The following is a 57,042-nucleotide window of genomic DNA, read 5'->3' as shown; positions in this document are numbered from 1 at the left end:
TAATATAGAACCCTTTTAAGCATCTGGCTCTAATCTGGACTTAAACTGGCATGCTTATTGTATTGCTTATCCTATAAAAACCAATAGCGACAGCGGCGGACCGCGGCCCCGAAGCCACCCGGCCGGGCCGCCGCCCAACAAAAAACCAAGAGGCCAGTCGATGAAAGACGGAACACTGAAAGTCGCCGTGGTGGGCGCGGGATTTATGGGCACCATGCATGCCAGGGTGTTCAGCCAGCTCTACGGCGTGGAAGTGATCGCCATCGCCGATCCGGATCCGGCGCGCTGCGAGGCGGTAAAGGCGTTTATTCCCGGCATCCAATGTTTTAGCGATTATCAGGACATGCTGACGCTTGAGGGATTGGATATCGTCAGCATCTGCACCAAGGATGATTTCCATCTGGCGCCGGCCCTGGCCGCCGCCCGGGCCGGCAAGCATATCTTCCTGGAAAAACCCATCGCCGCCGCCCTGGCCGACGGCGAGGAGATTGTCGGCGCGGCCCATGCCGCCGGCGTCAAGCTCGGCATCGGCTTTTTGCTGCGTTTCGACCCGCGCTATTCACGGGCGCGGGACATCATTGAAGCCGGCGAGGCGGGAGAGATCAGCCATATCGCGGCGCGGCGCAATAGCCCGGCCATTGAGGGACCGGCGCGCTACGGCGGCAGCCTGCCGCTGCCGCTGCATGTCACCGTGCACGACGTGGATATGGTCCTCTGGCTGTTGCACCGCACCAAACCGGTGAGCGTTTACGCCCAGACCACCAATAAGCGCCTCGGGCATTTGGGGACCGAGGACGCGGTTTTCGCCATCATCCGCTTTGCCGACGGCGCGGTGGTCAATCTGGAAAGCGCCTGGGCGCTGCCGGCGGGTTCACGGACCCTGCTGGACGCCAAGATGGAAATATTGACCACCGCCGGCCTGTTTGAAATCGAGTGCGGCGAGTCCGGCCTTTATCATGCATCCGAAACCGCCAACCGCTATATCGATACCCAGCACTGGCCGCTGAGCCAGGGCGAAATCAAAGGCGACCTGCGCGAGGAACTGATGGCCTTTATCAGCGATATCCGCAGCAACCGTACCACGGTCGCCACGGGAGAAGAGGCCAACGAGGCGTTACGGATTACGCTTGCGATCATGGCATCCGCCCGTACCGGTCAGGTCGTTGCCGTCTGATCGCCTCATTTATCCACTGAATAAGGATTTACGCATGAAAACGACGCTCTCCCGGTTTACCGCGCTCGTCTGCACCTGGCTGTTCTGCGCCGGCGGCGCCCACGCGCAGGATACCCTGCGCGTATTGCTGGAAGGCCATAGCACCAGCGACTCCATCAAGGCCATGCTGCCGGAATTTGAAAAGGCGACTGGCATCAAGGTACAGGCGGAAATCGTCCCCTACGCAGATCTGACGTCCAAGGCGCTGCTGGCCTTTTCCTCCAAAAGCGGCCGCTATGACGTCGTCATGGACGACTGGGTGCATGGGGTGGGCTACGCCTCGGCGGGTTACATCGCCCCGCTCGACCCGCTGATGAAAGCCGACGCGGGTTTTGATCGCGCGGACTTCGTCAAAAGCTATGCCGATACGCTGCGCTATAAAGACCGTTATTACGGCGTGCCGGTGTACGGCGAAAGCACGTTTCTGATGTACCGCAAGGACCTGTTCGCCCAATACGGCATCGCGGTGCCGACCACCTTTGACCAGCTGCTGGCGGCGGCCAAAACCCTCAAGGAAAAAAGCGGCGGCCACATGGCCGGCATCACGCTGCGCGGCGGCCAGGGCATCCATAACACCTTCTCCTGGGCGGCATTCCTGTGGGGCTATGGCGGGCAATGGATCAAGGACGGCAAATCCGCCGTCGACAGTCCCGAAGCCATCGAGGCCACCAAGGCCTACGTTAATATCCTGAAGAATTACGGCCCCATCGGCGCGGCCAATTTCGGCTGGCAGGAAAACCGCCTGGTGTTCCAGCAGGGCAAAGCGGGCATGATTATCGATTCCACGGTCAACGGCGGCTATAACGAGGACGCCCGGGAATCGACGGTGGTCGGCAAGGTCGGCTACGCCCCGGTTCCGGCGCAGCCGGGCAGTCATCCCGGCGGCAGCTCGGCGCTGCAGGTGCATGGCCTGTACCTGGCCAGCGCCAGCAAGCACCAGCAGGCGGCATGGCAATTCATCAGCTGGGCCACCAACAAGCAAACGCAGATGAAATCGGTGGAGCTTAATCCCAACGCGGGCGTCAGCTCCCTGAGCGCCATTAACAGCGAGGCCTTCGTGCGTAAGTACGGCGCGTTTAAGGACGGCATGCTGGCGGCGCTGAAAAACGGCAATCCCAACTACCTGCCTACTGTGCCGCAGGCCACCATTCTGATCAATAACACCGGCATCGCGCTGTCCCAGGCCCTGGCCGGCACCCTGTCCGCCGAGGACGCCATGGCGGCGGCAAACCGCCAGAACGATAAAGCCCTCGCGCGGTGAAACCGGGACCGGAGTCAACATGAAAGCAACGTTTACACGTTGGGCGTTTACGGTGCCGCTGCTGGCGGCACTGATGGCGGTGTCGGTCTACACGCTGGGCTATTCGCTGTACCTGGCGCTGCACGATATCGACATGATGGCGCCGCCGCCGTTTGGGTTTGTCGGGCTGGCCAATTTTATCGACGTGCTGCAGCAGCCGCGCCTGTGGTTTTCGCTGTGGCATACGCTGGTGTACGTGGCGGCGGCAACGCTTATCGAGCTGGCGCTGGGATGCGCCGTCGCCCTGTTTATCAGCCGCGATTTTCCCGGCCGCAAACTGACGCGGGCGCTGCTGCTGCTGCCGATGATCGTCACGCCCATCGTCGGCGGCCTTATCTGGCGCATTTTTTACGATCCCAACGCCGGCTTGTTTAATTACCTGGCCGGCCTGCTGGGCATCGCCCCCGTCGACTGGCTCGGCAATCCGTCCTATGCCATGGCGTCGCTTATCGTCGCCGACGTCTGGCAATGGACGCCGTTTATCATCCTGCTGGTATCGGCCGGCCTGGACTCGTTGCCGCAAGAGCCGCTGGAGGCGGCGGAACTGGACGGCGCGCGCGGCTGGCGCCTGCTGGCCTATATCAAACTGCCGATGCTCAAGCCGATTATCCTCATCGCCCTGTTCCTGCGCATGATTGACGCCTTTAAGTCGTTCGATCTGATTTATGTCATGACGCGCGGCGGGCCGGCGCTGGCCACCGAAACCACCAACATGTTCGCCTACCTGACCGGCTTTCAGGATTTTCGCATCAGCGAAGCGGTGGTGATCGCCATCATCAACACGCTGCTGGTTATCCTGGTGCTCTCCATGGCAAGCAACCGGATTATGAAAGATGCCTGATTCTCTGAAACGCACCGGCCGCTGGGCGGGGTTTTATGCCCTGTTACTGCTTATCCTGGCATTTTTCCTGCTGCCGATTTTCTGGCTGGTGTCGATGTCGTTCAAAACCTATATCGACGCGTTCGCCATGCCGCCCAGGCTGTTTTTTACGCCCATCCTGGACAACTACGCCACCGTACTCGGTAACAGCGATTTTATCCGCGCCTTCTTTAACAGCGTGGTGATCTCCCTGGCCGCCACCCTGCTGTGCCTGCTGCTGGGGGCCTTGTTCTCCTACGGGCTGGTGTTTTTTGTCATCAAGAAGGCGCGCGCCAAGCAATTTATCATGAGCCTGCGTTTTGCCCCGGTGATCATGCTGGTGCTGCCGGCCTACTACCTGGTGACGTCCCTCGGCCTGACCGACAGCTACCTGGTGCTGATTGCGGTCTATACCCTCGCCAACGTGCCCTTCACCATCCTGATGATCACCACGTTTTTCGAGGATATTCCGCCGGAATTACGCGAGGCGGCGCTGGTGGACGGGGCCAGCGAATGGCAGGTCTTCGCCCGGATCATTCTTCCCCTGGCCCGTACCGGGCTGGCCGCGTCCGGGGTGCTGACGCTGTTTTTTATCTGGAATGAGTTCCAGATCGTGCTCACCCTGTCCGGCGAATCCACCCAGACCCTGCCGGTGGCCATCACCTCGTTCCTCACCTTCCAGGGCACCGAATGGGGGCCGCTCACCGCCGCCGGCACGCTGGTTATGCTGCCGATGCTGGTGCTGGGACTGCTGGTGCAAAAACATCTGGTCCGGGGTTTAACCATGGGCGGCGTGAAATAACGCCCGACCACCCTACAACAGGAGAGCCGGACGATGGCTGCCATACGCTTACGCAATGTCTTTAAAAGTTATCACAACACCCAGGTCATCAACGGGGTCAACCTGGATATCGAGCATGGGGAGTTCTGTGTGTTTGTCGGCCCCTCGGGCTGCGGCAAATCCACCTTGCTGCGCATGATAGCCGGGCTGGAAACCATCAGTTCGGGAGATATTATTATCGGCGACCGGGTAGTCAACCGCCTGCCGGCTTCGGAGCGCGGCGTGGCCATGGTGTTCCAGAGCTATGCCCTGTACCCCCATATGTCCATTTTCGACAATATGGCCTTCAGCCTGAAGCTGGCCAAGGTCGACAAGCGGGAGATAGCGCGGCGGGTGCACGACGCCGCCGGCATCCTTCAGCTTGACCCGCTGCTCGACCGCCTGCCGAAGGCCCTGTCCGGCGGCCAGCGCCAGCGCGTGGCCATTGGCCGCGCCATCGTGCGCGACCCGGAGGTCTTTTTATTCGACGAGCCGTTATCCAACCTGGACGCGTCGCTGCGCGTCGCCACCCGGGTCCAGATTGCCAAACTGCATCATGAGCTGGGCAACAGCATGATTTATGTCACCCATGATCAGGTGGAGGCCATGACGCTGGCTGATAAAATCGTGTTGCTCAACAGCGGCGCCGCCATGCTCAGCCAGGGTTCCATTGCCCAGGTCGGCCATCCGCTGGCGCTGTATCACCACCCGGTCAATCGCTTTGTCGCCGGTTTTATCGGGTCGCCCCAAATGAATTTCCTGGCGGCGAGGTTAACCGGCGCCGGTGCCGACCGGGCGACGGTCACCCTGGACGGAACCGACGCCGTCGAGCTTTGCGTCGACGCCAGGCTCGCCGACGGCGACGACGTCTGTGTGGGCATCCGTCCCGAGCACCTGCGGCTGTGCGCGCCGCAGGACCGGCAGCTGTCGGGGCGTATCCAGCACATTGAACATCTGGGCGAAGCGGCTTATTTATACATTGCACTGCCGGACCGCGAGCCGGTGATACTCCGGCACGGGGAAGACCGGCGCCTGGCATTGGGCGATACGGTGGATCTCGCCATCCCCGCCGACAAGGCGCACCTGTTTGACGGCGCGGGCAACGCTTTCCGGCGCACCGTGGATATTTAGCCTGCGGCGGCGTGGGCGGCGGCGCGGCGGCGGCGACCCCCGCGCCCATCCGTTACCGTTGCCCGTAACACGTCCACGTTAGAGCAATGATTACAGAGATTATTCACTGAATTTGTCATAATATTGCCAATTTTCTTCTGCAGGCGGGCTATGATAATATCAGTAGCCATTTAGAAACCGAAAGAATAATCTTATGACCTATCTGTACCTGTTAATAGCAATAATTTCTGAAGTCATAGCCACAAGTTCGTTAAAAGCCTCCGCGGGTTTTACCAAAATGTACCCTTCCATTATCGTTATTGTCGGGTATTGTATTTCTTTTATATTGCTTTCCCAAGTACTCAAAACCATGCCCGTGGGCGTCGCTTATGCGGCATGGGCAAGCTTAGGCATTGTATTTGTTGCCGTTTCAGGTTATTTCTTTTTTGACCAAAAGCTCGATATCTATGCCATACTCGGTATGTTCATGATCATTGGTGGTGTTTTGGTCATGAATGTTATTTCTAAAACCACTAATCATTAATTAGCTTATAATATCATTCTTTTTATTATGGGGAATATAATCAAGCATGCCTGGCAGCCATCATGATTGTGGAAAATGAAATATCGCATAGTTATAATATTAAGCTTCGTCCATTAGAACGGGAAGATCTGCATTTCGTTCATCAGCTGGATAATAATGAAACTGTCATGCGTTATTGGTTCGAGGAACCTTACGAGGCTTTTGTCGAACTTAACGACCTTTATGACAAGCATATCCATGACCAAAGCGAACGGCGGTTTATCATCGATAAGGAAGGTGTGGGCATCGGCCTGGTGGAACTGGTTGAAATCAATCATATCCATCGCCGCGCCGAGTTCCAGATCCTGGTCGACCCGGCCCATCAGGGGCACGGCTATGCCAGCATTGCCGCGCAGCTGGCCATGAACTATGGATTTATGGTGCTTAACCTGCATAAGCTGTATCTGATTGTCGATCAGGAAAACGAGAAGGCCATCCATATCTACGGCAAGCTGGGTTTCAAGGTCGAAGGCGTATTGCTGAAAGAATATTTTGTCAACGGCGAATACCGCAACACCATCCGGATGTGTATTTTCCAGAACGAATATCTGGCGAGTAAGAAAAGATAACAGGATGCTACCCGGCTGGCGCCGCCCGCGCCATGGGGAGCCGCCTGTCGCGGCAAGCGAACCCAAAATGCGGCGCCTGGCGCGAAGGGCGCTTAAAAGACATTATCCGCAATGGGCTTATGCATATAGAGGCTCAGGGGATCATCCGGGTAAGCGCCAAAACGGCCGACGCGGCTGAAGCCCTGTTTTTCATACAGCGCCACGGCATCCATCTGGTAAATGCCCGTTTCCAGATACAGGTCGCGAAATCCCTGGCCGCGCGCCCAACCCTCCAGCCGCGTCAGTAATGCCGAGGCAATACCGCAGCCGCGAAAAGCCGGATCGACATACAGGCGTTTGATCTCCGGCAGCTTATCCTCGCCCACAAACAGGCAGACGCAGCCGGCGGCCCGCATGCCCGCCCGCGCCAGCCAAACCCGCACCCCGGCTGCGCGCAGCGCGCCGATCGGCAGGCCATGATTGCTTTGCGCCGGGTACAGCGGTATTAAATACGCGTCGAGCGCGGCGACCAGGCGGGCAAACTCCGGGTCGCTGGCCTCAACCGGCATGATGCGCACGTCCATACCCTTCCTTGCGGTGACTTTTATATATTTATATTATAAAATTCCCTGGTATTGAACACCTCAGAACTGCAGTTAACGTAAAAATCATCCACCAAAGACATCGCGTTATCCAGATAAACTGAAATATCGCAACCGTAGTTAATTTTGCTTTTTTGCAGGGTATTGGTCGGCAGGGTCTTATTGATACAGGTGATCGCCGCCTTACAGCCGCATTTATCGGCGATAATCACCCGTTCCGGCGTAATAAGGTTTACATTCCAGCCCGCCTTGATCACCGTGGTCCGGATATCAACATCCTGGCCGGACACCGCCGCCACATCGCGCATGATGTCGACCTGCTCAAGAATAAAGGCCTTGACTGAATCGGCATCTAAAATAACCTTCTGATAAGGTTCAAGAATTTTACTCAGCACCCCTTTAACCATCAACGTGATTTCAGTATCTTTATTGAACTGGAAATAGGACCCGTAACCGTCGGTAAAGACCAGTTCCTGCCGCTTATCAAAAAAAATCGGCGCCAGGTCAATTAATTTATCATGGATCTGCGCATCAAGCTTCAACGCCGCGCCCTGATCCGAGCGGTGATGGTTAGACCAAAGCTTAACGGCATCAGCGATTCTGTTATTGGCTACATAAGACATGGCATAATAATTAGTCTTTAGGAATTTATTAACTTCAATCAACTTTTTGAATAACACATCCGATTGGATAAAACTCAGATTGAATTCGCGCGCTAATGTCGCCTGCGTCAGAAAAGGATTGCGCAGCATCAAATAGACCGCGTCCAGCAGCAGATCGTCGCCAAAGTCAAACTGGCGGATAAATCTTAAGGCGCTGTGGGGGAACGTATTCATCTCATCTCAAGTCCCATGGCATGTTGCCGTTGTTCGGTAGCCACAACAGGGCAACGGTTATCCTTCCGATTAACTCGTTCCAAAGGGTTTGCGTTTAAGGAGTATCGGCAGCGGGGCGTGAATATTTAGCAAAAAAACGTGAAAAGAGTGCGCAGGGTTGACAGCAGAGGTCGTGATGGGGAAACGTGGCCAGGGGGGCGGGCGGGTTTCCCCCGCCCGACCGGGGCCCCGCGACGTGGCAGGCCCGCTAACGCCTTACTTGCTTAAGGCCGGCTTAAGCCACCACCATCGTGGTCTTGGTATTCACCAGTTCAAACAGCACCACCGTCCGCGACGGACAGGTATAGGCATGGCCGAAACCAAAGCTATGCTCATTGATATCATCCGGCTGAAAGGTATCAAATATATGCCGCCAGCCGTACCCGTGCGCCACCTCCGGCAGGGTAAAGACCAGATTCTCGTGGGAGGCGCTGAACAACAACAGCACGGTACTCTGCGATCCCACCCGCAGCAGCCCGGTAGGCTGCGCGCGACCGTCCAGCAGCATGCCGATGCTCTTCAGATTGGCGTCGCCCCAGGCCTCCTCCGACATTTCCTCGCCGTTGGGCTGCACCCAGGTCACATCCTTAATATTGAGCTTCTCATTGAGCTTGCCGCTGAGAAAACGCCCGCGATGCAAAATCGGAAAACGGTTGCGCAGGGCAATCAGCCGGTAAGTAAATAAAATCAGCGATTCGCCCTTATCGTTGATCTCCCAGTTTACCCAGCTGATATCGCTATCCTGGCAATAGCCATTGTTATTACCCTGTTGGGTACGGGCAAACTCATCTCCCGCCAGCAGCATCGGCGTACCCTGCGAGAACATCAGCGTCGCCAGCATATTGCGCATCTGGCGCAGCCGCAGCTCGTTAATCGCCGGGTCGTCGGTGGGGCCTTCGACGCCATAGTTGGCTGAAATATTATCACTGTGGCCGTCGCGGTTATCCTCGCCGTTGGCGTCGTTATGCTTATGCTCGTAGGACACCAAATCGTTAAGCGTAAAACCATCGTGGGCGGTGATAAAGTTTACCGACGCATGGGGTTTACGGCCGCGATGATTGAAGATATCGGCGGATCCGGCCAAACGGGTGGTAAAGTCCGCCAGTTGCCCTTCGTCGCCGCGCCAGAATTTACGTACCGAATCGCGATATCTGTCGTTCCATTCCGACCAGCCCGGCGGAAAACCACCCACCTGGTAGCCGCCCGGGCCGCAGTCCCAGGGTTCGGCAATCAGCTTGCACTGGCTCAGGATGGGGTCCTGGCGGCAGGTGTCCAGAAAGCCGCAACCCTCGTCAAAGCCGTACGCCTCGCGCCCAAGGATAGTCGCCAAATCGAAACGGAAGCCATCCACCTGCATCTCGGTGGCCCAGTAGCGCAAGGAATCCGTCACCATCTGCAGTACCCGCGGGTGGCTTAGGTTAATGGTGTTGCCGGTGCCGGTATCGTTAATGTAATAACGCTTCTCCTCGGGGAACAGGCGATAGTAGCTGGCATTATCGATACCTTTGAGCGACAGCGTAGGCCCAAGCTCGTTGCCTTCGGCGGTGTGGTTGTACACCACATCCAGGATCACCTCGATGCCCGCGGCGTGCAGCGTGGCGATCATCTGTTTAAATTCATTGACCGTCGAGGTGGCCATATATTGCGGATGGGGCGCAAAAAAGCACAGGGTATTGTAGCCCCAGAAATTATGCAGTCCGTTTTCCTGCAAATGACGATCGTCGGCGAAGGCGTGGATCGGCATCAGTTCAATGGCGGTCACGCCGAGTGATTTAATGTAATCGACAATCTGCGGCGTGCTCAGGCCGGAGAAAGTGCCGCGCTGATGCTCCGGCACCGCCGGGTGGCGCATGGTATAGCCGCGCACATGGGTTTCATAAATAAGCGTTTTTTCCCAGGGGATAAAACTTTTGCCGTTGGACGGCCAGGAAAACGCCGGGTCGATCACCCGGCATTTCGGCATAAAAGGCGCGCTGTCGCGCTCATCCAGGCTCAGATCCTTATCTTCCGCCTCGAAATCGTAGGAAAATAGCGCGTCATCCCACTTCAGCTCGCCCCAGATCTGTTTGGCATAGGGATCGAGCAGCAGTTTGGCGGGGTTGAAACGATGTCCTTCCTCGGGGGCATAAGGACCGTGCACCCTATAGCCATACAGCAGGCCGGGACGCGCGTCGGGCAGGTAGCCATGCCAGACCTCGTCGGTATATTCCGGCAGCTCTATCCGGTCATACTCCTCCCCCTCCTCGGTGAACAGGCACAGCTCCACCTTGGTGGCGTGGGCGGAGAAAATGGCGAAATTGACGCCCAGTCCGTCCCAGGTTGCTCCCAGCGGTACCGGCATGCCTTCCCTGACGCGCGTTTTGCGATCCGCGTCCAGGCGGCTGATAATGTCATGATCGCTATTGGGATGGGCAATGCGCACCCCTTTATTATCAATGGTCACCACCACCTGATTATCCACTTTGCTCGCCATGGTGGTGGTAGTGGTCGGAATAACAATTTCGTTAACCTTCTTCGACGATCCCTTAGCCATCAAACTCGTCTCCTGCGCATAATTTTTAGTATATCCAGTCACAATGCCGACCGCCGCCCGCAAGGTCTGCCAGCATGCGATGGACAGTCAGATAATCAATATAGTTCCTGCCGGTGAAGGCATGAGGTAAACGGCACGACGGCCGGGGAAATTGGAGTGGTAAGACACGCCTTATTGGAGTGTAGTACCGGTTCGCGGTTATGCCAGAAGCGCACGGCAATGTTTCAGCCCGGCCATCCGCGCCGGTAACCACCGGATGACGGCGCCATGATGTGATATCCTTTTATCCACAGCGTAACGGCATTTGTTTACGACTCAGGCAATAGGACCCTATGATGAATATCAATAAAGATACCCTGTTATGCATGTCTCTGGCCGCCCGCCCCGGCAATTTCGGCACGCGTTTTCATAATTATCTCTATGAAAAGCTCGGTCTGAACTATATCTATAAAGCCTTTACCACCCGCGATCTTGCCGCCGCCATCGGCGGCGTCAGGGCGCTGGGCATCCGCGGCTGCGCGGTGTCGATGCCGTTTAAAGAGGACTGCATCCCCTACCTGGACGAGCTTGACTCCTCGGCGCGCGCCATCGAGTCGGTGAATACTATCGTTAACACCGACGGCTATCTGAAAGCCTATAACACCGACTTCATCGCCATTGAGCGCCTGCTGGCAAAGCATCAGGTCAGCCCGGACAGCGCCTTTGCCCTGCGCGGCAGCGGCGGCATGGCGAAAGCCGTGGCCGGCGCGCTGCATAATGCCGGGTTCCGCCAGGGGGTGATTATCGCCCGCAATGAAAAAACCGGCCGTCATCTGGCGGAACTCTACGGCTACCGCTGGCAGGCCGATGAAACCGGGCTGGACGCCGCGCTGCTGATCAACGTCACGCCGGTGGGCATGGCGGGCGGCGCCGGGGCCGAAGAGCTGTCCTTCAGCGAGCCGTATATCGCCCGGGCCGGGCGGGTGTTCGACGTGGTGGCGCTGCCGGCGGAAACCCCGCTGATTCAATATGCGCGCCTGCATGACAAAGCCGTGATTACCGGCGCCGAGGTGATTGCCATCCAGGCGCTGGAACAGTTTGTGCTGTATACCGGCGTGCGTCCCGACGACGCGTTGGTGGAACGCGCGGCCGCCTACGCCCGCGGCTAACGTGGTGCAACCCATGCACCACTATCGTTCGCGCTGAACGGCGGGGAAAGACGGTCAGCGCGGATCCTTTGCAACATATTGATTATTCTAGAGCTCATCGCTGTTTCTCTGTTGGCATATTACTTGCTTATTAATTAGTTAATTAATTAATAAGCTTTAGATAGCTTTATCAAGCCAACCGGAGAGTATCAGAATGACCGTCGACGAAGTAATCGCGCGTTTCGAGCAGGAACGCGAAAAAATATGGTTCGAGCAGCCGGACGAAGTGCGGGATCTGGGCAAGGGTATTGTGCCGCGCGGTACCGGCGCGCGCGGGCAATACCTGAGCACCATTATTTTCGCCGAGGGGGAAGCGCGCACCATGGCCGACGAAATGCTGTGGGGCCTGATCCGCGTGGCGGAAGATACCGACGCCGATTTGGCGACGCTGCAAGCCATCATTAAGGAAATCATCGGCTATAAAGCGGACTTTTTTGATTTTGTCAGCCTGCCCCACGCGGCCGCCATGATCCATCTGTATGTGGATACCGCCTGCCAATGCACCACCCTGCATGACCTGTGCCGGTTGTCGCATGCGGCGCTGTCCTACGCCAACCGCCTGCATATGTGGGTTGATTTTATTCTGCCATGGGGCCTTGGCGACGGCTTCCGCCGGGTTAAACCGGCCTGACCTCCCTTATCTTATTTCCTTTTACGTTATCATCAGGTGCCAGAATGAAACTCAGAATGAACGTTGCGGACGAACCTATTTGCATTATCGAGGTATGGGAAGATAAAGTGCCCAACCTGGTTAAAGAACTGCGGGCCAAATTGCCGATGAAAAGCGTCTTGCAGCACGGCAAGCTTATCGGCGATATGGTGTTTTTCACCATGCCCATCGTCGCCCCGTGGGAAAATAAATTCAAAACCGAAGAAGTGGGCAAAATGCGCCGGGAAAAATACGGCAAGGTTACCGGGTCGGTGTGTTTTTACAGCCCGCGCCAGCAATTTTGCGTCGTGTACGGCGATGATACCGCCGAAGAGCCTTTGCCTATTTCGTATATCGGCGAAGTTATCGAAGGCGACCTGCAGTTGCGCGTCACCGGCCTGGAAACCTGGTTTGACCAGGGCCGGGTGGTGGAACTGGAGATTATTGAGTAAGCAGTTCGCGTATCGCTTGCTCGATAACGGCGGTTTCCGCGGCAAAACGTCCGGGCGCGCCGGCGCAGTGGCCGTAGTCGGACGTAAGCGGCCGCCATTTCCCCTGTTTAAGCCATGAAAACTCCTTAAACGCCTCCTCCTGGGTGAAATACTGGTCGGTATTGCACGGCATCACAATGGTCCTGGCGGTAACCGCCGCCAGCGCCGCCTGAAGGCTGCCGCCATATCCCGGCGCCCGCCCCGCGTCGGCATCCTGCCAGGTGCGCAGCATGCACAGCAAGTCGTTGGCATCCCACGCCTGATGATCGCGCTCCCAGTCCCGCAGCAGATCCTCGCGCGTGGCGAAGTGGAGTCCCTGATACAGCGCGTCACGGTAAAAGGCCGCGCTATAGGCCCATCCGGCATAGACCCGGCCGAATGCCGCCAGCCCGGCCAGCGGCGGGGAGGCATAATGGCCGTCATTGAACGCCGGATCCGCGCGCAGCGCCGCCTTCACTCCTTCCAGAAACACATGATTCAGCGGCCAGCAGCGCGCGCTGCCGCAAATGGGCAATAGCGCCCGCACCGCCGCCGGATAGGCCGCGGCCCAGTGCCAGGCCTGCATCGCCCCCATCGACCAGCCGCATACCAGCGCCAGTTGCTCAATACCCAGAGAGTCGGTAATCAGCCGGTGCTGCGCCCGCACGTTATCCCCTACCGTCACCGCCGGAAACAGCGGTCCGCCCTGGCGCGGGGAGTTGCTGGGCGAGGTGGAAACGCCGTTGCCGAACATATTGACGGCGATAATGCAATGGCGCGCCGGGTCCAATGCCCGCCCCGCGCCGATAATCGCGCGGTAGGATCGGTGCGTGCCGGTGTACCACGACGGCAACAGCACGGCATTGTCGCGCCGCCGGTTAAGCCGGCCGTGGATTTCATAGGTCAATGTGGCGTCATAAAGCGTTGCGCCGCCTTCCAGCGCAAACGCGCCCAGGTCGCAGACGTGGTAATCCGGCATGATGCCTCCCTCCGGCGTAGCCGGTATGATAGATGTTAATTAATCAGCTAGTTAACTTGTTGCTGATTTCCCGCCTGTGGTAGTATTCACCTATTAAAACTGATTATCCCCATGCTGCAATAACGCCATTCAAAGAATTGGGCTGCCCGGACGCAATGTATGAAAACCAATGACATAAAAGAAAAAGTCGCGGCTAAAAATGGTAAGAATTTGCAAAACGATGTCGCTCATGCCCTGCAGGACTCCGCGCTGGAATTGTTTGCCAAACAAAATTACTCCTCGGTCCGCATCAAGGATATCGCCGAAGCGACCGGGCTTAATTCCGCATTGATTTATTATTATTTTGGCTCCAAGGAAAACCTATTTCTTAAGGTCATCGAATCCACGGTGGAAAAGGCCTTCGAGCAATTTGATTCCATCAAAATGAATGCGGATAATCCCAAGGACGTACTGTTCCTGTGGATCCAAATCCACATTTTGCAATTCTACCTGCTGCAGAAATTAGCCAAGATTAGCCTTGATTACGCCGGCACCAACGGGCGTACGCCCGATATCGACAAAGCCGTGAAGAAATTTTATGAAAAAGAGTCGGTGATCCTGAAAAACACCATTAAGGACGGCATCGCCGCCGGCGTTTTCCGCGAGGTCAATCCGGTGGATATGGCGATGTTTATCTCCACCTTTCTCGATGGGGTGTTATTTCGCACCGTCATGTTCCCTACATTCAAATATAAACACGCCATTAACTGTATGCGGGACTTTGTCTTCGAGCATCTGGACGTCAAGACGAAATAAATCCGGCGCGCCGCCGGCCACGCGGCGGCGCGGGGATAATCGGGTTATTAAAGAACGCCGGCGGCGCCGGACCTCAGTGCGCGAACAGCTGGCCGATATCCTTGAACGCCTTGAACTCCAGGGCGTTCTGGCAGGGGTCGAGCAAAAACATCGTCGCCTGCTCGCCGATTTGCCCTTTGAAACGAATATAGGGTTCAATCACAAAGGCGGTGCCGTGGGCGGTCAGCCTGGCCGCCAGCGCTTCCCAGTCGTCCCAGGCCAGTACCACGCCAAAATGCGGCACCGGCACATCGTGGCCGTCCACCGGATTGGTATGCGCGTGCTCCTGGCTCGGGGTTTTAGGGTGCTCGTGGATAACCAGTTGGTGGCCGAAAAAGTTAAAATCCACCCACTGCTCGCTGCTGCGTCCTTCTGCAAGGCCAAAAATTTCACCATAAAAATGGCGCGCGGCGTTCAGGTCGTAAACAGGAATTGCCAGGTGAAAGGGTGCAACGGACATAGCTAGACTCCTCTGATGGTATTAAAGATCGATCACTAAACGTGTAGAGCGCGCCCGTGAGCAGCACAGCATGATTTTGTTGTTCGCGTCCTTCTGCGCGGCGCTAAGGTACTCATCCCGGTGATCCGGTATGCCCGCCTTGACCCCGGCCAGACAGGTGCCGCAAACCCCCAGTCCGCACGATACTTCCACCGCCACCCCCGCCTGGTTAAGCGCCTCGGCAATACTCAGATCGGCGGGTATCGGGATAACCGCGCCGGTGCTGAAAATCTCGACGTCAAACGTGGTCTCGCCGCGCACCTCCGGCGGGGTAAAGGACTCATAAAAACACGCCTCGGCGGGAATTTCCGCCGCGGCGCATTGATCGCGCACGCTTTGCATAAACGGCAGCGAGCCGCAGAAGTACAGGCTGAACCGGCCGTGCCGCCGTTGCCAGTCGCGGATCACCACCGCCAGGGACTGCTGATAATCCGCGTCAGCAGGGGCTGCGCCGTCCCGGCAATGGGGGACGATATGCCGCGCAAGCCGCGTATAATCCGGCTGTTCCATAAAGGCGCCGAGGGTGTCGGGCCTGCCGTAATAGTGCAACCCGAACTCCCGCCCCTGCGCCCTAAGCGTCAGCGCCATCGCCAGCAGCGGTGTAATGCCGATACCGCCCGCCAGCAGCAGCGCCGGCTCCCGCCGCTCCGCCAGCGGGAAGTCATTGCGCGGCGCGGATATCCAAAGGCTATCCCCCCGCTGCAGGCTATCGCGGATATAGCTGCCGCCACCCCGGGAGCGGCGGGTGGCCAGGATCGCCAGCCGGTAGCTATCGCGCCGCGCCGGATCGCCGCATAACGAGTACTGCCGCAGCAGTCCGTCCGCCAGGCGCAGCTGGATATGCGCCCCGGCGGAAAACGGCGGCAGCGGCGCGCCGTCGGAACGGGCCAGGGTGAGAAACACCACCCCGTCGCCCCGGTGGCTTTTCGCCACCACCATGACCTCAAAAAAATGCTGTGATACGTTCATAAATCGCCGCCCTGCCGGCATCGCGACGGTGGAACGCATCCGCCGCCGCGTGGTTTAACGGTATCGCGTAACGGGCAATACAGGCCCCGCCTCAGAATATCGTGCTGTATTGATCGATTTCCCACTGGCTGACGTGCAGATGGTAGTTGTTCCATTCCTGGGTTTTATATTTCACGAACTCATCGCGCAGCGCAGTGCCGAGCGTGGCTTCGATAAAGGGATCGGCGGCGAACGCCTCCACCGCTTCCTGCAGGTTTTGCGGCAGGAAATCGATGCCGCGGGCGCGGCGCTCCTGTTCGCTGATGGCATACAGGTTGTCCTCGTTCGGCTCGCGCGGGTCGATTTTTTCGCGGATGCCTTCCAGGCCCGCCGCCAGCGCCAGGGTGGCCGCCAGATAAGGATTGACCGCGCCGTCCGCGTTGCGCGATTCGCAGCGGCCGCCGCCGGCGGGCACCCGTACCGAGTTGGTGCGGTTGTTGGATCCATAGGAGTTAAACACCGGCGCCCAGGAGAAATAGTTCATCGCGCCCTGGCGCACCAGGCGTTTATAGCTGTTGACGGTGGGGGCGAACGCCGCGCACAACGCCCGGCCGTGCTTGAGCAGGCCGCCGATAAAATAATAGCCGGTATCGGACAGGCCCAGGCCGCGCGGGTCGTCTTTGCTGGCAAAGATATTGGCGCCGCTGCCGATATCGTATAACGACATATTGAAATGGGCGCCGGTGCCGGTTTTATTGGCAAAGGGCTTGGGCATCATGGTCGCCACCAGGCCCAATTCCTTGGCGTAATGTTTGGCCATAAAGCGGAAAAAGATAAACCGGTCGCAGCTGGTCAGCGCATCGGCATAGTTGAAATCAAATTCGTATTGCGAATTTCCGTCCTCGTGATCCAGGGAATAGAGGTCCCAGCCCAGATCGTTGATGGTGGTGGAGACCTTATCCAGCCAGGCGAACTGATCGACAAAGCCGCGCAGGTCATAACAGGGCTTATTCAGCTTATTATCTTTTTCCGGCACCGACAGTCCGCCGTCCTCGCCGCGTTTGAGCAGATAGATTTCGCATTCGATGCCCAGGTTAAAACCAAATCCCATTTCTTTCGCCTGCGCCAGCACGTTTTTCAGCGCCACGCGGGTATTAAGGGCGTAGGGTTCGCCCTTAAAGGCGTTGTCCGCCGGCATCCAGGCGATTTTCGGCTCCCAGGGCAGCTGGATGATATGATCCAAATCCGGTATCGAGGTCAGCTCATCCTCATTGGGCAATTGGCCCAGTCCGTCCAGCGCATAGCCGGTGTAGCGCTCCGATCCGGCCGCCATCTGGCTGAAATGGCCGATGGGCACCACCTTGCCTTTGGGCACGCCGTGGATATCCACATAGGCGCCCATGCAATATTCCACCCCTTTCTGCTTTAACTGCTGGGCAATTTCCGCTATCTGCTGCTGACTTTTTTTCATAATAGGCTCTGCTCTGTAGGTAAATATCGCGTATCGGATCAGGTGTGCTCGACGATCGCATGGGGAATATAAGGGGCCTCGAGCGCCGCGATTTCATCAGGCGTCAGGGTCATTTCCGTGGCGCCGGCCGCGTCCTCAAGGTGGTGGAAAGACGTGGCGCCGATAATGGGCGCCGCCACCTCGGGTTTGGTAAACAGCCATGCCAGCGCCACCTGGGCCTGGGGTACGCCGCGCGCGGCGGCCACCTGGGTGACCGCTTCAATCACCGCCCGGTCGGCCTGTTCGGTGGCCGAGTATAAAAAGCCGGCATACGCATCGTTGGCGCCGCGTCCGGTGGCGGCCGCCTGCTGCCATGGCCGGGTCAGGCGTCCGCGCGCCAGCGGGCTCCACGGCGTTACCCCGATGCCCTGCGCCCGGCACAGCCCCATCATTTCCCGCTCTTCCTCGCGATAGAGCAGGTTGAGATGGTTCTGCATGGCGATAAACGGCGTCCAGCCGTTTTCCCGCGCCACGTGCAGCGCCGTGCAAAATTGCCAGGCATACATGGAGGACGCGCCCAGATAACGCACCTTGCCCATCTTCACCAGGTCGTGCAGCGCCTCCAGCGTCTCCTCCAGCGGGGTGTCATAATCCCAACGGTGGATCTGGTAGAGATCGATATAATCCGTTCCCAGGCGTTTCAGGCTGGCATCGATTTCGGTCATGATGCATTTGCGCGACAGTCCTTTACTGTTCGGTCCCTGGCGCATGGGGTTGAACACCTTGCTGGTGATCACCACATCCTCGCGCCGGGCGAGATCCCGCAGCGCGCGGCCGAGGATTTCCTCGCTGTCGCCTTTGGCATAGGCGTTGGCGGTGTCGAAAAAATTAATCCCCAGCTCCAGCGCCTTTTGGATAAACGGCCTGCTTTGCCGCTCATCCAGCGTCCAGGCGTAACCGCTTTTTTCCGGGCGGGCATAGGTCATGCAGCCCAGGCACAGTGCGGAGACCTCAAGCCCCGACCGGCCGAGTTTTACCATTTTCATGCAACGTCCTTTCGTTATCGTGCGGCGCCACGCGCCGTCCGCCCTAGATGCGGGTGCGGATATAATTGGCCAGATGCCAGACCGTGGTTTCCAAATGTCCCAGTCGTCCCGGCCGCGCCAGCGAAGACAGGCTGCCGCGCTGCTGGGCGGCGTTGATGGCCAGATCCTCATCGATAATCGACAGGCTGGACGCCTTCATGGCGGCGGCGGTGTCGGCAAAGCCGGGTTGGCTGCTTGACGCCTTCGACACCAGCACCAGGCGGTGCCAAACGGTCATATGCTTATTGATGGGCAGCAGCTGGCTGATGCTCAGCCGGTCGGGATTGAGGCCGATAAGGCAGCTGGGGTAGATCAGCATCAGGTCGATTTGGCGCATATCCTGCTCGCTGAACCCCGACAGCGGGATCAGTCCCTCGGTCAGCACCTCCGAGAGTTCGCCATTCTTGCGCAGCGGCTGGTGGCACAAGGTCCAGCCGGGACCGTCCTCGCCGATATAACTCAGGCGTCCGGGAAAGCTGTCTTCCAGGGTGGTGCGGTGAACGGCGGAATGGTGGTAGCACTCCATAAAAGTTTCCACCGCCATTTTCCAGTTGAACGGACAGTCGTAATCCAGGGTATAAGCGGTATCCAGCTCCGCCACCTGGTACTTGTCGAACATGGCGTTGAGCGGCTTGAGCCGTTGCGCTATCGATTCCACCTGATCCGAAAAGGTGATAAAAATCAGGCCGTGGAAAATCTCGTGCCTGATCCGCGGCAGCTTGCATTGCTTACGGTCGAATTCCGCCGCCTGGTTCATATAAGGCGCGCCGATCAGGTTGCCGGTCAGATCATAAGTCCAGTTATGGAACGGGCACACCAGGGCCTTGGCGTTGCCGCTGCCCGAGACGATAGGCGCCCAGCGGTGCAGGCAGACGGCGGACATCACGTTTATCCCTTCCGCGTCGCGCGTCACCACCAGCGGTTCGTTAACGATATCCAGGGTAAAATAATCTCCGGCATGGGGTATTTGCGATATATGGCCGGCAAAAATCCAATCCCCCCGATATATTTTTTCCATTTCATGGGAAAAGAACGCATCGCTATTATAGGCTTCCGGCGGCAGCGTCGATGATAAGGCGGCATCATCGGAACGCTGCTGTTTAATTTTTTCCACGATAGTGGCGCTGTCGTCAATTGCGCAGTCAATCCGCCGTGAATAGTCAGGCATGATTTATCCCCTCGATTAACAAATATTGTGGGTAAGAGGTTATACGGGATAGTCTTTAATGAATATCCACCGTGATCTTACCCAGCGCTTTTTCCAATAGCGGAATCACCTCACGCCCGAATTTCTCCAAAGATTGCCTGGCGGCCTCGATCGGCATATCGCCAAATTGGAAAAAACAGTTATAGTGCGAAGGATTAATATCCGTTACTTCGTTAATAATCCGCTCGGCGACATAATGCGCGTCGCCAATAATCAAATTATCACGCACCACCGATGCGTCCGGTTCATCGGGGAATTTAGGCGCGGTGATAAACGCGCCCTGGGTCTCCAGGGTCTTACCGTGCAGGGCGCTTATCATCCTGGCGACGAATAATGCGCGTTCCGCCGCGTCCAGCGCCGCTTTTTTACTGTCGGTGACGTGGATATACTGCTGCACCGCCAGCGGCGTGGACGCCATCAGGCCGGCCTCGCGCCATTGCCGCCTGGCGTCCAGGGCCATCTCCTTCAGGCGCGGCGAACCGCGCCAGCCGGCGGTGATAAACGCGGTGGCGCCCCAGCATGTAAACCGCTGCAACAACGCCGGATTGGTGGTGGTGATAAACAGCGGCGGCAGCGGCTGCTGGAGAGGCGTCAGTAAAAAGTCCGTTTCCACCCGCTCGCCGTTATGGGATAAGGATGCCGCCTTGCCGCCGGTCAGCGCCGTCTCGATAAATTGCCAGTTATCCAGCAGGACGCGATTGCGCTGTTCAACATCAATATTGTAGCGTTCGAATTCATAGGCCTGGTAGCCGCTGCCGATGCCCAGCACCAGCCGCCCTTCGGTCAGGCGATCCACCAGGGCGATTTCCTGCGCCAGGCGCATCGGCTGGTATAACGGCAGGACGATAACCGCGGTGCCGAGCTTGATGCGCCGGCTATATCCCGCCATATGGGCCGCCATTAATAACGGCGAGACGCTGATGGAATAATTGGTAAAATGATGTTCGGCAAACCAGGCGGTTTCAAAACCCATTTCTTCAGCCAGCGCCACCATCACGCGCGTATCTTTAATCACCCCTTGTATTCCCTGGGGATTATCCTGGTAAGACATTAAATTAAACAGGCCTAATTTCATCACAATCCCCTGAAGATAATATCAACCGATGTCAACGCTATTTATGATCATGCCGGCGCACCCTGGCCCTTGCGGAAATATTTTTCAATCCGCCCCTGGAGCCAGCTCAGCACGGTGGTGGCGATCAGGTACCAAATACAGGCCACGATCAATAGCGGAATATTTTCAAACGTCCGCGAATAAATCGACTGCGCTGAATACAATAAATCCGATAATGAAATCACGCTCACCAGCGACGTGGTTTTCAGCATGCCGATCACCTGGTTGCCGGTGGGCGGAATAATAAAAGGTATCGCCTGGGGCAGAATTACCCGCCGCAGCCATTGCGCTTTATTCATGCCCAGGGCGCGGGCCGCTTCCTGCTGGCCGTTATCCACCGAGGACATGCCCGCGCGGATAATCTCCGCCATATACGCCGCTTCATTCAGCCCCAGCCCCAGGATGGCGGCGGTATAGGGGGTAATGATATCGTTCATGCTGCCCTGGTAGAGGGTAAACACATGAGGTATCCCGATATAGGCCTCTGGATACAGCGCCGCCAGGTTGTACCAGAAAATCAACTGCACCAGCACCGGCGTGCCGCGGAAAAACCAGATATAACCGGAGCTGAAGTGCGCCAGCAATGGGTTGGCGGACAGGCGCAGGGTAGCTATCACCACGCTCAGCACAATCGCCAGCAGCATAATCGTCAACGTCAGCCACAGGGTGACCCATAAGCCGGTCAGGATGGTCGGCGAAAACAGATAATGTCCGACGGTCGGCCAGCCGAAGTTCTCATTCATTACCATCGAATGCACCAGCATGATCAGCAGCAGCGTACAGACGGCCACTGAAATCCAGCGCCCCGGATAGCGGGTCGGCACCACGGTCAGGGCGTCGTGGGGAAAGGCCGGCGCGTCATGGCCCTTATCGCGCGGGTGTTGCCCCACGGCCTGATATTGCTGGTTATCTGTCATGTTATCTCTCATTCATGCTCGCTGACTTCTGTTAACACAGGCAGGATACGGCGCCGGCAACGGTATTAATTAATCAGTTAATTAATAATATGCACCTGCATTCTGATACTGTCAATAAAAAAACCGACGCAATTTAATTTTTTAATTAAAATTAAATCCATATAAAACAATTCGTTAGTGAAATTCATTTGCCGGCAAGATGTTTAGCCAGGAAAGCACGCGTCCGGGAGTGCTGTGGGCGCTGAAACATTTCCGCCGGCGGGCTTTTTTCGATGATCGCCCCGTTATCCATAAACGCCACGCTATCCCCGACTTCGCGGGCAAAGGCCATTTCGTGGGTCACCACCACCATGGTCATGCCCTCCTCGGCCAGGCCGCGCATGACATCCAGCACTTCGCCGACCAGCTCCGGATCCAGGGCGCTGGTCGGTTCGTCGAACAACATCAGCGCGGGTTTCATCGCCAATGCCCGTGCGATGGCGACGCGCTGCTGCTGGCCGCCGGAAAGCTGCGCGGGATAAGCATTCAGCCGATGCGACAATCCCACCCGCGCAAGCAGGCTCCTGCCCTGCTCCAGCGCCTCGGCGCGCGGCACTTTACGCACCCGCATCGGCGCTTCGATCACATTTTCCAGCGCGGTCATATGGCCGAACAGGTTAAAGCGCTGGAACACCATGCCGATGCCGGCGCGCTTGCGGGCGATTTCCGCCTCTTTCAGTTCATAGAGCTTATCGCCCACCCGGCGATAGCCCATCAATTCCCCGCCGACGTACAGCGCGCCGCCGTCAATTTTTTCCAGGTGATTGATACAGCGCAGAAAGGTCGATTTGCCGGAACCGGAAGGTCCGATCAGGCAGACCACTTCCCCCTGCCGTATTTGCAGATCCACGCCCTTGAGGATCTCCTGGCCGTGAAATCGTTTTACCACCTGATAAGCGGCCACCGCCGGCGTATCGTGTTCTGACATCGTTACCGCCTCTCTATCTCGTCATATACCAGGTACACAGCCCGCCGCCGTCCACCACCAGCATCTGGCCGGTGGTATAGGCGGCGCCGGGGGACAGCAGGTACCCCACCGCCGCGGCCACCTCCTCCGGCAAGCCGGCGCGCCGCAGCGGCAGGCGCGCCACCTCGGCGGCCAGCTGCGGTTCACGCCGTTGCCAGTCGCCGGCCGCGGATCGTATCGGCCCGGGACTGACGCCATTGACCCGGATGCCATAGTCCGCCCATTCCACGGCCATCTGCCGGGTCAGATTGACCACCGCCGCCTTGCTCGGGCCGAAGGCCCCGGCGCCGGGATAGCAGCGATGGGCCGACGCCCCGGCAATATTCACGATGCCGCCCCCGCCCCGGGCGCGCATGATCTTCGCCACTTCGGTGCCCACCACAAAACACCCGGTCAGGTTGATATTCACCACCTGCAGCCAGGCGTCATCGTCCAGGCTGAGCAACTCGCCGGCGGCGGTGGCGCCGGCGTTATTCACCAGCATATCGATCCCGCCGAACTCGGCGGCGATCGCGGCCACCTGAGAACCAACCGCGCCGCGATCGGTGATGTCGCCATAATAGGCGCGCGCCTGGCGCCCGGTTTGGCGAATCTCCGCCACCAGCCGATCGGCTGAATCCCGATCCCGCCTGAGCAGCAATGCAATATTGGCGCCAGATCGGGCGAGCGCCAGGGAAACGGCGCGGCCGATGCCTTTGGATCCGCCGGTTACCAGGGCGGTTGGCGCGGGTTTGATATCAGGTATCATGACAACTCCGTGGTGATGGCCGGGGAAGCGACGCCCGCGGCCGGTAAAACATCATCCCCGCCTCCCGACGCCGGACCGGCGGCCAGGGTCCGCCCGCAGATATAGCCCCAGGTCAGGTTAGGTCCAAGCGTGGTGCCGGCGCCGACGCCGCGGGTGCCGATGGGATTGGCGATCGCGCACGCCGGCGCAGAACAGCCCGGGGATCACATGGCCGTCAAGGTGGATCACGCGGCCGAACTCATCGGTGCGCGGGCCGCCTTTGGTGGCGGTGAAGCTGCGGTTAAACGGCACGGCGATAAACGGCGCCCGCTGGATAGGCAGCAGGCCGCCGTGAAAACGCCGATCGCCCCGCCCATGGCCCGCGGCCAGATGCCGCTGGAAATCCTCATCCACGCCGCGGGCGCAAAAATCGTTAAAACGCGCAACGGTTTCCTCCAGGGATGCCCGCGGCAAACCAAGCTGGTCCGCCAGGGCGCCGATGCTGCCGGCCCTGCGCATCCATCCCCGGCTGCGCAGGGCGCAGGCCAGCAAAAACGGCGCGCGCCACAGCAGGCGGGCATCGGCAATCAGCCAGGCGGGAAGATGCCGCGGTAATCCACCCTGCCCATTGCGCGCATCCAGCGCTTCGCCGAGGTTAAAGGCAAACTCGTTGGTAAAACGCCGGCCCTCCCGGTTAACCAGGATGGCGTTGGGTTCGTATTGAAAAAACACCGACAGGCCATAGGGACGCCCTTCGTAGCGGGTCGGCAGCGATCCGCTCATATTCGCCTGATCCATGTGCGCCAGCCGCGCGCCCACGGCCTGGGCCATGCGGTGGCCGTCGCCCTCGTTGGTGCGCGGGCTGGAAATGGCGTCAAACGGCCCGGGAAAATGCGCCGCGCGCCGCAGCGCATCCCATTCAAAACCGCCGCTGGCCAGCACCACGCCGCGCCGGGCCGTAATCCGGGTCAGACGGCCGTCGCGGCTGAACCAGGCGCCCGTGACCGCCCCCGCGGCGTCGGTGATGAGATCAACGACCCTGGCCGACATTTCGATCCGGCAGCCATGGGCCAGGCAGCCGGCCAGCAGCCCGGTAATCAGCGCCGCGCCCTTGGTGCGGGTGCGGGTGATGGCGCGCCATAGCAGCCGTGGCGCCAGCTTGAGCGCTACCCTGACCGGATGATGATAGATATCCTCGCCGATGACTTCCTGGTAGGTATAGACCTGAGGCAGGGGGGAACGCCTGACCGGACAGCGTCTTTTGCCCAGCACCCCGGCCCGCAGCGGATCGGGCGTCAGCATACGGCCGAAGGCCTTGGCGCCGGCGCAGTCCATCAGCGGATCGGCCTCCGGCGTCAGGCTGAAACGCAATGGCGTATGGGTTTCCAGAAAACGCAGCATCTCGGGCGCGGAACGCGCAAATTGTGCCCACAGCCGGTCTTCGCCGGCGCGCCAACCCGCGGGCGCGGCGGCGCGCAGGTATTCCAGCGCCTGCGCGGGGCTATCCTCGACCCCGCGGGCCAGGGCGTGATGATTGGCGGGCACCCATACCGCGCCGCCCGACATGGCCGAGGTGCCGCCCAGGACAGCGGCTTTTTCCACGATCAGCACCGCCAGTCCCGCCGCCGCCGCGCTCAGCGCCGCGCTTAACGCGGCGCTGCCCGACCCCACCACCAGCACATCGCACCGCAGCTGGCTGTCGGCAATCGGGACAGGGGCTGTCCCGGTCTGTTTATCCGCCCGCATCATCGGTTGCGCGCTTATTGCATCGGGCGGGTGGTGAACAGATTAATACCCGGCTGTTCCAGCATCACGGGTTCCAAATCCCATTTTTTCATGATGCGGGCGTATTCGCCGTTGGACCACAGTACCTTCAGCGCGCCAAGCAGGGCCTGGGCCAGTTGCTGGTTATCGGGCTTGACCACGATGCCAAGATAATATTTCGGCATCAGCGGCATGGTCACGGTGCGAATCGGCCGGGGCGCCACTTTTTTGATTTCGGCGGCGGCGGCGGCGTCGTTGAGCACAAAATCGATACGTCCCGCGTACAGCGCCAGCAGCACGGCGTCCGCCGACGGCAGGGTGGTCACCTTAATGGCCGGTTTATTATTCTTCGTGCAGTTAGGTGAAAAAATTTCGCTGATGGCATGTTCAAAATCGGTGCCTGACTGCACGCCGACCTTCAGGCCGCACAGCGATAACGGATCGTTGACGATGCTTTTATTACTGGCCAGGGTATAAACTTCATTGGTGGCATAGGCATAGTTCACGAACGTCACCTGCTTTTCACGCTCCAGGCTGTCGGAAATGCATTCCATCGCCATATCGTAACGTCCGCTTTTCACGCCGGGGATCAGGCCGGCGAAATCGATGGAGACCGGATTGATGCCCACCCCCAGCACTTTGCCGATGGCGTTCCACAGATCCGGCTCAAACCCCACCATGGTTTTATTATCATCGGCGAACACCTCGCACGGCGGGTAATGGGCATCGGTCACCAGATTGATAACGCCCTGGGTTTTGATCTTGTCCGGCAATAGCGCGTGCAGGGCGTTGTCCATGGCGATCGGCGCCGGGTCCTCGGCGCTCGCCGCGCCGCACAGAGTCAGGCCGGCGCACAACAACACAGCGTGGAGCAGGGATGGTGTCATTCTCATGCTTGCAATACTCCCGAAAGGTCTTTATCTGGTTTACCCGATGATCTGGGCGTAAACACCGGCAGACACGTCATGACGCCTGCGGCGATGGCCGGCCGTGGTAGCGTACCGATAAAGGGGAAGTAGCAACTAGCGTGCCATCAGTTAACTAATCAATTAATTAACTGATTAATGGCTCAATCCCGCCGTGCGAATCGATCCGCCCGCCGGGATCATGCTGGAAAAATGACCTATGAAAGTGCAGATGTTGCAATTTTTCATCATAGTAGTGCGCGTCCACCGGCGATTGATGGCATGACCAAACGCCGGTATAGCATGATGAATCCACCGTGGAGGGGATCGGGTTAATTGAACATTTTCTGCAAATAGCGGGTTAACGAGGCGCGGGAAGAAAAACCATGGGGGATGCCGTAATGGCTGTCGGGCTTGCCGTCCGGATCGGAAGGAAAGACTTGATAGTTGTCGCTGGAGCGTACCGGCGACGTCGGGGCGGCAAACAGGCTGCTTTTATCGCGCAGCGAAGGATGAACGACCAGGGCGGTTCGGCCCAGTTTAGCCTCCCGATTCACATAGACATAGTGGTGACCTTTACGGTAACCGTAACATTGTCGGGTGATATAATCTCTTTCGAATCCGGAGTTTTCCAGTTCGCGAGCGACTTCATCGGGTCTTAAATACATTATTTGTCCTCTCTTCAGTCACAGTGAAGTGATCCCAGCTAATGTAATCAGTTAAGCGTCCGGTCAGTAGACGCAGCGCGTGATTTCGGATTAATCCAAAAACCGGCTCCGGCCGGGTTCCGGCAACGCGCCAGACCGCGCCAAGCCGCCCGTCGCGCTTGTTCCGGCCCCGCCGACGCCTGTCCCGACGACGGCAGGCGGCCTTACCGCCGCGGCAGGAATGGCGTGGATAGTCTACAGTTAAACTATCATTAGCCAAAAGGGAGAAACAAATGTTTACGAAAGCTGAAAAAAATGATCTGCAAAGAGATATTAAAGACGATGTTTCTCTGTTAGCCGATACACTGGATGAATTGCTTAGTACGTCTGAAAAAACCACCAAAGAACAGCTGGACGCGCTGCGCAGTAAAGCTAAAGACGTCTTGAAAGACGCGCGCGCGCGCGCCGGCGGCACCAGCCGTATCGGACAGTACGCCCGCGACACCGCGGTCCAGACCAAAAATTACGTGGTCGAGAAACCGTGGCAGAGCCTTGGCATCACTACCGCGGTCGGTATCGTGCTCGGCGTGTTGCTCTCGCGCCGTTAAGGCCGATGGGCAATAAGAGACGCGGGGGTGATGCAGGACCTCCTACCTGGTAACCGTGCCGGGTGATTTTCAAGACATCACTATTTTCTTGCACCGCCAGCCGTATCCTTTGCAGTACCGCAGCCCGCGCTCCCCAAGGAGCGCGGGCTTTTTTGTCGCCTGTTCCCCCGACCTCAGTGAAAAATTGTCGCATCATCCCATATATTGTGTGGTTGATAAAAATAATATCTACATATAGTATTAGTTTCAGGCAAGCCACCCTACCGGCTAGCACCGCCTGGGCGATATTACCACTATAATGTTAACGCGTAAGGGGAATGCGAATCATGACTATTACTATTTACACTAAACCGGATTGCGTCCAATGTCACGCCACCTGCCGCGCGCTGGACAGAAAAGGCATCAGCTATCGGTTAGTGGATCTGGTGGCAGACGGCCAGGCGCTGGCCCATGTGAAATCGTTGGGGTATCAGCAGGTTCCGGTGGTGCAGACGCCCAGCGAGCACTGGAGCGGCTTCAGGCCGGATAAAATCAACCTGCTTGCCGCCACCGCCCTGGCGTCGTGAGCCATCATGTTATCTGCGCAACCGCTGCTGGTGTACTTTTCCAGCAGCTCGGAAAATACGCATCGGTTTGTCGGCAAGTTAACGCTGCCGGCGCTGCGCATTCCCCTGGCGACCAGCCAGAAACTGCAGGTGGACCGGCCCTATATTCTGATAGTGCCGAGCTATGGCGGCGGCAGCCAGCACGGCGCCGTGCCGCCCCAGGCCGTCCGCTTTCTTAACGATGCAACTAACCGTTCCTGGCTCCGCGGCGTCATCGGTGCCGGTAACCGTAACTTTGGCGCAGCCTTCTGTCTGGCGGGCGATATTATCGCCAGGAAATGCCAGGTGCCGTTCCTTGATCGCATTGAGCTATTGGGTACGGCGGAAGACGTGGCGCGGGTACGTATGGGAGTAACCACATTTTGGCAACAGCAGAACTGAACATCACTCAACCCGGTCCGGCGCTGGCGGATTATCATGCCCTGAACGCCATGCTCAATCTCTATGACGAGCACGGCAATATTCAGTTCGATAAGGACCGGCAGGCCGTCGAGCGCTATTTCGAGCAGCACGTGGTGCCCAACACCCGGCGGTTTCCCTCCCTGGCCGCCCGGCTGCGCTATCTGGTGGATGAGGGTTACTACGAGGCGCAGGTACTGGCCCCCTACTCCCAGGACACCCTGGAGGCCTTGTTCCGGCAGGCCGACGCGCGCCAGTTCCGTTTCCAGACGTTTATGGGCGCGCTGAAATTCTATACCAGCTATACCCTGAAATCATTTGACGGCAAACAGTATCTGGAGCGCTTCGAGGACCGGGTATGCATGGTGGCGCTGACGCTTGCCGCCGGCGACGGCGCCCTGGCGTCCAGGCTGGTGGATGAAATGCTGTCGGGACGTTTCCAGCCCGCGACCCCCACCTTTCTCAACTGCGGCAAACAGCAACGCGGGGAGTATGTCTCCTGTTTCCTGCTGCGCATCGAGGATAATATGGAATCCATCGGCCGCTCGGTCAACGCGGCGCTGCAGTTGTCCAAACGCGGCGGCGGCGTAGCCTTTATGCTCACCAACCTGCGCGAGGCCGGGGCGCCGATCAAGCGTATCGAAAACCAGTCGTCCGGCGTTATTCCGGTGATGAAAATGCTGGAGGACGCCTTTTCCTACGCCAACCAGCTTGGCGCGCGCCAGGGCGCCGGCGCCGTCTACCTGCATGCCCATCATCCGGACATCATGCGTTTTCTCGATACCAAACGGGAAAACGCCGATGAAAAAATCCGTATCAAAACCCTGTCGCTGGGCGTGGTCATTCCGGATGTCACCTTCGAGCTGGCGCGCGACAATAAGCCGATGTACCTGTTCTCGCCCTACGACGTCGAGCGGATTTACGGCCAGCCTTTTTCGCAACTCAGCATCAGTGAAAAATACCATGAGATGGCGGCCGACCCCCGCATCCGCAAGACCAGCATCGACGCCCGGCAGTTTTTCCAGACGCTGGCGGAAATCCAGTTTGAGTCGGGTTATCCCTATATGGTGTTCGAGGATACGGTAAACCGCGCCAATCCCATCAAAGGCCGCATCAATATGAGCAATCTGTGCTCGGAGATCCTGCAGGTCAACAGCGCGACTGAATATAACGAGGATCTCAGCTACCGGCAGGTCGGCCATGATATCTCCTGCAACCTGGGCTCGCTGAATATCGCCCGCGCCATGGACGAACCGGATCTGGGCAATACGGTGGAAACCGCCGTGCGCGCCCTGACCGCCGTATCCGACATGAGCCGGATAAATTCTGTGCCCTCCATCGTCAAAGGCAACGACGCCTCCCATGCCATCGGCCTTGGGCAAATGAACCTGCACGGCTTTCTGGCGCGCGAGCATATTTACTACGGCTCGGAGGAAGGCGTGGATTTTACCGATATGTACTTTTACGCCGTCACCTACCATGCGGTGCGGGCGTCAAACCGCCTGGCCATCGAACGGGGCGTGACCTTCGCGGGTTTTGCCGACTCCCGTTATGCCAGCGGAGACTACTTTACGCCCTATGTCGAACGGCAATGGCGGCCTAAAACCGAACGGGTGCGGGCGCTGTTCGCCCGGGCCGGCATCGCCCTGCCCACCCGCGAGGATTGGCTGGCGCTGCGCGCGTCGGTGATGGCGCATGGACTCTACAACCAGAACCTGCAGGCGGTGCCGCCGACCGGCTCCATTTCCTATATCAATCATTCCACATCCAGCATCCATCCGATTGTCTCGCGCATCGAGATCCGCAAAGAGGGTAAAACCGGCCGGGTCTATTATCCGGCGCCCTTTATGGACAACGATAACCTGCACTATTACCAGGACGCATATGAAATCGGGCCGGAAAAAATCATCGATACCTACGCCGCCGCCACGCGCCATGTCGATCAGGGCCTGTCGCTGACGCTGTTTTTCCGGGATACCGCCACTACCCGCGATATCAACAAGGCGCAAATCTACGCCTGGAAAAAAGGCATCAAGACGCTGTACTACATCCGTATCCGCCAGTTGGCGCTGGAAGGCACTGAAGTCGCCGGCTGCGTCTCGTGCGCGCTGTAACGGTAAAGGAGACTATCACCATGACCACCGCTCAACCGATCTCCCGCGTCCAGGCGGTAAACTGGAACCGGATTGAAGACGATAAGGATCTGGAGGTGTGGAACCGCCTGACCGCGAATTTCTGGCTGCCGGAAAAATTACCGCTGTCCAATGATATCCCCTCGTGGTCGACATTATCCGCGCAGGAACAGGAACTGACCATCCGGGTATTTACCGGGCTGACATTGCTGGATACAGTGCAAAATACCGTCGGCGCGCCGGCATTAATGGCCGATGCGGTAACGCCGCACGAGGAAGCGGTATTCTCCAATATCAGCTTTATGGAGGCGGTGCATGCGCGCTCCTACAGTTCGATATTTTCCACGCTGTGCGCCATGCCGGAGGTGGATGCGGCATACCGCTGGAGCGAGCAGAACGAAGCCTTGCAAAATAAAGCGGCCATTATTCTGCGTCATTACCGCCATGACGATCCGCTGACGAAAAAAGTCGCCAGCGTCTTTCTGGAGTCCTTTCTATTTTATTCCGGTTTTTACCTGCCGATGTATTATTCCAGCCGGGCAAAACTCACTAATACCGCCGACCTGATCCGGTTAATTATCCGTGATGAAGCGGTGCACGGTTATTATATCGGCTATAAATTCCAGCGTGCGCTGGAACGGGCCACGCCCGAGCGGCGCGAGCAGATCAAGACCTTTACCTACGACCTGCTGCAGGACCTGTATGAGAACGAACTGCTTTACAGCGCGCAGCTGTATGACGGGGTCGGCTGGACAGCGGACGTTACGGCATTTTTGCATTACAATGCCAATAAAGCCTTGATGAACCTGGGTTATGAAGCATTATTCCCGGCATCGATGACCAACGTCAATCCGGAAATCCTATCCGCGCTGTCGCCCAACGCCGACGAAAACCACGATTTTTTCTCCGGTTCCGGGTCGTCTTATGTGATGGGCCGCGCGGTCAATACCGAGGACGAGGACTGGGCCTTTTAATCTCCCCGGCGCGCAGGAGCTATTTTTCCGCGCCCGGTAAGAGACTATTTCCGCTGATAACGGCTTACCCATGCCGTTATTTATTATAAATTCCGCCATCCCGATTTAATTGTTTCCCTCCCATGGGAGGGAATTATATATCCAGGGTTCATCCCCGCGGTTCCCTGCGTATCACCTGCCCCACACGACCTATCGTCTTTTCTGCCGTAAAATTATTCACTCTTAGCCCTTGACGCATGAAATTCACGCCAAAACCGTGCCTGTGCATTAAAAAAATTCGCAAGACTGTTTATTTCCCTAAGCCCTTGTCACGTTTAGCCGAAATGGCTGAAACGATAGCGGCTCAAGGACGGGATATTCAACTGGATAAGGCCTTGGGGGTTGTCTCAAATGCTCAGTATGTTAGGGTATACAGCGTTTTTATATTGGCAGGACCCTTAAATATATTAGAAAACCATACGGGAACTTGATAATTGCATGGCTGTTAAACTTGAAGTAAAAAACCTCTATAAAATATTCGGCGAACATCCCGAACGGGCATTTAAGCTGATTCAGGCAGGGCACGATAAGGATACCCTATTCGCCAAGACCGGTCTGACGGTGGGCGTAAAAGATGCCAGTCTGGCCATTGAAGAAGGCGAGATATTCGTCATCATGGGATTATCCGGTTCCGGTAAATCCACCATGGTACGCCTTCTCAATCGTCTGATAGAACCGACCCGCGGCGAGGTGCTGATCGACGGCGTCGATATCGCCCGGATATCCGACAACGCCCTGCGCGAGGTGCGGCGTAAAAAAATCAGCATGGTGTTCCAGTCCTTTGCGCTGATGCCGCATCTGAACGTGCTGGACAATACCGCGTTTGGCATGATGCTGGCCGGCATACCGGCGCAGGAACGCCACGCCAAGGCGCTGGAAGCCTTGACGCAGGTGGGGCTGGATAAGCATGCGTTGTCCTGGCCCGACGAGCTGTCGGGCGGCATGCGCCAACGCGTCGGCCTGGCGCGGGCGCTGGCGAACGACCCCGATATCCTGCTGATGGATGAGGCTTTTTCGGCGCTCGACCCGTTAATCCGCGCCGAAATGCAGGACGAATTGGTGAAGCTGCAATCCCGCCATCAGCGCACCATCGTATTTATCTCCCATGATCTCGACGAAGCGATGCGCATCGGCGACCGCATCGCCATCATGCAGGGCGGCGTGGTGGTGCAGGTGGGCACGCCGGATGAAATTCTCAACAATCCGGCCAACGACTATGTGCGCACGTTCTTTCGCGGCGTAGACGTCAGCCATGTTTTCAGCGCCAAGGATATCGCGCGCCGTCGTCCGGTAACGCTTATCCGCAAGACGCCGGGGTTCGGCCCCCGCTCCGCCCTTAAGCTGCTGCAGGATGAAGACCGCGATTTCGGTTATGTCCTGGAGCGCGGCCAGAAATTTATCGGCGTGGTGTCCATCGATTCGCTGAAAGCCGCCCTTGCGGCCAATCTTCCCCTGGAACAGGCGCTGCTCGAGAGCCCCGTGCCCGTGCCGGGAGATATGCCGCTCAGCGAGCTCATCTCCACCGTCGCCCAGGCGCCTTGCGCCGTACCGGTGGTCGGCGAGGAGAATCAATATATCGGCATTATTTCCAAGGGCATGTTGCTACAGGCATTAGACAAAGAAGGGGCGACCAATGAGTAAGCCAACCACCGATCCATGGGGCGGCGCGCAGGCCGCGCCCGCAGCCGACGCCAGCCAGGCCCAGTCCGCCGCGCCGCAGTCCGCCGATCCCTGGGGCGGGGCCGCCGCGCAGCAGTCCGCCGATCCCTGGGGCGGGGCCGCCGCGCAGCAGCATGACGCCGTCGCGCAGACCGCCCCCGCCAACGGAGCGGGCAGCGCCGCCGACGCCTGGGGCAATACCGCCACGCCTCCCGCCGACGGCGCCGGGGCGCACACCGCCCAGCAGGGCGCCGACTGGCTCAACAGCGGGCCGGCTCCCGCGCCTGAGCATTTTAATCTGCTGGATCCGTTTCACACTACCCTGATCCCGCTCGATACCTGGGTCACCCACGGCATCGATTGGGTGGTGCTGCATTTCCGGCCGTTGTTCCAGGGTATCCGCGTGCCGGTGGATATCATCCTCGGCGGCTTCCAGCATCTGCTGCTGGGCATGCCCGCCCCGGTGGCCATCCTGGTGTTCGCCCTGCTGGCCTGGCAGATGTCGAGCCTGGGCATGGGCATCGCCACCCTGGTCTCGCTGGCGATTATCGGCGCCATCGGCGCCTGGGCGCAGGCCATGGTCACGCTGGCGCTGGTGCTCACCTCGCTGTTTTTCTGCGTGGTGATAGGCCTGCCGCTGGGCATTTGGCTGGCGCGCAGCGATGGCGCGGCCAAAATCATCCGCCCATTGCTGGACGCCATGCAGACCACGCCGGCGTTCGTCTACCTGGTGCCCATCGTCATGCTGTTCGGCATCGGCAATGTGCCGGGGGTGGTGGTGACCATTATCTTCGCCCTGCCGCCGGTGGTGCGCCTGACCATCCTGGGTATCAAACAGGTGCCGGAAGACCTGATAGAAGCCGCCGAATCGTTCGGCGCCAGCCCCGGCCAGTTGCTGTTCAAAGTGCAGTTGCCGCTGGCGATGCCGACCATCATGGCCGGGATTAACCAGACGCTGATGCTGGCGCTCTCGATGGTGGTCATCGCCTCGATGATTGCCGTCGGCGGCCTGGGCCAGATGGTCCTGCGGGGCATCGGCCGCCTGGATATGGGGCTTGCCACCATCGGCGGGGTCGGCATCGTGATACTGGCCATAATCCTCGATCGTCTGACGCAATCCCTGGGACGCGACAGCCGCAGCCGCGGCAACCGCCGCTGGTACGCCGCCGGTCCCCTGGGCCTGTTCACCCGCCCGTTTGCCAAAAAAGCCTGACCCTTTGCCGGGCGCGGGCTCCCCGCCCCCGGCGTCTGACAGTTAAAATACATGATGAAAATCAACGAGAAGGATATTCCATGCATCACACCGGAATCTGGGCGTTAGCGCTCACCGCGGCGCTTGTCGCGCCACTCTCTTTTGCCGCCGATCTGCCGGGCAAGGGCGTGCAGGTGCAGCCCCTGCAAAGCACGATATCCGAAGAGACGTTCCAAACGCTGCTGGTCAACAAAGCGCTGGAAAAGCTGGGCTACGATGTCAAATCGAGCCGTGAGGTGGATTATAACGTCGCCTATACTTCCATCGCCTCCGGCGACGCTACCTTTATGGCGGTTAACTGGGATCCCCTGCACGCGGACCAGTATCAGGCGGCCGGCGGCGACGCCAGGTTCTATCGCCAGGGCAACTATGTCGAGGGCGCGGCCCAGGGCTACCTGATCGATAAAAAGACCGCCGATCAATACCATATCAAAACCATCGATCAGCTTAAGGATCCCAAGCTGGCTAAACTGTTCGACGCCAACGGCGACGGCAAGGCCGATTTGACCGGCTGCACCCCAGGCTGGGGCTGCGAGGCGGTGATCAACCACCAGATCCAGGCCTACGGCCTGGCCGATACCGTGGAGCACAACCAGGGCAACTACGCGGCCATCATTGCCGACACCATGGCGCGCTTCAAGGAAGGCAAGCCGATCCTGTATTATACCTGGACGCCCTATTGGGTCAGCGACGTGCTGGTTCCGGGCCGGGACGTGGTATGGCTGCAGGTGCCGTTCTCTTCCCTGCCCGGCAAGCAGAAGGACATCAGTACCAAACTGCCCAACGGCGCCGACTATGGCTTCCCGGTAAACACCATGCGTATCGTCGCCAATAAAGAGTGGGCCAAGGCCAATCCCGCGGCGGCGAAACTGTTCGCCATCATGCGTCTGCCCATTAGCGATGTGAACGCGCAGAACCTGCGTATGCATGAGGGCCAGGCCTCGGAGGCGGATATCGAACGCCACGCCAACGGCTGGATTGCCGCGCACCAGGCGCTATTCGACGGCTGGATAAGCGCCGCCACGGCCGCCGCCGCTAAATGATACGGCGTCTTCGCGCCCGTTTATGGCGCGAAAACAGGTCACGTTAACCGACGGGGGGCATTCGCCCCTCGTTTTTTTGGCGCTTATGGGGAATAATAGCCCCCCGATTGGTAAACAGACTCACCAATGAAAACAAAAACAGATCACCCAAGTTTAAGTCCGGCGCTGATTATTATCATGGCTATCGCCACCGGATTGTCGGTCGCGAGTAATTATTACGCGCAACCCCTGCTGGACACCATTGCCCAGTCGTATCACCTGTCGGTGAACCAGGCCGGGTTTATCGTCACCGCCGCCCAGTTGGGTTATGCCTGCGGCCTGATGTTTATCGTGCCGCTGGGGGATAAGTTCGAACGGCGCGGCATGATAGTGGTCATGACGCTGCTGGCCGCCGCCGGTATGCTGGTCACCGCCTCGGCCGGCAGCCTGTGGCTGATGATAGCCGGCACGGCGCTGACCGGTCTATTCTCGGTAGTGGCGCAGATCCTGGTGCCGCTGGCGGCGACGCTTGCCGATCCGGCGAAGCGGGGCAAAGTGGTCGGTATGATCATGACCGGTCTGCTGCTGGGTATCCTGCTGGCGCGTACCGTCGCCGGCGCCCTGGCAAGCTTCGGCGGCTGGCGCACCGTGTACTGGTTCGCCAGCGCGCTGATGGTGGTCATGGCGCTGATACTGTGGTTCGCCCTGCCGCGTTATAAACAGTATTCCGATCTGAATTACCCGCAGCTGCTGGCCTCCATCCTGCGCATGTATGTCACCACGCCGGTGCTGCGCACCCGCGCGCTGATAGGCTGCGTGACCTTTGCCAGCTTCAGCAACCTGTGGACTTCCATGGCGTTCCTGCTGGCCGCGCCGCCGTTTTTTTACTCCGAGGCTAAAATCGGCCTGTTCGGCCTGGCGGGCGCCGCCGGCGCCCTGGCCGCATCCAGGGCCGGGCATCTGGCCGACCGGGGCAAGGCAAAAATCACCACCCGCTATGGCCTGCTGCTGCTCCTGGTCTCCTGGGCCTTTATCTGGTACGGCCAGCATCAGGTGATGGCGCTTATCGCCGGCATCGTCGTGCTGGATCTGGCGGTGCAGGGCGTGCATATCACCAACCAGAGCGTCATTTACCGCCGCATGCCGCAAGCGCGTAACCGTCTCACCTCCGGCTATATGACCAGCTATTTTATCGGCGGCGCCCTGGGCTCGCTGATTTCCGCCTCGGCCTACCAGATGGCCGGCTGGACCGGCGTATGCGCCGCCGGCGGGGCGCTGGGCGTGCTCAACCTGCTGTTATGGTGGCGTGGCCAGCATCATGAGGACAGCGGCGTAGCGGCCGCCTGAGGGCGTCGCACGGCGGGATGACTGTCGCGGCGTTCCGGCGGGCGATAGTCGCCGGAAGTGTCGCCATGGGAGATACGCACATGGACGCAAGCCAGGATCACCTGCCGGCGGCCCCAGGGACGCCGGCCACCTTTCGCGAGGGCATCAAGGACAGCCTGCCCATCGTCATCGGCTACCTGCCGGTGGCGTTCGCTTTTGGCCTGAACGCGGTGAAGCTGGGCTTTACGCCGCTCGAAAGCCTCTTCATTTCCTGCGTTATCTATGCCGGCGCCAGCCAGTTCGTGATAACCACCCTGCTCAGCGCCGGGATATCGCTGTGGGTCGCGGCGTTGACCGTCATGGCCATGGATGTGCGCCATCTGCTGTACGGCCCGGCGCTGCGTCACCGTATTCCCGGCGCCCTGTCGCGGCGCGCCACGGCGCTATGGGCCTTCGGCCTGACCGATGAGGTGTTTGCCGCGGCCATCGCCAAACTGATTAAGGATAACCGCCGCTGGTCGGAACGCTGGATGATAAGCGTCGCGGTCTGTTCGTGGCTATCCTGGGTCGTCGGCACCGCCGTCGGCGCGCTGTCGGGCAACGGCCCGCTGAACGACTATCCGGCGGTTGAGGCCGCGCTGTCCTTCATGCTGCCGGCGCTGTTCCTCAGTTTCCTGTTGGCGTCATTTCAGCGCCGGCAAAGCCTGGTATTGGCCGCGGCGCTGGCCGGCGCGCTGGCCGGGCTGCTGCTGCTATCGATTCCGATGGCGATCCTGGCCGGCATCGGCGGCGGATGCCTGGGGGCCTTGCTGGGCCCGGCGCGCGCCGCCAGGGAGGAAAAATAAATGCATACCAGCGTGATTATCATCGGTTTGGTGGTCGGCGCGGCGAATTATCTGTTCCGTTACCTGCCGCTGCGTTTTGGCGGCGGGCGTAAATCAGCCGGCCCCGCCGGCGCCTGGGCCGGACGTCTTTTGGACGGCATAGGTTTGGCCTCCATATGCGCGCTACTGGTGGTCTCCAGTGTGCCGGAGGTGCTGCGCGCGCCGGCGAAACTACTGCCTACCCTGGCGGGTTTCGCGGTATTGGCGGCCTGTTTTTACCGCACCCGCAGCATCGTCATCGCCACCCTGGCCGGGGCGCTGTGCTTTGGCTTGGTATATAAATTAGTCATGCCCTAATCTATAGCTCTCTAAACTTTTCAGGACGACAATATTTACTTGAGTGATTACATTAGTTATTATATCCATAGAAACTAATGAGGCATAAATCATCATGGACAGTTCCTTCACCCCCATTGAGCAAATGTTGGCGCAACGCGCTAAGCAGCGTCCCGAGTTTCCCTACCAGGAAATCCTGCTGACCCGGCTATGCATGCATATGCAGGGTAAATTGCTGGAAAACAGAAACCGCATGCTGAAAGCCCAGGGCATCAATGAAACGTTGTTTATGGCCCTGCTGACCCTGGAGTCCCAGGAAAATCACAGTATCCAGCCCTCTGAACTCAGTTCCGCCCTGGGATCGTCGCGCACCAACGCCACCCGCATCGCGGATGAGCTGGAAAAACGGGGCTGGATTGTGCGTAAAGAGAGTGAGAACGATCGCCGCTGCCTGCATTTGCAGCTGACCGACGCCGGCGAAAACTTTCTTAATAATCTCTTGCCGCCGCAGCATAAGTGCCTGGTAACGCTCTGGTCTACCCTCAATACCGACGAGCAGAAGCAGCTTGAAACGCTCACGCGCAAGCTGCTGACCAAACTGGACGAATTAATTGTCGAAGACGAAATAGCCTGACCTGCGCGCGCGATTATGGCTCACTTCCCTGTGAGCCTCCCTGCGCGTCAATGAGTGCGGCGTTTTTGTCCCTGCGCGCTACGCGTTATTCTTTTTGCCCGGCAAACCCGCCGCACACTCAAGCGTGGTTTTGCCGCCACCACTCCGCCAGCAGTATGCCGGTAGCCACCGACACGTTCAGGCTTTCCACCCGCCCGGTACCGCCGATGGAAATCGCCAGATCCGCCTGTTCCACGATGGCGTCGGACAACCCTGCCCGCTCCTGGCCTATCACCAGCACCATCTTCGCCGGCATATTGACCCGGCCAAGCGACGCGCCTTTGTGGCTCGAGGTGGTGACGATGGTATAACCCGCCTGGCGGAAACGGTCCAAATCGCCGAATAAATCATCGGTATGTATGGCGCTGATATGCTCCGCGCCACCTTCGGCGGTACGTACCGCGGCGCCGGACTCCAGCGCCGCGCTGTCGGTGGTCATGACGCCTTTCACGCCAAAATGCGCGCAGCTGCGCAACATTGCGCCGAGGTTATGGGGATTGGAGACATCCTCAAGCGCCAGCACGCAATCTTTATCCAGGGCTTTATCAAGATAGGTAACGGCATCCAGGCCGATGCGCTTTTTAATCAGGAAACAGACGCCGCCGTGATGATCGGTGCCGGATGCCAGCGCCAGCTCGTCCTCTTCCACCACATGGTAGGCTTTGCGATTGGCGGCCATCCAGCGCAGGGCGTCGCGAAATCGCGGCGTAACGGATTGCACGAACCAGGCGCGCACGATGGAATCGGGACGGCTTTTGAATAAGGCCTGGCAGGCATTTTCGCCGTAAACCCGGGTTTCTTCCGCCCGCTGGCGCCGCAGCTGTTCGGGGTCGATCAGGCTTTTACCGCTGATGCCGCCGTGATCGGCCACCGCGGGGGTCTCATCGTTTTGGTACAGGGTCTTCCAGGGGGAGTCCGGCGCGGTGGACGGTCTGTCCCTGCGGGGCGCGTCGCCGCGACGGGCATCACCGCGGGGCGCGTCACCACGACGGGCGTCACCCCGGGGCGCGTCGCCGCGACGGGCATCACCGCGGGGCGCGTCGCCGCGGCGGGCATCACCGCGGGGCGCGTCACCACGGCGGGCATCACCGCGGGGTGCGTCGCCGCGGCGGGCATCGCCCCGGGGCGCATCGCGGCCCGGCTGGGGTGGACGAGAAGGACGACGAGGCTGCTCTTCTTCTTCTTTGCGCACGTACATAACACGGACCTTGCCGTTTTTACCCTTTAATGAATCGCTCATTTGTCTCTCCACCCATATGCTGGGCGCGAAGATTACCTGATCTTGTCTTTTTTAGCTACCGGGTAGAGGTAAAAGCCAGCAACTATCGAAGCCATCGGATAAATCATTTTGTACCTTCACATTTCTTTCACCATACTTCAGAACATCATTTCGATAAAGCGTGGATCTCATCGCCCGGCCGCCCTGTTGCCGGTTTAACCTCCACCCATAAGAGGCAATTGTATGAATACAGTATGTGCATCCTGTCTGGCCACCAACCGGCTGCCGGAACAGAAGGTCAACGACGGCGCGAAATGCGGCCGTTGCGGCGAGGCGCTGCTGGACGGCAAAGTGGTGCATGCCACCACCGACTCCCTCGATAAGCTGCTGCAAGACGATCTGCCGGTGGTGGTCGACTTCTGGGCGCCCTGGTGCGGCCCCTGCGTCGGCTTCGCGCCGATTTTCGAGGCGGTTGCCGCGGAGCGCCGCGGCTCGGTACGTTTCCTGAAGGTGAATACCGAAGCGGAGCCCCAGTTAAGCACCCGTTTCGGCATCCGCAGCATTCCCACCATCATGGTGTTCAGGCACGGTAAAATGGTGGATTCGCTGCACGGCGCTATGCCCAAAGGGCCGTTTGAAGAGTGGCTGGACGAAGGCCTGTCCATTCCGAGCCCGTCTTAAGCGGCCGCCGCCGGGCCACCCGCACATGCTGTGGCGGCGGGTGGCCCGGCGCGCCGCGACACTGCGTTTCCCGACAGCTCCGTCGGTAAATAGTTGTCCGCTTTCCCCGCCCGCTCCGGTAAACTCTCTCTTTTCTTGCGGGCTTCCCATGACAAACAACGCCGTGCTGGCGCTACGCCAATATCGTCTCGATCGCGCCACCCGGCCGTACCGCGCGCGCGGTTGCCGGGTCGTGCGCTGCGAACACTGCCTGCTGCCGCAGCCCGTTTGCCTGTGCGATCGCATTATCCCCATGACGTCGGTCAGCCGTTTCTGCCTGATCATGTTTGACTCCGAGCCCCTGAAACCCAGCAATACCGGACGCCTGATCGCCGATATCTTGCCGGATACCCAGGCTTTTCTCTGGTCGCGCACCGAGCCGGATACGGCACTGCTATCGGCTATTGCCGACCCCGCCCGCCAGCCTTATGTGGTATTCCCGGCGCACAACGTCGCCCCGGACCGGCGCGTGGTGCCGCAAATCGATGCCTGCGGCAAGCCGCCGTTGTTTATTCTGCTTGACGGCACCTGGTCCGAGGCCGGCAAGATGTTTCGCAAAAGCCCCTATTTGGCGGATTTTCCGATATTATCCCTTAACCTGGCTACCGTCTCCGCCTATCGTCTGCGGGAAGCGCACGGCGAAGGCCACCACTGCACCGCCGAGGTGGCCGCCACCCTGCTGCGCCAGACGGGGGACGCGGCGGCGGCGGATCGCCTGGGCGCGCATTTTGCGCTGTTTCGCAGCCGCTACCTATTGGGTAAATCGCACCATAACACCGCGCAAATATCTTCCGCCATCACAACACCCCGGCCTTAATGCGCTTACACTTGTCGGATGCGGCTGGATAGGAGACCACCGATGAGTCAACGAGGTTTGGAAGCGCTGCTAAGACCAAAATCCATCGCCGTGCTGGGGGCGTCCGACAAACCGGGCCGGGCCGGGAACCTGATGATGCGTAATCTGCTGAACGGCGGGTTCGGCGGCCCGATATTGCCGGTAACGCCGCGCTATCCCGCGGTTTGCGGCGTTTTAAGCTATCCGGACGTGGCGAGCCTGCCCCTGGCGCCGGACCTGGCGATCCTGTGCACCCGCGCCAGCCGCAATCCCGGTTTGCTCGACGACCTCGGCAGGCTGGGTTGCAAAACGGCGATTATCCTCTCCGCGCCACCGGCCCAGTTTACCGAGCTGAAAGCCTGCGCCGCCCGTCACGGCATGCGTCTGCTCGGGCCGAACAGCCTGGGGGTACTGGCGCCGTGGCAAGGATTGAACGCCAGTTTTTCCCCGGTGCCCATCCATAAAGGCAAGCTGGCATTTATCTCCCAGTCCGCCGCGGTATCCAATACCGTGCTGGACTGGGCGCAGCAGCGCGAAATCGGGTTTTCCTATTTTATCGCGCTCGGCGACAGTATCGATATCGATGTGGACGATGTGCTTGATTTCCTGGCGCGCGACGGCAAAACCAGCGCCATTTTACTGCACCTGGAGCACCTCAGCGACGCCAGGCGCTTTCTGTCGGCCGCCCGGGGCGCCGCGCGCAACAAGCCTATACTGGTCATCAAAAGCGGGCGCAGCCCGCAGGCGCAGCGCCTGTTGAACTATCCCCAGGGAAGGGATGCCGCCTACGACGCCGCAATCCAGCGTGCCGGGCTGCTGCGGGTGCGAGATACCCACGAATTATTTTCAGCGGTGGAAACCCTAAGCCATATGCGCCCGTTGCGCGGTGAACGGCTGATGATCGTCAGCAACGGCATTGCCCCGGCCGCCCTGGCGCTGGATGAGCTGCTCAGCCGTCATGGCAAGCTGGCGACGTTGAGCACCGCGACCCGTCAGGCCCTGCAGGCGGTATTGCCGGAGGGCCTGCCCGCCGCCAACCCGCTTGATTTGGCGGACGACGCCACTCCGGCCCGCTATCGCGCCGCCCTGACGGCGCTGCTTGACAGCACCGACTACGACGCGCTGCTGATTATCCACGCCCCCAGCGCCGCCGCCCCCAGCAGCGAGACGGCGCAGCAGGTTATCGAGCTGGCCAAGCTTCACCCCCGTGGCCGGCAGGTCACCCTGCTGACCAACTGGAGCGGCGAATTTTCCTCCCGGGAGGCCAGACGCCTGTTCACGGAGGCGGGGCTACCCACCTATCGCACCCCTGAAGGCGTGGTCACCGCTTTTATGCATATGGCGGAATACCGGCGCAATCAAAAGCAATTGATGGAAACACCGGCCCTGCCGGTCGGCCTGACGGTGGATACCGCCCAGGCGCACGCCCTGATCCGCCAGGCGTTGGAACAGGGCATTACCCGGCTGGCGACCCACGAGGTGCGCCCCATTATCGAGGCTTATGGCTTAACCACCCTGCCCACCTGGATCGCCGGCGACACCGCCGAGGCCGTCGCCGTTGCCGACCGTATTGGTTACCCTGTGGCGCTGAAGCTGCGCTCGCCGGACATCCCCCATAAATCCGAGGTCCAGGGCGTGATGCTGTCGCTGCGCAATGCGCAGGAAGTGGCCCAGGCGGCCAACGCCATGGCGGAACGCGTGGCGCAAACCTTTCCTCAGGCGCGCATCGAGGGCATGTTGGTACAAAGCATGGCCAGCCGGGCCGGCACCCAGGAACTGCGCATCCTGGTCGAACAGGATCCGGTGTTCGGCCCGCTAATCCTGCTGGGTGAAAGCGGGCATGAATGGCGACAGGCCGACCAAACGGCGGTAGCCCTGCCGCCGCTTAATATGACGCTGGCGCAGAATATGGTGCGCCAGGGCCTGAAAAAAGGCGCTATCCGCACCCATAGTCCGCTCTATTCGCTGGATATTGTCGCGTTAAGCCGCCTGTTGGTGCAGGTCTCCAACCTGCTGCTTGACTGCCCGGAAATCGTCCATCTGGATATCCATCCGCTGCTGGCCTGCGGCGGCGATATGACGGTGCTGGATGTCAGCCTTGAACTGGCCGAACGCCCGGGCGACCCCGAGGCGCGCCTGGCGATCCGTCCTTATCCGCAGGCGCTGGAATCGGTGGTCACGCTGAAAAACGGCGAGCAATGCCTGTTCAGGCCCATCCTGCCCGAAGACGAACCGCTGCTAAAGCAGTTTATCGGCGCGGTCACGCCGGAAGATCTTTATTATCGTTACTTCAGTGAGATCACAGAATTTACCCATGAAGATTTGGCTTATATGACCCAAATCGACTACGATCGAGAAATGGCGTTTGTCGCGATCAGACAAAACGACGCGGGAAACACCATTATCGGCGTCACGCGCGTTTTTTCCGACCCGGACAATACCGAGGCCGAATTTTCGGTACTGGTCAGGTCCGATCTCAAAAAAATGGGCTTAGGCCGCCTGCTGCTGCAAAAAATGATTGCCTACGCCCGCGATCACGGGCTCAGACGCTTGAACGCCATCACCATGCCCAGCAACCACGGCATGATTTCACTGGCAAAAAAACTGGGATTTACCGTCGATCTGCAGTTGGAAGACGGCATTGTCGCGCTATCGCTGTCGCTTGCGGGCGAAACCCGGCAACCACCCCCGGTCTAACATCAAGCGCGCATCAACCTGCGGCGAAACATAGCCACAATGGAGAAAAGTAATGTTATTATGGCCGATTCCACACATTTGTGTTTTTGCATATGGTCATTCCACCATACGATGACAAGAGAAGAAGCGCACTGTGATGTTGTCAAACTTTAGACGTACCAAACACCAACAACACCTTGCACAACTGCCCAAAATTCCCCAGACGGTTGCTGACGTACAAACGCTGTACAGTCCTGAAGATTTCCGTATCGCCTTGCTTAACGCCATTGCGGGTGCCAAGAAGCGTATTTATCTGGTGGCGCTGTATCTTGAGCAGGATGAAGGTGGCGAGGCTGTGCTCTCGGCCCTCTACCAGGCCCGCGAGCTGCGGCCGGAGCTTGAGATCTGTGTGCTGGTCGACTGGCATCGCGCGCAGCGTGGGCGCATAGGCGCGGCGGCGGTAAACACCAACGCCGACTGGTATTGCCGCATGGCGCAGGATCATCCCGGCACGTCGGTACCGGTGTACGGCGTACCGGTCAATACCCGCGAAGCCCTGGGCGTATTGCATCTCAAAGGCTTCATTATCGACGATACCGTTATTTACAGCGGCGCCAGCCTGAACGATGTCTACCTGCATCAGTTGGATAAATACCGCTACGATCGTTATCAACTGATCCACAACCCTCAGCTTGCCGAGTGCATGCTGGGTTATATTAAGCGACACCTGCTGACGGCGCCCGCGGTCAACCGGCTGGATAATCCAAATCGTCCCAAAAGTATTGAAATCAAAAACGATACGCGCATGTTCCGCCAGTCTTTGCGCGATGCCGATTATGCCTGCAACGGCTCGGCCGGCGATGACGAACTGACCATCACGCCCCTGGTGGGATTAGGCAAGCAAAGTCCGCTGAATAAAACCATTCATCACTTGATGTCGTGCGCCGACAGTAAACTGACCCTGTGCACCCCCTATTTTAATATGCCGGCGCTGCTGGTGCGCAATATCATTTCTCTGCTGCGCCAGAACAGGCAGGTGGAAATCATCGTCGGCGACAAAACGGCCAATGATTTTTATATTCCCGAAGATCAGCCGTTTAAGATTATCGGCGCCTTGCCTTATTTATATGAAATCAACCTGCGCCGTTTTCTCGGACGGTTGCAGCGTTATGTGGACAACGGGCAACTGGTGGTCAGGTTATGGAAAGACGGTGATAATACCTATCATCTCAAAGGCATGTGGGTGGACGACGAATGGCAGTTATTGACCGGCAATAACCTTAATCCCCGCGCCTGGCGCCTGGATCTGGAAAACGCGCTGTTAATCCACGACCCGAAGGGCGAACTGCGTGCGCAGCGCGAGCATGAACTCGAACTTATCCGTACCCATACCATAGTGGTCACGCACTATACCGAGTTGCAAGGTATCGGCGACTATCCGGTCAAAGTACGCAAGCTGATCCGCCGGCTGCGGCGTATCCGTATCGATCGCCTTATCAGCCGTATTTTATAGATTCGCCCTTAGGCACACAGGAATGTCATTCCGGCATCATCGCGGTTTTCCACCGGCGGCCTCCTTGAAAGGACCCGCCGGAGACAAACCGGCGCCGTCGGTTCAGGGATGCCGTAGTGTCCGCCAGGCCGACGGTTTGAACCAGCGGAACGCAACCATGTCAAAAAGCCCCAGGCAGCCATTTCATCACGTCAGTCATCTCGCTTGTCGCACGGTTATTATTCTTCCGCTGATTTTTTGCAGCGCCTGCGCCCATATGGCGCAGGACAACTGGACAGGGCGCGATAAAACAGCGCATTTTATTTCTTCCGCCACGCTGGCCTATGCGGGTAGCGCGGTGGCGGAACACCAAAATGCCTCCCCAGCCCGCAGCCGCAATATCGGGTTTGCCTTCGCCCTTTCGCTGGGCGCGCTGAAGGAAACGTTCGACAGCCGTGCCGCCGGCAGCGGCTGGAGCTGGAAGGACTTCGCCTGGGATGTGGCGGGGGCTTCGGCGGGTTATAGTCTGTATTATCTCAATAAATGATTAACTAAAATAACTGTATACTCAATAACCGAGGATATTGCTGTATGCTAACAGGCCAAGACGTTGCATCTGGACCTGTTCCCAGCAATTTTCGTCTGCGCGGAGCGCAAATTAAGACTTCTATTATGATAAGTTCATATTTGGATTAATCCGCAGGGAGGCATTGATGTCGCGACATGAAACGCCAGACAATTTACCTGGCGAAAATCATGATAAAATACGTGTCCGGTTGGCCAAGATCACGGATATCAATACTATTTTTGCTATTCGCTTAAGCGTAAGAGAGAACCAGATCTCACGCGCTCGGCTTACGGAAATGGGAATTACTGCTGTTGCCATCAGGGACGCGATACTTGCCTCCCCCTGCGTCTGGATTGCCGAGATAGGGCAAATTCCTGCTGGTTTTTCTATGGCCTGCACCGCTGAAGCAAGCGTATTTGCCCTGTTCATACGCCCTGAATTTGAAGGGCTTGGACTAGGCCGCGTTCTGCTGGCCAACGCCGAAACCTATCTTTTCAAGCACCATCAAAAAATATGGCTGGTAACAGACGGCAACAGCCGCGCCAGCGGTTTTTATCGCCAGCTCGGGTGGCACCCTAAGGAATACTTAGCGGATGGTGATATTCGATTTGAGAAGTCAGTTTAATGTCTATTATACATTCAAATTACCTCGCCACGGTAAACTAAGCGCTTTCCAGATCACCGTGGGCCGTCGCCTGCGGCTCCGTTCCACCGGCGTTGCCGGGGGTCCTACTCTCTTACTCGAGTAGCGAACCGCCAGGGTTACGCACATGAAAAAGCCCTCTGTTTTCTTTGAGGGCTTCGTCAATGGGATGCCTGGCAGTTGATGTCCGCCTGCGGCGGCCACCCTGCGGGCCGCCGCAAGCGGCGTTCAACAGGCTCCGCCTGTTGTCCTGCTCTCTGACTCGAGTAGCGAACTGCCAGGGTTACGCACATGAAAAAGCCCTCTGTTTTCTTTGAGGGCTTCGTCAATGGGATGCCTGGCAGTGGATGCCTGACTGCGTCAGGCACCCTGCGGGCCGTCGCCTGCGGCTCCGTTCCACCGGCGTTGCCGGGGGTGCTACTCTCTTACTCGAGTAGCGAACCGCCAGGGTTACGCACATGAAAAAGCCCTCTGTTTTCACAGAGGGCTTCGTCAATTGGATGCCTGGCAGTTCCCTACTCTCGCATGGGGAGACCCCACACTACCATCGGCGCTACGGCGTTTCACTGCTGAGTTCGGCATGGGGTCAGGTGGGACCACCGCGCTAGTGCCGCCAGGCAAATTCGTTACCGTCCGCCGCATATCCTTCTATGCCACGTCCGTTTATCCGGAACTTCGCTGAAAATTCTCTCGCCACCCCTCGGGGCAACGCTCTCTTCGCGTCAAACACTTTAGGTGTTGTAAGGTTAAGCCTCACGGGTCATTAGTATCGGTTAGCTCAACGCATCGCTGCGCTTACACACCCGACCTATCAACGTCATCGTCTTTAACGTCCCTTCAGGTGGCTTAAAGCCACAGGGAAGACTCATCTCGAGGCAAGTTTCCCGCTTAGATGCTTTCAGCGGTTATCTCTTCCGCACGTAGCTACCGGGCAATGCCATTGGCATGACAACCCGAACACCAGTGGTGCGTCCACTCCGGTCCTCTCGTACTAGGAGCAGCCCCTCTCAATCTTCCAACGCCCACGGCAGATAGGGACCGAACTGTCTCACGACGTTCTAAACCCAGCTCGCGTACCACTTTAAATGGCGAACAGCCATACCCTTGGGACCTACTTCAGCCCCAGGATGTGATGAGCCGACATCGAGGTGCCAAACACCGCCGTCGATATGAACTCTTGGGCGGTATCAGCCTGTTATCCCCGGAGTACCTTTTATCCGTTGAGCGATGGCCCTTCCATTCAGAACCACCGGATCACTAAGACCTGCTTTCGCACCTGCTCGAGCCGTCACTCTCGCAGTCAAGCTAGCTTATGCCTTTGCACTAACCTCACGATGTCCGACCGTGATTAGCTAACCTTCGTGCTCCTCCGTTACTCTTTAGGAGGAGACCGCCCCAGTCAAACTACCCACCAGACACTGTCCTCGACCCAGATTATGGGCCGGAGTTAGAACATCAAACATTAAAGGGTGGTATTTCAAGGTTGGCTCCATGCAGACTGGCGTCCACACTTCAAAGCCTCCCACCTATCCTACACATCAAGGCTCAATGTTCAGTGTCAAGCTATAGTAAAGGTTCACGGGGTCTTTCCGTCTTGCCGCGGGTACACTGCATCTTCACAGCGAGTTCAATTTCACTGAGTCTCGGGTGGAGACAGCCTGGCCATCATTACGCCATTCGTGCAGGTCGGAACTTACCCGACAAGGAATTTCGCTACCTTAGGACCGTTATAGTTACGGCCGCCGTTTACCGGGGCTTCGATCAAGAGCTTCTCCTTGCGGATAACCCCATCAATTAACCTTCCGGCACCGGGCAGGCGTCACACCGTATACGTCCACTTTCGTGTTTGCACAGTGCTGTGTTTTTAATAAACAGTTGCAGCCAGCTGGTATCTGCGACTGGCTTCAGCTCGGGGAGCAAGTCCCTCCACCTAATGCCAGCGTGCCTTCTCCCGAAGTTACGGCACCATTTTGCCTAGTTCCTTCACCCGAGTTCTCTCAAGCGCCTTGGTATTCTCTACCTGACCACCTGTGTCGGTTTGGGGTACGATTCGATGTGACCTGGAGCTTAGAGGCTTTTCCTGGAAGCGTAGCATCAATTCCTTCACCACCGTAGTGGCTCGTTATCACGCCTCAGTGTTGAATAAAAGAGCGGATTTACCTGCTCTTTCCACCTTCACGCTTAAACCGGGACAACCGTCGCCCGGCGAACCTAGCTTTCTCCGTCCCCCCTTCGCAGTCACACCCAGTACAGGAATATTAACCTGTTTCCCATCGACTACGCCTTTCGGCCTCGCCTTAGGGGTCGACTCACCCTGCCCCGATTAACGTTGGACAGGAACCCTTGGTCTTCCGGCGAGCGGGCTTTTCACCCGCTTTATCGTTACTTATGTCAGCATTCGCACTTCTGATACCTCCAGCAGCCCTCACAGGCCACCTTCGCAGGCTTACAGAACGCTCCCCTACCCAACAATACCCGAAGGTATCGCTGCCGCAGCTTCGGTGCATGGTTTAGCCCCGTTACATCTTCCGCGCAGGCCGACTCGACCAGTGAGCTATTACGCTTTCTTTAAATGATGGCTGCTTCTAAGCCAACATCCTGGCTGTCTGTGCCTTCCCACATCGTTTCCCACTTAACCATGACTTTGGGACCTTAGCTGGCGGTCTGGGTTGTTTCCCTCTTCACGACGGACGTTAGCACCCGCCGTGTGTCTCCCGTGGTAACATTCTTCGGTATTCGCAGTTTGCATCGGGTTGGTAATCCGGGGTGGACCCCTAGCCGAAACAGTGCTCTACCCCCGAAGATGAATTCACGAGGCGCTACCTAAATAGCTTTCGGGGAGAACCAGCTATCTCCCGGTTTGATTGGCCTTTCACCCCCAGCCACAAGTCATCCGCTAATTTTTCAACATTAGTCGGTTCGGTCCTCCAGTTAGTGTTACCCAACCTTCAACCTGCCCATGGCTAGATCACCGGGTTTCGGGTCTATACCCTGCAACTTAACGCCCAGTTAAGACTCGGTTTCCCTACGGCTCCCCTATTCGGTTAACCTTGCTACAGAATATAAGTCGCTGACCCATTATACAAAAGGTACGCAGTCACCCTGATAAATCAAGGCTCCCACTGCTTGTACGTACACGGTTTCAGGTTCTATTTCACTCCCCTCGCCGGGGTTCTTTTCGCCTTTCCCTCACGGTACTGGTTCACTATCGGTCAGTCAGGAGTATTTAGCCTTGGAGGATGGTCCCCCCATCTTCAGACAGGATATCACGTGTCCCGCCCTACTCATCGAGCTCACAGCACTTGCACCTTCGGATACGGGGCTATCACCCTGTGTTGCCGGACTTTCCAGACCGTTCTCCTGATGCAAATGCTGATGGTGACTCTGGGCTGTTCCCCGTTCGCTCGCCGCTACTAGGGGAATCTCGGTTGATTTCTTTTCCTCGGGGTACTGAGATGTTTCAGTTCCCCCGGTTCGCCTCAATACGCTATGGATTCACGTAATGATAGTGCAACGAATTGCACTGGGTTTCCCCATTCGGACATCGCCGGCTGATAGCGCTTCATATCAGCTCACCGGCGCATTTCGCGGATTAGCACGTCCTTCATCGCCTCTGACTGCCTAGGCATCCACCGTGTACGCTTATTCACTTAACCTCACAACCCTAAAGTGTCTGTGTTGCGACTGGCTGCACACTGCCATGGCATCGTTGCGCGGTGCTCGCCATGCTCATGGACATACAGTCCACTCCGCTGGCTGCGCGCCGTGCGCCTTGCCCTGACACTGTTCGCACAGTCTCACCCTGGTGAGAGTAAACCCTCGCCTGGGCTACAGAGATTGCCATCGACACGGCAATCATTAGGTTTGCTTGCTTTGAGAGAATCGCATACTGATTTTGCTCAGCATGTTTTTTTTCAAATTTTCAGCTTGTTCCGGATTGTTAAAGAGCATGTATTTCGCAGCATACTCATAAGAGTGTGCTCTGAAATAGACAGCGGGATATGGCGTCCCCTAGGGGGTTCGAACCCCTGTTACCGCCGTGAAAGGGCAGTGTCCTAGGCCACTAGACGAAGGGGACACGGAAAATGCTTGCAACGCGCCGCGTTGCTTTTCCGTGTAAGGCGAAACTTTCATTAATGAAAGTAAGCGACCTCTTTCTAGTCGAACAACGCATCGCGTTGCTCTCCTATCATCGGACGATGCCTTGCACGTGCGAAGCCGGGCTTCACGTGTAAACCATACGAGCTGTTTGCTCATTACAGTTATCAGACAATCTGTGTGGACACTACACAATCTAGTATCTATTTCGGTAAGGAGGTGATCCAACCGCAGGTTCCCCTACGGTTACCTTGTTACGACTTCACCCCAGTCATGAATCACAAAGTGGTAAGCGCCCTCCCGAAGGTTAAGCTACCTACTTCTTTTGCAACCCACTCCCATGGTGTGACGGGCGGTGTGTACAAGGCCCGGGAACGTATTCACCGTGGCATTCTGATCCACGATTACTAGCGATTCCGACTTCATGGAGTCGAGTTGCAGACTCCAATCCGGACTACGACGCACTTTGTGAGGTCCGCTTACTCTCGCGAGTTCGCTTCTCTTTGTATGCGCCATTGTAGCACGTGTGTAGCCCTACTCGTAAGGGCCATGATGACTTGACGTCATCCCCACCTTCCTCCGGTTTGTCACCGGCAGTCTCCTTTGAGTTCCCACCATTACGTGCTGGCAACAAAGGATAAGGGTTGCGCTCGTTGCGGGACTTAACCCAACATTTCACAACACGAGCTGACGACAGCCATGCAGCACCTGTCTCAGAGTTCCCGAAGGCACAACCTCATCTCTGAAGTCTTCTCTGGATGTCAAGAGTAGGTAAGGTTCTTCGCGTTGCATCGAATTAAACCACATGCTCCACCGCTTGTGCGGGCCCCCGTCAATTCATTTGAGTTTTAACCTTGCGGCCGTACTCCCCAGGCGGTCGATTTAACGCGTTAGCTCCGAAAGCCACGGCTCAAGGCCACAACCTTCAAATCGACATCGTTTACAGCGTGGACTACCAGGGTATCTAATCCTGTTTGCTCCCCACGCTTTCGTACCTGAGCGTCAGTCTTCGTCCAGGGGGCCGCCTTCGCCACCGGTATTCCTCCAGATCTCTACGCATTTCACCGCTACACCTGGAATTCTACCCCCCTCTACGAGACTCTAGCCTGCCAGTTTCAAATGCAGTTCCCGGGTTAAGCCCGGGGATTTCACATCTGACTTAACAGACCGCCTGCGTACGCTTTACGCCCAGTAATTCCGATTAACGCTCGCACCCTCCGTATTACCGCGGCTGCTGGCACGGAGTTAGCCGGTGCTTCTTCTGCGGGTAACGTCAATCAACAAGGTTATTAACCTTATCGCCTTCCTCCCCGCTGAAAGTGCTTTACAACCCGAAGGCCTTCTTCACACACGCGGCATGGCTGCATCAGGCTTGCGCCCATTGTGCAATATTCCCCACTGCTGCCTCCCGTAGGAGTCTGGACCGTGTCTCAGTTCCAGTGTGGCTGGTCATCCTCTCAGACCAGCTAGGGATCGTCGCCTAGGTGAGCCATTACCTCACCTACTAGCTAATCCCATCTGGGTTCATCCGATGGCGTGAGGCCCGAAGGTCCCCCACTTTGGTCTTGCGACGTTATGCGGTATTAGCTACCGTTTCCAGTAGTTATCCCCCACCATCAGGCAGATCCCCAGACATTACTCACCCGTCCGCCGCTCGCCGGCAAAGTAGCAAGCTACTTCCCGCTGCCGCTCGACTTGCATGTGTTAGGCCTGCCGCCAGCGTTCAATCTGAGCCATGATCAAACTCTTCAATTAAAAGCTTGATGCTCAAAGATTGTCATACTGTTAATCTTATGAATTAACTGTTTGTTCACTCTTCAAGACTTGGTATTTTTGTGTTTCGATACGGTCTTGTGAGTGCCCACACAGATTGTCTGATAAATTGTTAAAGAGCAGTGCGCCGCTGTAATCAGTCTGGCGCGAGGTGGCGTATATTACGCTTTCCTCTTTCAGTGTCAAGCCCGTTCGGCCTGTCTTCTGACTCGTTTCCGGTAGAGTGTGATACTGCTCACGTTACCGGTCGATGGAGGCGCATTATAGGGGGGTACGGAAAAATGGCAAGTAAAAAAAACGTCATTTTAACCGACCGGTTAAAATCTAACCGTTATGCACCTTTTGCATGCTGTTTAATGGCAGCCGGTAGTTGCGCAAGACTGTCTATCACCCAATCCGCCAAGGCCTGGGCCTTTTCGTCCAGCGGCTTGCCGCTGCGCACCAGCACTTTGGCGCCGACGCCCGCGGCTTGCCCCGCCAGCATGTCTTCGGCCTTATCACCTACTATATAGGAGGCCGCCATATCGATATTCAGGAACTGCTGCGCATCGAGCAGCATGCCGGGTTTGGGTTTGCGGCAGTCGCAATCCTGGCGGTATTCCCCTTCCACGCCGTCGGGATGATGCGGGCAGAAATAGATGCCGTCCAATTCCACGTCGCGATCGGCCAGCGACCAATCCATCCACTCGGTTAGGCGCATAAACTGATCTTCGGTAAATTTACCCCGTGCAATACCGGACTGGTTCGTCACCACCACCAGGGCGAATCCCATGGTTTTCAATTCCCGCATGGCATCGATAACACCGTCGATAAATTGAAATTCATCGATCTCATGTACATAACCGTGATCGACATTAATGGTACCATCGCGGTCTAAAAATATAGCTGGGACAGGCTGTGTCACTGATTGGCTCCTGACAACATAAACGGCGCCCAGTATCGCATGTTTTATCGGGCGAAGAGAAACGGAGAAAATGAAACCCAGTTGACTTAGCCGTCTAGACGCCCTAACATCCACGCACGCTGATATCTGCGGATATCGTAAAGGTGCCATTTATTCTCGCAACAGGTAACCAGTAACCCTAAAAAAGCATGATCACACTCTCTCATATTACCAAGCAATATTCGCAGGGCGCCCTGACTATTAATGCCCTGTCGGATGTTTCCCTGCACGTTGCGCCAGGTCAGATTTATGGCGTTATCGGCGCTTCCGGCGCCGGTAAAAGCACGCTTATCCGTTGCGTAAATTTATTGGAACGTCCCACCAGGGGTACGGTGCTGGTCGATGGTAAAGATCTTACCAACCTGCCTGAGCGTCAGCTTATTGCCGCCCGCCGGCAAATCGGCATGATATTTCAGCATTTTAATTTGCTGTCCTCGCGCACCGTGTCCGGCAATATTGCCCTGCCGCTGGAATTGGATAAATTATCCAGGCGCGATATCACCGCGCGGGTCAATGAGCTGCTGACCCTGGTCGGGCTTGAGGATAAGGCCGACGCCTATCCGGCCAACCTGTCCGGCGGCCAGAAACAGCGGGTCGCCATTGCCCGGGCGCTGGCCAGCAACCCCAAGGTGCTGCTGTGCGATGAAGCCACCAGCGCCCTGGATCCGGCCACCACCCGTTCTATTTTGGCTTTGCTGAAGGATATCAATCGCCGCCTCGGCCTGACCATTTTGTTAATTACGCATGAAATGGACGTGGTGAAGCGCATCTGCGATCAGGTGGCGGTAATAAGCCAGGGTGAATTGATCGAACAGGACACCGTGAGCGAAATGTTTTCGCATCCCAAAACGCCGCTGGCCCAGCAATTCATCAAGTCCACCCTGCATCTGGATATACCGGACGACTATCGCGAGCGCATGACCGACGCGCCGTCGGCGGGTAAAATCCCCATTCTGCAGCTGGAGTTTACCGGCCAGTCGGTGGATGCGCCGTTATTATCCGAGGCCGCCCGGCGTTTTAACGTCAACAATAATATAATCAGCGCGCAGATGGATTATGCCGGTGGGGTTAAGTTCGGCATTATGCTGACGGAAATGGCCGGGGATGAACAAAATTCCCGTGACGCCATCGCCTTTTTGCAGCAGCAGCACGTTAAAGTAGAGGTACTGGGTTATGTCTGAAGCCATGGTGGCGTTATTCGCCAAGGGAATCTGGGAAACACTGATGATGACATTTGTCTCCGGTTTCCTGGGGTTCGTCGTGGGACTGCCCATCGGCGTATTGCTGTATATCAGCCGGCCCGGGCAGATTATCGAAAACGGCAAGGTCTATCGCACAACCTCGGCGCTGGTGAATATCTTTCGCTCCATTCCTTTTATTATCCTGCTGGTGTGGATGATCCCCTTTACCCGCATGATTGTCGGCACGTCAATCGGCCTGCAGGCGGCGATTGTCCCATTGACCGTCGGCGCCGCTCCGTTTATCGCCCGCATGGTGGAGAACGCCCTGCTGGAGATCCCGGCCGGCCTGATTGAAGCCTCGCGCGCCATGGGCGCCACGCCGCTGCAGATTATCCGCAAGGTTCTGTTGCCGGAAGCGCTGCCTGGCCTGGTGAACGCCGCCACCATCACGCTTATCACCCTGGTGGGCTATTCCGCCATGGGGGGGGCGGTGGGCGCCGGCGGCCTGGGTCAAATCGGTATCCAGTACGGGTATATCGGTTATAACGCGACCATCATGAATATTGTCTTGGCGTTATTAGTTATCCTGGTGTTTTTAATACAAATCGGCGGCGATAGAATCGTCAAAGCCGTTACCCATAAATAATCAATAATGAAACTGCCATTCCGGCGTTTCATTGCGGCAACTTTATCCACAAGAGGAAAGGGATATGTTTTCTAAAATAAAAACTCTGGCTACCGTCAGCGCGTTGATCGGTTCCCTGGCATTGGCAGGCTGCGGGCAGGAAGAAAAAGATCCAAACCATATCAAGGTCGGCGTGATTGTCGGCGCGGAACAGCAGGTTGCCGAAGTGGCGCAAAAAGTGGCGAAGGAAAAATATGGTCTGGATGTCGAGCTGGTCACCTTCAACGATTACGTGCTGCCTAACGAAGCGCTGAGCAAAGGCGATATCGACGCCAATGCCTTCCAGCACAAACCTTATCTTGATCAGCAAATCAAGGATCGCGGTTATAAGCTAACGCCCGTGGGCAATACCTTTGTGTACCCGATTGCCGGTTATTCAAAACAAATCAAATCCCTGGATGAACTGAAGCCAGGCTCACAGGTAGCCCTGCCCAATGACCCGACCAATCTGGGCCGTTCCTTGCTGCTGCTGCAGAAAGTGGGCCTGATTACCCTTAAGGACGGCGTCGGCCTGCAGCCAACCGCGCTGGATGTGGTCGGCAACCCGAAAAACCTGAAACTGGTTGAACTGGAAGCGCCGCAATTGCCGCGCTCCCTGGACGATCAGCAAATTGCCCTGGCGATTATCAACACCACCTATGCCAGCCAGATTGGCTTGACCCCGGCGAAAGACGGCCTGTTCGTGGAAGATAAGGAATCTCCCTACGTCAATCTGATCGTGGCCCGCGAAGATAATAAAAATGCCGAAAATGTAAAAAAATTCGTGCAGGCATATGAATCCGATGAAGTTAACGATGCCGCCAATAAAGTCTTCAATGGCGGCGCCGTTAAGGGCTGGTAATCTTTATACATTAATAACGTGCGTTTTTGACCAGACGGGCTACGGCCCGTCTTGTTATTTATGCCGTAGATTGATTCAATAGCGCCGTTGAAATAAAAATAATCAGAGGAAAATGTATGCGTGCTTTACCTGGATGTATTTTGGTGCTCTCGTTGACGGGGTGTGCATGGGTCCATACGCCCCCGTCGTCCACGACGACCCAGGCCGCACCCGTCTCTCCGTTCAAGAGCGCGCCGCCCGCCCACAAGGCCCCCGCGCGCCCGCAGCCGGCCAAACTGTATAAATCCGCCGAAGAGCTGGTCGGTAAACCGTTCCGCGATCTGGGCGAAGTGTATGGCTCCACCTGCCAGGTGAGCTTGCAGGATCCACCGCCAAGCCTGCCCGCGGCGCGCAAGGAAATGCAGATGCGCGCGGCGTATATGAAGGGCAACGCGGTATTGCTGCACCAGTGTGAAACGGTGCGGGCGGTGGCGGGATGCTATCAGCAGGCCGTTTGCCAGGGCACGGCGTTGAAAGTTTCGCAATGAGCGCATACGCCCTGCGGCAAATCGGCGTAATCCATTCGCCCTATAAAGAAAAATTTGCCGTTCCCCGCCAGCCGGGACTGGTGCCGGACGGTACCGGCGAACTGCGGCTGCTGGCGCCCTATAACCAGCCGGACGCCGTGCGCGGGCTGGAGGCGTTCAGC

52 protein-coding genes, 1 tRNA gene and 3 rRNA genes (1 of these 56 only partly in view) are annotated in these 57,042 nt (G+C 57.9%); 34 read left to right on the top strand and 22 right to left on the bottom strand.

The window, feature by feature from the left end:
- The first annotated feature begins 160 nt into the window (after positions 1-160).
- The 7 genes from ABUK12_RS21865 to speG all read left to right on the top strand — a co-directional run bounded on the left by ABUK12_RS21865 (position 161) and on the right by speG (position 6,454).
- The gene (locus ABUK12_RS21865; RefSeq protein WP_410013788.1) at positions 161-1,174 is read left to right on the top strand and encodes a Gfo/Idh/MocA family protein; all 1,014 of its coding nucleotides are present in this window, start codon (positions 161-163) and stop codon (positions 1,172-1,174) included.
- 34 nt (positions 1,175-1,208) lie between these two features.
- Positions 1,209-2,474, top strand: coding sequence for an ABC transporter substrate-binding protein (locus ABUK12_RS21860; protein ID WP_410013787.1), 1,266 nt, complete (start codon positions 1,209-1,211; stop codon positions 2,472-2,474).
- A 19-nt stretch (positions 2,475-2,493) separates the two neighbouring features.
- Positions 2,494-3,354 (top strand): carbohydrate ABC transporter permease, encoded by an 861-nt coding sequence (locus ABUK12_RS21855; RefSeq protein ID WP_410013786.1) that lies wholly within the window; start codon positions 2,494-2,496, stop codon positions 3,352-3,354.
- Positions 3,347-4,174, top strand: coding sequence for a carbohydrate ABC transporter permease (locus ABUK12_RS21850; RefSeq protein ID WP_410013785.1), 828 nt, complete (start codon positions 3,347-3,349; stop codon positions 4,172-4,174). Before ABUK12_RS21855 ends, ABUK12_RS21850 begins: the two co-directional genes overlap by 8 nt.
- Positions 4,175-4,207: 33 nt before the next feature.
- Entirely contained in the window at positions 4,208-5,323 is a 1,116-nt protein-coding gene (locus ABUK12_RS21845; RefSeq protein ID WP_410013784.1) for an ABC transporter ATP-binding protein, read from the top strand.
- A 193-nt stretch (positions 5,324-5,516) separates the two neighbouring features.
- Positions 5,517-5,846, top strand: coding sequence for a DMT family transporter (locus tag ABUK12_RS21840; RefSeq protein WP_410013783.1), 330 nt, complete (start codon positions 5,517-5,519; stop codon positions 5,844-5,846).
- 62 nt (positions 5,847-5,908) lie between these two features.
- Positions 5,909-6,454 (top strand): spermidine N1-acetyltransferase, encoded by a 546-nt coding sequence (gene speG, locus ABUK12_RS21835; protein ID WP_410013782.1) that lies wholly within the window; start codon positions 5,909-5,911, stop codon positions 6,452-6,454.
- A 92-nt stretch (positions 6,455-6,546) separates the two neighbouring features.
- On the opposite strand, the gene ABUK12_RS21830 is transcribed toward speG, so the two are convergent.
- From ABUK12_RS21830 to glgX, 3 genes are all read right to left on the bottom strand, one after another.
- Positions 6,547-7,017 (bottom strand): GNAT family N-acetyltransferase, encoded by a 471-nt coding sequence (locus tag ABUK12_RS21830; RefSeq protein ID WP_410013781.1) that lies wholly within the window; start codon positions 7,015-7,017, stop codon positions 6,547-6,549.
- A 20-nt stretch (positions 7,018-7,037) separates the two neighbouring features.
- Positions 7,038-7,871 carry a hypothetical protein gene (locus tag ABUK12_RS21825; RefSeq protein WP_410013780.1) on the bottom strand — a complete coding sequence of 278 codons (834 nt, stop codon included), beginning with the start codon at positions 7,869-7,871 and terminating at the stop codon, positions 7,038-7,040.
- Between the two features lie 274 nt (positions 7,872-8,145).
- On the bottom strand, positions 8,146-10,443 hold the full coding sequence (gene glgX, locus ABUK12_RS21820; RefSeq protein ID WP_410013779.1) for a glycogen debranching protein GlgX: 2,298 nt from the start codon (positions 10,441-10,443) through the stop codon (positions 8,146-8,148).
- Between the two features lie 332 nt (positions 10,444-10,775).
- Here glgX and ABUK12_RS21815 point away from each other — a divergent pair, with 332 nt between their 5' ends.
- The 3 genes from ABUK12_RS21815 (at position 10,776) to ABUK12_RS21805 (ending at position 12,731) form a co-directional block, all read left to right on the top strand.
- Positions 10,776-11,591, top strand: coding sequence for a shikimate 5-dehydrogenase (locus tag ABUK12_RS21815; RefSeq protein WP_410013778.1), 816 nt, complete (start codon positions 10,776-10,778; stop codon positions 11,589-11,591).
- Positions 11,592-11,784: 193 nt separating this feature from the next.
- Positions 11,785-12,261, top strand: a complete 477-nt coding sequence (locus tag ABUK12_RS21810) for a hypothetical protein (RefSeq protein WP_410013777.1) — start codon at positions 11,785-11,787, stop codon at positions 12,259-12,261.
- 44 nt (positions 12,262-12,305) lie between these two features.
- Positions 12,306-12,731, top strand: a complete 426-nt coding sequence (locus ABUK12_RS21805; RefSeq protein ID WP_162366696.1) for a hypothetical protein — start codon at positions 12,306-12,308, stop codon at positions 12,729-12,731.
- On the opposite strand, the gene ABUK12_RS21800 is transcribed toward ABUK12_RS21805, so the two are convergent.
- A complete protein-coding gene (locus ABUK12_RS21800) occupies positions 12,721-13,728 on the bottom strand; it encodes an alpha/beta fold hydrolase (RefSeq protein WP_410013776.1) in 1,008 nt (335 codons plus the stop codon). The genes ABUK12_RS21805 and ABUK12_RS21800 overlap by 11 nt on opposite strands.
- A 159-nt stretch (positions 13,729-13,887) precedes the next feature.
- On the opposite strand from ABUK12_RS21800, the gene ABUK12_RS21795 reads away from it, so the two are divergent.
- The gene (locus ABUK12_RS21795) at positions 13,888-14,523 is read left to right on the top strand and encodes a TetR/AcrR family transcriptional regulator (protein ID WP_410013775.1); all 636 of its coding nucleotides are present in this window, start codon (positions 13,888-13,890) and stop codon (positions 14,521-14,523) included.
- Positions 14,524-14,596: 73 nt separating this feature from the next.
- On the opposite strand, the gene ABUK12_RS21790 is transcribed toward ABUK12_RS21795, so the two are convergent.
- From ABUK12_RS21790 to ABUK12_RS21735, 12 genes are all read right to left on the bottom strand, one after another.
- Positions 14,597-15,022 (bottom strand): VOC family protein, encoded by a 426-nt coding sequence (locus ABUK12_RS21790; protein WP_410013774.1) that lies wholly within the window; start codon positions 15,020-15,022, stop codon positions 14,597-14,599.
- Between the two features lie 21 nt (positions 15,023-15,043).
- Entirely contained in the window at positions 15,044-16,030 is a 987-nt protein-coding gene (locus tag ABUK12_RS21785) for a PDR/VanB family oxidoreductase (RefSeq protein WP_410013773.1), read from the bottom strand.
- A gap of 91 nt (positions 16,031-16,121) precedes the next feature.
- Positions 16,122-17,480 (bottom strand): type III glutamate--ammonia ligase, encoded by a 1,359-nt coding sequence (gene glnT, locus ABUK12_RS21780; RefSeq protein ID WP_410013772.1) that lies wholly within the window; start codon positions 17,478-17,480, stop codon positions 16,122-16,124.
- A gap of 38 nt (positions 17,481-17,518) precedes the next feature.
- Entirely contained in the window at positions 17,519-18,505 is a 987-nt protein-coding gene (locus ABUK12_RS21775) for an aldo/keto reductase (RefSeq protein ID WP_410013771.1), read from the bottom strand.
- Positions 18,506-18,548: 43 nt separating this feature from the next.
- On the bottom strand, positions 18,549-19,712 hold the full coding sequence (locus ABUK12_RS21770) for an aromatic ring-hydroxylating oxygenase subunit alpha (RefSeq protein ID WP_410013770.1): 1,164 nt from the start codon (positions 19,710-19,712) through the stop codon (positions 18,549-18,551).
- A gap of 55 nt (positions 19,713-19,767) precedes the next feature.
- Positions 19,768-20,826, bottom strand: a complete 1,059-nt coding sequence (locus ABUK12_RS21765) for an LLM class flavin-dependent oxidoreductase (RefSeq protein WP_410013769.1) — start codon at positions 20,824-20,826, stop codon at positions 19,768-19,770.
- Positions 20,827-20,873: 47 nt separating this feature from the next.
- Entirely contained in the window at positions 20,874-21,782 is a 909-nt protein-coding gene (locus tag ABUK12_RS21760; protein WP_410013768.1) for an amino acid ABC transporter permease, read from the bottom strand.
- A 184-nt stretch (positions 21,783-21,966) separates the two neighbouring features.
- Positions 21,967-22,749, bottom strand: coding sequence for an amino acid ABC transporter ATP-binding protein (locus tag ABUK12_RS21755; RefSeq protein ID WP_410013767.1), 783 nt, complete (start codon positions 22,747-22,749; stop codon positions 21,967-21,969).
- Between the two features lie 13 nt (positions 22,750-22,762).
- Positions 22,763-23,536 (bottom strand): SDR family NAD(P)-dependent oxidoreductase, encoded by a 774-nt coding sequence (locus tag ABUK12_RS21750; protein WP_410013766.1) that lies wholly within the window; start codon positions 23,534-23,536, stop codon positions 22,763-22,765.
- Between the two features lie 117 nt (positions 23,537-23,653).
- Complete coding sequence (locus ABUK12_RS21745) at positions 23,654-25,264, bottom strand: FAD-dependent oxidoreductase (RefSeq protein WP_410013765.1); 1,611 nt, start codon at positions 25,262-25,264, stop codon at positions 23,654-23,656.
- Between the two features lie 11 nt (positions 25,265-25,275).
- A complete protein-coding gene (locus ABUK12_RS21740; protein ID WP_410013764.1) occupies positions 25,276-26,172 on the bottom strand; it encodes an ABC transporter substrate-binding protein in 897 nt (298 codons plus the stop codon).
- Between the two features lie 344 nt (positions 26,173-26,516).
- Positions 26,517-26,852, bottom strand: a complete 336-nt coding sequence (locus ABUK12_RS21735; protein ID WP_410013763.1) for a DUF2002 family protein — start codon at positions 26,850-26,852, stop codon at positions 26,517-26,519.
- Between the two features lie 272 nt (positions 26,853-27,124).
- On the opposite strand from ABUK12_RS21735, the gene ABUK12_RS21730 reads away from it, so the two are divergent.
- The 12 genes from ABUK12_RS21730 (at position 27,125) to mprA (ending at position 38,641) form a co-directional block, all read left to right on the top strand.
- On the top strand, positions 27,125-27,439 hold the full coding sequence (locus ABUK12_RS21730) for a YqjD family protein (protein ID WP_410013762.1): 315 nt from the start codon (positions 27,125-27,127) through the stop codon (positions 27,437-27,439).
- 326 nt (positions 27,440-27,765) lie between these two features.
- Positions 27,766-28,005, top strand: a complete 240-nt coding sequence (gene nrdH, locus ABUK12_RS21725) for a glutaredoxin-like protein NrdH (protein WP_410013761.1) — start codon at positions 27,766-27,768, stop codon at positions 28,003-28,005.
- A gap of 6 nt (positions 28,006-28,011) precedes the next feature.
- Positions 28,012-28,425: a class Ib ribonucleoside-diphosphate reductase assembly flavoprotein NrdI gene (nrdI, locus tag ABUK12_RS21720; RefSeq protein ID WP_410013760.1), complete on the top strand. Its 414-nt coding sequence runs from the start codon at positions 28,012-28,014 to the stop codon at positions 28,423-28,425.
- The gene (nrdE, locus tag ABUK12_RS21715; protein WP_410013759.1) at positions 28,407-30,557 is read left to right on the top strand and encodes a class 1b ribonucleoside-diphosphate reductase subunit alpha; all 2,151 of its coding nucleotides are present in this window, start codon (positions 28,407-28,409) and stop codon (positions 30,555-30,557) included. Before nrdI ends, nrdE begins: the two co-directional genes overlap by 19 nt.
- A gap of 20 nt (positions 30,558-30,577) precedes the next feature.
- A complete protein-coding gene (gene nrdF, locus ABUK12_RS21710; RefSeq protein ID WP_410013758.1) occupies positions 30,578-31,549 on the top strand; it encodes a class 1b ribonucleoside-diphosphate reductase subunit beta in 972 nt (323 codons plus the stop codon).
- A gap of 477 nt (positions 31,550-32,026) precedes the next feature.
- On the top strand, positions 32,027-33,229 hold the full coding sequence (proV, locus tag ABUK12_RS21705) for a glycine betaine/L-proline ABC transporter ATP-binding protein ProV (RefSeq protein ID WP_410013757.1): 1,203 nt from the start codon (positions 32,027-32,029) through the stop codon (positions 33,227-33,229).
- Positions 33,222-34,460, top strand: coding sequence for a glycine betaine/L-proline ABC transporter permease ProW (gene proW / locus ABUK12_RS21700; RefSeq protein ID WP_410013756.1), 1,239 nt, complete (start codon positions 33,222-33,224; stop codon positions 34,458-34,460). Before proV ends, proW begins: the two co-directional genes overlap by 8 nt.
- 80 nt (positions 34,461-34,540) lie before the next feature.
- Positions 34,541-35,542: a glycine betaine/L-proline ABC transporter substrate-binding protein ProX gene (gene proX / locus ABUK12_RS21695; protein ID WP_410013755.1), complete on the top strand. Its 1,002-nt coding sequence runs from the start codon at positions 34,541-34,543 to the stop codon at positions 35,540-35,542.
- A gap of 126 nt (positions 35,543-35,668) precedes the next feature.
- The gene (locus tag ABUK12_RS21690) at positions 35,669-36,868 is read left to right on the top strand and encodes an MFS transporter (RefSeq protein WP_410013754.1); all 1,200 of its coding nucleotides are present in this window, start codon (positions 35,669-35,671) and stop codon (positions 36,866-36,868) included.
- 80 nt (positions 36,869-36,948) lie between these two features.
- On the top strand, positions 36,949-37,692 hold the full coding sequence (locus ABUK12_RS21685) for an AzlC family ABC transporter permease (RefSeq protein ID WP_410016739.1): 744 nt from the start codon (positions 36,949-36,951) through the stop codon (positions 37,690-37,692).
- On the top strand, positions 37,693-38,028 hold the full coding sequence (gene ygaH / locus ABUK12_RS21680) for an L-valine transporter subunit YgaH (protein WP_410013753.1): 336 nt from the start codon (positions 37,693-37,695) through the stop codon (positions 38,026-38,028).
- 94 nt (positions 38,029-38,122) lie between these two features.
- Complete coding sequence (gene mprA, locus ABUK12_RS21675) at positions 38,123-38,641, top strand: transcriptional repressor MprA (RefSeq protein ID WP_410013752.1); 519 nt, start codon at positions 38,123-38,125, stop codon at positions 38,639-38,641.
- Between the two features lie 118 nt (positions 38,642-38,759).
- On the opposite strand, the gene ABUK12_RS21670 is transcribed toward mprA, so the two are convergent.
- Positions 38,760-39,920, bottom strand: a complete 1,161-nt coding sequence (locus ABUK12_RS21670) for a tRNA/rRNA methyltransferase (protein WP_410013751.1) — start codon at positions 39,918-39,920, stop codon at positions 38,760-38,762.
- A 222-nt stretch (positions 39,921-40,142) separates the two neighbouring features.
- On the opposite strand from ABUK12_RS21670, the gene trxC reads away from it, so the two are divergent.
- The 6 genes from trxC to ABUK12_RS21640 all read left to right on the top strand — a co-directional run bounded on the left by trxC (position 40,143) and on the right by ABUK12_RS21640 (position 46,815).
- Positions 40,143-40,580 (top strand): thioredoxin TrxC, encoded by a 438-nt coding sequence (gene trxC, locus ABUK12_RS21665; RefSeq protein WP_410013750.1) that lies wholly within the window; start codon positions 40,143-40,145, stop codon positions 40,578-40,580.
- Between the two features lie 148 nt (positions 40,581-40,728).
- Complete coding sequence (locus ABUK12_RS21660; RefSeq protein WP_410013749.1) at positions 40,729-41,436, top strand: tRNA-uridine aminocarboxypropyltransferase; 708 nt, start codon at positions 40,729-40,731, stop codon at positions 41,434-41,436.
- Positions 41,437-41,478: 42 nt separating this feature from the next.
- Positions 41,479-44,151 (top strand): bifunctional acetate--CoA ligase family protein/GNAT family N-acetyltransferase, encoded by a 2,673-nt coding sequence (locus ABUK12_RS21655; protein ID WP_410013748.1) that lies wholly within the window; start codon positions 41,479-41,481, stop codon positions 44,149-44,151.
- A 136-nt stretch (positions 44,152-44,287) separates the two neighbouring features.
- A complete protein-coding gene (pssA, locus tag ABUK12_RS21650; protein ID WP_410013747.1) occupies positions 44,288-45,643 on the top strand; it encodes a CDP-diacylglycerol--serine O-phosphatidyltransferase in 1,356 nt (451 codons plus the stop codon).
- Between the two features lie 157 nt (positions 45,644-45,800).
- Positions 45,801-46,169, top strand: coding sequence for a YfiM family lipoprotein (locus tag ABUK12_RS21645; RefSeq protein WP_410013746.1), 369 nt, complete (start codon positions 45,801-45,803; stop codon positions 46,167-46,169).
- A gap of 166 nt (positions 46,170-46,335) precedes the next feature.
- A complete protein-coding gene (locus ABUK12_RS21640) occupies positions 46,336-46,815 on the top strand; it encodes a GNAT family N-acetyltransferase (protein ID WP_410013745.1) in 480 nt (159 codons plus the stop codon).
- A gap of 520 nt (positions 46,816-47,335) precedes the next feature.
- Here the strand turns inward: ABUK12_RS21640 and rrf are convergent.
- The 5 genes from rrf to gmhB all read right to left on the bottom strand — a co-directional run bounded on the left by rrf (position 47,336) and on the right by gmhB (position 53,608).
- Positions 47,336-47,451 (bottom strand): 5S ribosomal RNA (gene rrf / locus ABUK12_RS21635).
- A 124-nt stretch (positions 47,452-47,575) separates the two neighbouring features.
- Positions 47,576-50,489 (bottom strand): 23S ribosomal RNA (locus ABUK12_RS21630).
- Positions 50,490-50,835: 346 nt separating this feature from the next.
- Positions 50,836-50,911: transfer RNA gene (locus ABUK12_RS21625), tRNA-Glu, on the bottom strand.
- Between the two features lie 232 nt (positions 50,912-51,143).
- Positions 51,144-52,686 (bottom strand): 16S ribosomal RNA (locus tag ABUK12_RS21620).
- The 16S, 23S and 5S rRNA genes sit together here with 1 tRNA gene alongside, the layout of an rRNA operon.
- A 349-nt stretch (positions 52,687-53,035) precedes the next feature.
- A complete protein-coding gene (gene gmhB, locus ABUK12_RS21615; protein ID WP_410013744.1) occupies positions 53,036-53,608 on the bottom strand; it encodes a D-glycero-beta-D-manno-heptose 1,7-bisphosphate 7-phosphatase in 573 nt (190 codons plus the stop codon).
- A 188-nt stretch (positions 53,609-53,796) separates the two neighbouring features.
- Here gmhB and metN point away from each other — a divergent pair, with 188 nt between their 5' ends.
- The 5 genes from metN to tsaA form a co-directional block, all read left to right on the top strand.
- On the top strand, positions 53,797-54,828 hold the full coding sequence (gene metN, locus ABUK12_RS21610) for a methionine ABC transporter ATP-binding protein MetN (RefSeq protein ID WP_410013743.1): 1,032 nt from the start codon (positions 53,797-53,799) through the stop codon (positions 54,826-54,828).
- Positions 54,821-55,474 carry a methionine ABC transporter permease MetI gene (locus ABUK12_RS21605; protein ID WP_410013742.1) on the top strand — a complete coding sequence of 218 codons (654 nt, stop codon included), beginning with the start codon at positions 54,821-54,823 and terminating at the stop codon, positions 55,472-55,474. The genes metN and ABUK12_RS21605 overlap by 8 nt, the downstream gene beginning before the upstream one ends.
- Before the next feature lie 64 nt (positions 55,475-55,538).
- A complete protein-coding gene (locus ABUK12_RS21600; protein ID WP_410013741.1) occupies positions 55,539-56,354 on the top strand; it encodes a MetQ/NlpA family lipoprotein in 816 nt (271 codons plus the stop codon).
- Positions 56,355-56,470: 116 nt separating this feature from the next.
- Positions 56,471-56,881: an Rcs stress response system protein RcsF gene (rcsF, locus tag ABUK12_RS21595; RefSeq protein WP_410013740.1), complete on the top strand. Its 411-nt coding sequence runs from the start codon at positions 56,471-56,473 to the stop codon at positions 56,879-56,881.
- Positions 56,878-57,042, top strand: the 5' end (the start) of a protein-coding gene (tsaA, locus tag ABUK12_RS21590; protein ID WP_410013739.1) for a tRNA (N6-threonylcarbamoyladenosine(37)-N6)-methyltransferase TrmO. It continues 570 nt past the right edge of the window; only the first 165 of its 735 coding nucleotides appear in the window; it begins with the start codon at positions 56,878-56,880; its stop codon lies off the right edge, out of view. The genes rcsF and tsaA overlap by 4 nt, the downstream gene beginning before the upstream one ends.

The organism is Sodalis sp. C49, from assembly GCF_046352915.1.
In the GTDB taxonomy this organism is placed as follows: Bacteria; Pseudomonadota; Gammaproteobacteria; order Enterobacterales; family Enterobacteriaceae; genus Acerihabitans.
Note: the sequence above shows the minus strand (reverse complement) of the source record. Positions and strands in the feature narration are given on the sequence as shown.

What these genes read in the sequence shown, in the direction of transcription:
- rcsF (WP_410013740.1), top strand. Translation starts at nt 56,471, where the DNA reads ATGCGTGCTTTACCTGGATGTATTTTGGTGCTCTCGTTGACGGGGTGT.
- glgX (WP_410013779.1), bottom strand. Translation starts at nt 10,443, where the DNA reads ATGGCTAAGGGATCGTCGAAGAAGGTTAACGAAATTGTTATTCCGACC.
- ABUK12_RS21605 (WP_410013742.1), top strand. Translation starts at nt 54,821, where the DNA reads ATGTCTGAAGCCATGGTGGCGTTATTCGCCAAGGGAATCTGGGAAACA.
- ABUK12_RS21840 (WP_410013783.1), top strand. Translation starts at nt 5,517, where the DNA reads ATGACCTATCTGTACCTGTTAATAGCAATAATTTCTGAAGTCATAGCC.
- ABUK12_RS21760 (WP_410013768.1), bottom strand. Translation starts at nt 21,782, where the DNA reads ATGACAGATAACCAGCAATATCAGGCCGTGGGGCAACACCCGCGCGAT.
- proX (WP_410013755.1), top strand. Translation starts at nt 34,541, where the DNA reads ATGCATCACACCGGAATCTGGGCGTTAGCGCTCACCGCGGCGCTTGTC.
- ABUK12_RS21790 (WP_410013774.1), bottom strand. Translation starts at nt 15,022, where the DNA reads ATGTCCGTTGCACCCTTTCACCTGGCAATTCCTGTTTACGACCTGAAC.
- ABUK12_RS21645 (WP_410013746.1), top strand. Translation starts at nt 45,801, where the DNA reads ATGTCAAAAAGCCCCAGGCAGCCATTTCATCACGTCAGTCATCTCGCT.
- metN (WP_410013743.1), top strand. Translation starts at nt 53,797, where the DNA reads ATGATCACACTCTCTCATATTACCAAGCAATATTCGCAGGGCGCCCTG.
- ABUK12_RS21670 (WP_410013751.1), bottom strand. Translation starts at nt 39,920, where the DNA reads ATGAGCGATTCATTAAAGGGTAAAAACGGCAAGGTCCGTGTTATGTAC.
- glnT (WP_410013772.1), bottom strand. Translation starts at nt 17,480, where the DNA reads ATGAAAAAAAGTCAGCAGCAGATAGCGGAAATTGCCCAGCAGTTAAAG.
- ABUK12_RS21685 (WP_410016739.1), top strand. Translation starts at nt 36,949, where the DNA reads ATGGACGCAAGCCAGGATCACCTGCCGGCGGCCCCAGGGACGCCGGCC.
- mprA (WP_410013752.1), top strand. Translation starts at nt 38,123, where the DNA reads ATGGACAGTTCCTTCACCCCCATTGAGCAAATGTTGGCGCAACGCGCT.
- ABUK12_RS21845 (WP_410013784.1), top strand. Translation starts at nt 4,208, where the DNA reads ATGGCTGCCATACGCTTACGCAATGTCTTTAAAAGTTATCACAACACC.
- ABUK12_RS21750 (WP_410013766.1), bottom strand. Translation starts at nt 23,536, where the DNA reads ATGATACCTGATATCAAACCCGCGCCAACCGCCCTGGTAACCGGCGGA.
- nrdH (WP_410013761.1), top strand. Translation starts at nt 27,766, where the DNA reads ATGACTATTACTATTTACACTAAACCGGATTGCGTCCAATGTCACGCC.
- ABUK12_RS21860 (WP_410013787.1), top strand. Translation starts at nt 1,209, where the DNA reads ATGAAAACGACGCTCTCCCGGTTTACCGCGCTCGTCTGCACCTGGCTG.
- ABUK12_RS21855 (WP_410013786.1), top strand. Translation starts at nt 2,494, where the DNA reads ATGAAAGCAACGTTTACACGTTGGGCGTTTACGGTGCCGCTGCTGGCG.
- ABUK12_RS21755 (WP_410013767.1), bottom strand. Translation starts at nt 22,749, where the DNA reads ATGTCAGAACACGATACGCCGGCGGTGGCCGCTTATCAGGTGGTAAAA.
- ABUK12_RS21600 (WP_410013741.1), top strand. Translation starts at nt 55,539, where the DNA reads ATGTTTTCTAAAATAAAAACTCTGGCTACCGTCAGCGCGTTGATCGGT.
- ABUK12_RS21775 (WP_410013771.1), bottom strand. Translation starts at nt 18,505, where the DNA reads ATGAAAATGGTAAAACTCGGCCGGTCGGGGCTTGAGGTCTCCGCACTG.
- ABUK12_RS21735 (WP_410013763.1), bottom strand. Translation starts at nt 26,852, where the DNA reads ATGTATTTAAGACCCGATGAAGTCGCTCGCGAACTGGAAAACTCCGGA.
- ABUK12_RS21770 (WP_410013770.1), bottom strand. Translation starts at nt 19,712, where the DNA reads ATGCCTGACTATTCACGGCGGATTGACTGCGCAATTGACGACAGCGCC.
- ABUK12_RS21640 (WP_410013745.1), top strand. Translation starts at nt 46,336, where the DNA reads ATGTCGCGACATGAAACGCCAGACAATTTACCTGGCGAAAATCATGAT.
- trxC (WP_410013750.1), top strand. Translation starts at nt 40,143, where the DNA reads ATGAATACAGTATGTGCATCCTGTCTGGCCACCAACCGGCTGCCGGAA.
- proW (WP_410013756.1), top strand. Translation starts at nt 33,222, where the DNA reads ATGAGTAAGCCAACCACCGATCCATGGGGCGGCGCGCAGGCCGCGCCC.
- ABUK12_RS21865 (WP_410013788.1), top strand. Translation starts at nt 161, where the DNA reads ATGAAAGACGGAACACTGAAAGTCGCCGTGGTGGGCGCGGGATTTATG.
- proV (WP_410013757.1), top strand. Translation starts at nt 32,027, where the DNA reads ATGGCTGTTAAACTTGAAGTAAAAAACCTCTATAAAATATTCGGCGAA.
- ABUK12_RS21795 (WP_410013775.1), top strand. Translation starts at nt 13,888, where the DNA reads ATGAAAACCAATGACATAAAAGAAAAAGTCGCGGCTAAAAATGGTAAG.
- ABUK12_RS21690 (WP_410013754.1), top strand. Translation starts at nt 35,669, where the DNA reads ATGAAAACAAAAACAGATCACCCAAGTTTAAGTCCGGCGCTGATTATT.
- ABUK12_RS21800 (WP_410013776.1), bottom strand. Translation starts at nt 13,728, where the DNA reads ATGCCGGATTACCACGTCTGCGACCTGGGCGCGTTTGCGCTGGAAGGC.
- ABUK12_RS21745 (WP_410013765.1), bottom strand. Translation starts at nt 25,264, where the DNA reads ATGATGCGGGCGGATAAACAGACCGGGACAGCCCCTGTCCCGATTGCC.
- ABUK12_RS21655 (WP_410013748.1), top strand. Translation starts at nt 41,479, where the DNA reads ATGAGTCAACGAGGTTTGGAAGCGCTGCTAAGACCAAAATCCATCGCC.
- speG (WP_410013782.1), top strand. Translation starts at nt 5,909, where the DNA reads ATGATTGTGGAAAATGAAATATCGCATAGTTATAATATTAAGCTTCGT.
- ABUK12_RS21815 (WP_410013778.1), top strand. Translation starts at nt 10,776, where the DNA reads ATGATGAATATCAATAAAGATACCCTGTTATGCATGTCTCTGGCCGCC.
- ygaH (WP_410013753.1), top strand. Translation starts at nt 37,693, where the DNA reads ATGCATACCAGCGTGATTATCATCGGTTTGGTGGTCGGCGCGGCGAAT.
- nrdI (WP_410013760.1), top strand. Translation starts at nt 28,012, where the DNA reads ATGTTATCTGCGCAACCGCTGCTGGTGTACTTTTCCAGCAGCTCGGAA.
- ABUK12_RS21805 (WP_162366696.1), top strand. Translation starts at nt 12,306, where the DNA reads ATGAAACTCAGAATGAACGTTGCGGACGAACCTATTTGCATTATCGAG.
- ABUK12_RS21830 (WP_410013781.1), bottom strand. Translation starts at nt 7,017, where the DNA reads ATGGACGTGCGCATCATGCCGGTTGAGGCCAGCGACCCGGAGTTTGCC.
- ABUK12_RS21825 (WP_410013780.1), bottom strand. Translation starts at nt 7,871, where the DNA reads ATGAATACGTTCCCCCACAGCGCCTTAAGATTTATCCGCCAGTTTGAC.
- ABUK12_RS21740 (WP_410013764.1), bottom strand. Translation starts at nt 26,172, where the DNA reads ATGAGAATGACACCATCCCTGCTCCACGCTGTGTTGTTGTGCGCCGGC.
- ABUK12_RS21850 (WP_410013785.1), top strand. Translation starts at nt 3,347, where the DNA reads ATGCCTGATTCTCTGAAACGCACCGGCCGCTGGGCGGGGTTTTATGCC.
- ABUK12_RS21730 (WP_410013762.1), top strand. Translation starts at nt 27,125, where the DNA reads ATGTTTACGAAAGCTGAAAAAAATGATCTGCAAAGAGATATTAAAGAC.
- pssA (WP_410013747.1), top strand. Translation starts at nt 44,288, where the DNA reads ATGTTGTCAAACTTTAGACGTACCAAACACCAACAACACCTTGCACAA.
- ABUK12_RS21810 (WP_410013777.1), top strand. Translation starts at nt 11,785, where the DNA reads ATGACCGTCGACGAAGTAATCGCGCGTTTCGAGCAGGAACGCGAAAAA.
- nrdF (WP_410013758.1), top strand. Translation starts at nt 30,578, where the DNA reads ATGACCACCGCTCAACCGATCTCCCGCGTCCAGGCGGTAAACTGGAAC.
- ABUK12_RS21785 (WP_410013773.1), bottom strand. Translation starts at nt 16,030, where the DNA reads ATGAACGTATCACAGCATTTTTTTGAGGTCATGGTGGTGGCGAAAAGC.
- ABUK12_RS21765 (WP_410013769.1), bottom strand. Translation starts at nt 20,826, where the DNA reads ATGAAATTAGGCCTGTTTAATTTAATGTCTTACCAGGATAATCCCCAG.
- ABUK12_RS21660 (WP_410013749.1), top strand. Translation starts at nt 40,729, where the DNA reads ATGACAAACAACGCCGTGCTGGCGCTACGCCAATATCGTCTCGATCGC.